At 58.9% G+C, this 57,469-nt stretch carries 37 protein-coding genes and 34 pseudogenes (1 of these 71 cut by a window edge); 37 read left to right on the forward strand and 34 right to left on the reverse strand.

Annotated features, from left to right (window positions below):
• Window positions 1–61 precede the first annotated feature (61 nt).
• The gene (gene treA, locus EIO60_RS02615) at window positions 62–1,747 is read left to right on the forward strand and encodes an alpha,alpha-trehalase TreA (RefSeq protein WP_258575840.1); all 1,686 of its coding nucleotides are present in this window, start codon (window positions 62–64) and stop codon (window positions 1,745–1,747) included.
• A gap of 225 nt (window positions 1,748–1,972) precedes the next feature.
• Window positions 1,973–3,309, forward strand: a pseudogene (locus tag EIO60_RS02620) (TonB-dependent siderophore receptor).
• Window positions 3,310–3,368: 59 nt separating this feature from the next.
• On the opposite strand, the gene EIO60_RS02625 reads toward EIO60_RS02620, so the two are convergent.
• Window positions 3,369–3,617, reverse strand: coding sequence for a GlsB/YeaQ/YmgE family stress response membrane protein (locus tag EIO60_RS02625; protein WP_258575841.1), 249 nt, complete (start codon window positions 3,615–3,617; stop codon window positions 3,369–3,371).
• Window positions 3,618–3,828: 211 nt separating this feature from the next.
• Between EIO60_RS02625 and EIO60_RS02630 the strand changes: the two genes are divergently transcribed.
• Together EIO60_RS02630 and EIO60_RS16005 are read left to right on the forward strand one after the other, a co-directional pair.
• Window positions 3,829–4,506 (forward strand): flagellar brake protein, encoded by a 678-nt coding sequence (locus EIO60_RS02630; protein WP_258575842.1) that lies wholly within the window; start codon window positions 3,829–3,831, stop codon window positions 4,504–4,506.
• Between the two features lie 94 nt (window positions 4,507–4,600).
• Window positions 4,601–5,704: pseudogene (locus tag EIO60_RS16005) on the forward strand (mechanosensitive ion channel family protein); the annotation flags it as partial.
• Window positions 5,705–5,843: 139 nt separating this feature from the next.
• Here EIO60_RS16005 and EIO60_RS02650 read toward each other — a convergent pair.
• A pseudogene (locus tag EIO60_RS02650) lies at window positions 5,844–6,396 on the reverse strand (hypothetical protein).
• 97 nt (window positions 6,397–6,493) lie between these two features.
• Window positions 6,494–6,823 (reverse strand): hypothetical protein, encoded by a 330-nt coding sequence (locus EIO60_RS02655; RefSeq protein WP_258575846.1) that lies wholly within the window; start codon window positions 6,821–6,823, stop codon window positions 6,494–6,496.
• Window positions 6,824–7,035: 212 nt separating this feature from the next.
• Between EIO60_RS02655 and EIO60_RS02660 the strand changes: the two genes are divergently transcribed.
• Window positions 7,036–7,191 carry a hypothetical protein gene (locus tag EIO60_RS02660; protein WP_258576070.1) on the forward strand — a complete coding sequence of 52 codons (156 nt, stop codon included), beginning with the start codon at window positions 7,036–7,038 and terminating at the stop codon, window positions 7,189–7,191.
• Between the two features lie 52 nt (window positions 7,192–7,243).
• On the opposite strand, the gene EIO60_RS17225 is transcribed toward EIO60_RS02660, so the two are convergent.
• The gene (locus EIO60_RS17225; protein WP_508278738.1) at window positions 7,244–7,363 is read right to left on the reverse strand and encodes a DUF4186 family protein; all 120 of its coding nucleotides are present in this window, start codon (window positions 7,361–7,363) and stop codon (window positions 7,244–7,246) included.
• A gap of 12 nt (window positions 7,364–7,375) precedes the next feature.
• On the opposite strand from EIO60_RS17225, the gene EIO60_RS02670 reads away from it, so the two are divergent.
• From EIO60_RS02670 to EIO60_RS02680, 3 genes and pseudogenes are all read left to right on the forward strand, one after another.
• Window positions 7,376–7,585, forward strand: a complete 210-nt coding sequence (locus EIO60_RS02670; RefSeq protein WP_258576046.1) for a YgdI/YgdR family lipoprotein — start codon at window positions 7,376–7,378, stop codon at window positions 7,583–7,585.
• 119 nt (window positions 7,586–7,704) lie between these two features.
• On the forward strand, window positions 7,705–8,088 hold the full coding sequence (locus EIO60_RS02675) for a hypothetical protein (protein ID WP_258575847.1): 384 nt from the start codon (window positions 7,705–7,707) through the stop codon (window positions 8,086–8,088).
• A 26-nt stretch (window positions 8,089–8,114) separates the two neighbouring features.
• Window positions 8,115–8,472, forward strand: a pseudogene (locus EIO60_RS02680) (GNAT family N-acetyltransferase).
• Here EIO60_RS02680 and EIO60_RS02685 read toward each other — a convergent pair.
• Window positions 8,473–9,092 (reverse strand): annotated as a pseudogene (locus EIO60_RS02685) (MBL fold metallo-hydrolase).
• Between the two features lie 22 nt (window positions 9,093–9,114).
• Window positions 9,115–10,041, reverse strand: coding sequence for a muramoyltetrapeptide carboxypeptidase (gene ldcA, locus EIO60_RS02690; protein WP_258575848.1), 927 nt, complete (start codon window positions 10,039–10,041; stop codon window positions 9,115–9,117).
• Window positions 10,042–10,200: 159 nt separating this feature from the next.
• Here ldcA and EIO60_RS02695 point away from each other — a divergent pair.
• The 5 pseudogenes from EIO60_RS02695 (at window position 10,201) to EIO60_RS02715 (ending at window position 14,105) form a co-directional block, all read left to right on the forward strand.
• A pseudogene (locus tag EIO60_RS02695) lies at window positions 10,201–10,804 on the forward strand (transglycosylase SLT domain-containing protein).
• 87 nt (window positions 10,805–10,891) lie between these two features.
• Window positions 10,892–11,335 (forward strand): annotated as a pseudogene (locus EIO60_RS02700) (substrate-binding domain-containing protein); the annotation flags it as partial.
• Window positions 11,269–11,779: pseudogene (locus EIO60_RS02705) on the forward strand (ABC transporter permease); the annotation flags it as partial. The pseudogenes EIO60_RS02700 and EIO60_RS02705, both read left to right, overlap by 67 nt.
• A gap of 50 nt (window positions 11,780–11,829) precedes the next feature.
• A pseudogene (locus tag EIO60_RS02710) lies at window positions 11,830–12,710 on the forward strand (transketolase family protein).
• A gap of 2 nt (window positions 12,711–12,712) precedes the next feature.
• A pseudogene (locus tag EIO60_RS02715) lies at window positions 12,713–14,105 on the forward strand (FGGY family carbohydrate kinase).
• A gap of 180 nt (window positions 14,106–14,285) precedes the next feature.
• On the opposite strand, the pseudogene EIO60_RS02720 reads toward EIO60_RS02715, so the two are convergent.
• Together EIO60_RS02720 and EIO60_RS16010 are read right to left on the reverse strand one after the other, a co-directional pair.
• A pseudogene (locus EIO60_RS02720) lies at window positions 14,286–14,489 on the reverse strand (DUF2767 family protein); the annotation flags it as partial.
• A 180-nt stretch (window positions 14,490–14,669) separates the two neighbouring features.
• Window positions 14,670–16,008, reverse strand: a pseudogene (locus tag EIO60_RS16010) (methyl-accepting chemotaxis protein); the annotation flags it as partial.
• Window positions 16,009–16,407: 399 nt separating this feature from the next.
• Between EIO60_RS16010 and EIO60_RS02740 the strand changes: the two are divergent.
• Window positions 16,408–16,656 (forward strand): annotated as a pseudogene (locus tag EIO60_RS02740) (ElaB/YgaM/YqjD family protein).
• 345 nt (window positions 16,657–17,001) lie between these two features.
• Here the strand turns inward: EIO60_RS02740 and EIO60_RS02745 are convergent.
• Both EIO60_RS02745 and EIO60_RS02750 read right to left on the reverse strand, forming a co-directional pair.
• Window positions 17,002–17,563: pseudogene (locus EIO60_RS02745) on the reverse strand (MFS transporter); the annotation flags it as partial.
• A gap of 11 nt (window positions 17,564–17,574) precedes the next feature.
• Window positions 17,575–17,799 (reverse strand): annotated as a pseudogene (locus EIO60_RS02750) (FAD-dependent monooxygenase); the annotation flags it as partial.
• A gap of 147 nt (window positions 17,800–17,946) precedes the next feature.
• Here EIO60_RS02750 and EIO60_RS02755 point away from each other — a divergent pair.
• Window positions 17,947–18,174: pseudogene (locus EIO60_RS02755) on the forward strand (glycogen debranching protein GlgX); the annotation flags it as partial.
• A 369-nt stretch (window positions 18,175–18,543) separates the two neighbouring features.
• A complete protein-coding gene (locus EIO60_RS02760) occupies window positions 18,544–18,729 on the forward strand; it encodes a con-10 family general stress protein (RefSeq protein ID WP_258575851.1) in 186 nt (61 codons plus the stop codon).
• 31 nt (window positions 18,730–18,760) lie between these two features.
• On the opposite strand, the gene EIO60_RS02765 is transcribed toward EIO60_RS02760, so the two are convergent.
• Window positions 18,761–18,904 carry a hypothetical protein gene (locus EIO60_RS02765; protein ID WP_258575852.1) on the reverse strand — a complete coding sequence of 48 codons (144 nt, stop codon included), beginning with the start codon at window positions 18,902–18,904 and terminating at the stop codon, window positions 18,761–18,763.
• Between the two features lie 63 nt (window positions 18,905–18,967).
• Window positions 18,968–20,187: pseudogene (locus EIO60_RS02770) on the reverse strand (aminotransferase-like domain-containing protein); the annotation flags it as partial.
• Between the two features lie 109 nt (window positions 20,188–20,296).
• Here EIO60_RS02770 and gabT point away from each other — a divergent pair.
• Window positions 20,297–21,545, forward strand: a pseudogene (gene gabT, locus EIO60_RS02775) (4-aminobutyrate--2-oxoglutarate transaminase).
• Window positions 21,546–21,638: 93 nt separating this feature from the next.
• Window positions 21,639–22,541, forward strand: a pseudogene (locus EIO60_RS02780) (amino acid permease); the annotation flags it as partial.
• Here the strand turns inward: EIO60_RS02780 and uraH are convergent.
• Window positions 22,536–22,859, reverse strand: a complete 324-nt coding sequence (uraH, locus tag EIO60_RS02785) for a hydroxyisourate hydrolase (protein WP_258576047.1) — start codon at window positions 22,857–22,859, stop codon at window positions 22,536–22,538. The pseudogene EIO60_RS02780 and the gene uraH sit on opposite strands and share 6 nt — an antisense overlap.
• Before the next feature lie 326 nt (window positions 22,860–23,185).
• On the opposite strand from uraH, the gene EIO60_RS02790 reads away from it, so the two are divergent.
• The 4 genes from EIO60_RS02790 to EIO60_RS02805 all read left to right on the forward strand — a co-directional run bounded on the left by EIO60_RS02790 (window position 23,186) and on the right by EIO60_RS02805 (window position 25,135).
• Complete coding sequence (locus EIO60_RS02790; RefSeq protein ID WP_258575853.1) at window positions 23,186–23,803, forward strand: TetR/AcrR family transcriptional regulator; 618 nt, start codon at window positions 23,186–23,188, stop codon at window positions 23,801–23,803.
• A gap of 160 nt (window positions 23,804–23,963) precedes the next feature.
• Complete coding sequence (locus EIO60_RS02795; protein WP_258575854.1) at window positions 23,964–24,167, forward strand: hypothetical protein; 204 nt, start codon at window positions 23,964–23,966, stop codon at window positions 24,165–24,167.
• Window positions 24,168–24,451: 284 nt separating this feature from the next.
• Window positions 24,452–24,691: a regulatory protein YcgZ gene (gene ycgZ / locus EIO60_RS02800; protein WP_258575855.1), complete on the forward strand. Its 240-nt coding sequence runs from the start codon at window positions 24,452–24,454 to the stop codon at window positions 24,689–24,691.
• Between the two features lie 174 nt (window positions 24,692–24,865).
• Window positions 24,866–25,135, forward strand: a complete 270-nt coding sequence (locus EIO60_RS02805; protein WP_258575856.1) for a hypothetical protein — start codon at window positions 24,866–24,868, stop codon at window positions 25,133–25,135.
• A gap of 42 nt (window positions 25,136–25,177) precedes the next feature.
• Here EIO60_RS02805 and umuC read toward each other — a convergent pair.
• The 7 genes and pseudogenes from umuC to icd all read right to left on the reverse strand — a co-directional run bounded on the left by umuC (window position 25,178) and on the right by icd (window position 33,169).
• A pseudogene (gene umuC / locus EIO60_RS02810) lies at window positions 25,178–26,438 on the reverse strand (translesion error-prone DNA polymerase V subunit UmuC).
• Window position 26,439: 1 nt separating this feature from the next.
• Window positions 26,440–26,903, reverse strand: a pseudogene (gene umuD / locus EIO60_RS02815) (translesion error-prone DNA polymerase V autoproteolytic subunit).
• Between the two features lie 1,737 nt (window positions 26,904–28,640).
• Entirely contained in the window at window positions 28,641–28,772 is a 132-nt protein-coding gene (locus EIO60_RS02820) for a hypothetical protein (protein ID WP_258575857.1), read from the reverse strand.
• A gap of 1,336 nt (window positions 28,773–30,108) precedes the next feature.
• Window positions 30,109–30,405, reverse strand: coding sequence for a hypothetical protein (locus EIO60_RS02825; RefSeq protein ID WP_258575858.1), 297 nt, complete (start codon window positions 30,403–30,405; stop codon window positions 30,109–30,111).
• Between the two features lie 138 nt (window positions 30,406–30,543).
• Complete coding sequence (locus EIO60_RS02830; RefSeq protein ID WP_258575859.1) at window positions 30,544–30,849, reverse strand: hypothetical protein; 306 nt, start codon at window positions 30,847–30,849, stop codon at window positions 30,544–30,546.
• Entirely contained in the window at window positions 30,803–31,261 is a 459-nt protein-coding gene (locus EIO60_RS16455; protein ID WP_374058106.1) for an FAD-binding protein, read from the reverse strand. The genes EIO60_RS02830 and EIO60_RS16455 overlap by 47 nt, the downstream gene beginning before the upstream one ends.
• Before the next feature lie 657 nt (window positions 31,262–31,918).
• Window positions 31,919–33,169, reverse strand: a complete 1,251-nt coding sequence (icd, locus tag EIO60_RS02835; protein ID WP_258575860.1) for an NADP-dependent isocitrate dehydrogenase — start codon at window positions 33,167–33,169, stop codon at window positions 31,919–31,921.
• A 126-nt stretch (window positions 33,170–33,295) separates the two neighbouring features.
• Between icd and rluE the strand changes: the two genes are divergently transcribed.
• From rluE to EIO60_RS02875, 8 genes and pseudogenes are all read left to right on the forward strand, one after another.
• Window positions 33,296–33,901: a 23S rRNA pseudouridine(2457) synthase RluE gene (rluE, locus tag EIO60_RS02840; RefSeq protein WP_258575861.1), complete on the forward strand. Its 606-nt coding sequence runs from the start codon at window positions 33,296–33,298 to the stop codon at window positions 33,899–33,901.
• 38 nt (window positions 33,902–33,939) lie between these two features.
• Window positions 33,940–34,398 (forward strand): annotated as a pseudogene (locus EIO60_RS02845) (NUDIX domain-containing protein).
• Window positions 34,399–34,446: 48 nt separating this feature from the next.
• On the forward strand, window positions 34,447–35,559 hold the full coding sequence (gene mnmA, locus EIO60_RS02850; RefSeq protein ID WP_258575862.1) for a tRNA 2-thiouridine(34) synthase MnmA: 1,113 nt from the start codon (window positions 34,447–34,449) through the stop codon (window positions 35,557–35,559).
• A gap of 33 nt (window positions 35,560–35,592) precedes the next feature.
• A pseudogene (gene hflD / locus EIO60_RS02855) lies at window positions 35,593–36,216 on the forward strand (high frequency lysogenization protein HflD).
• A 42-nt stretch (window positions 36,217–36,258) separates the two neighbouring features.
• A complete protein-coding gene (gene purB / locus EIO60_RS02860) occupies window positions 36,259–37,629 on the forward strand; it encodes an adenylosuccinate lyase (protein WP_258575863.1) in 1,371 nt (456 codons plus the stop codon).
• A gap of 104 nt (window positions 37,630–37,733) precedes the next feature.
• Window positions 37,734–38,402 (forward strand): two-component system response regulator PhoP, encoded by a 669-nt coding sequence (gene phoP, locus EIO60_RS02865; protein ID WP_258575864.1) that lies wholly within the window; start codon window positions 37,734–37,736, stop codon window positions 38,400–38,402.
• Entirely contained in the window at window positions 38,402–39,862 is a 1,461-nt protein-coding gene (gene phoQ / locus EIO60_RS02870; RefSeq protein WP_258575865.1) for a two-component system sensor histidine kinase PhoQ, read from the forward strand. Before phoP ends, phoQ begins: the two co-directional genes overlap by 1 nt.
• Before the next feature lie 57 nt (window positions 39,863–39,919).
• Window positions 39,920–40,985, forward strand: a pseudogene (locus EIO60_RS02875) (ribosomal protein uL16 3-hydroxylase).
• A gap of 188 nt (window positions 40,986–41,173) precedes the next feature.
• Here EIO60_RS02875 and pepT read toward each other — a convergent pair.
• Window positions 41,174–42,406, reverse strand: a pseudogene (gene pepT / locus EIO60_RS02880) (peptidase T).
• Between the two features lie 62 nt (window positions 42,407–42,468).
• Between pepT and EIO60_RS02885 the strand changes: the two are divergent.
• The 3 pseudogenes from EIO60_RS02885 to EIO60_RS02895 form a co-directional block, all read left to right on the forward strand.
• Window positions 42,469–42,963 (forward strand): annotated as a pseudogene (locus EIO60_RS02885) (ATP-binding cassette domain-containing protein); the annotation flags it as partial.
• Window positions 42,943–43,358, forward strand: a pseudogene (locus tag EIO60_RS02890) (ABC transporter permease subunit); the annotation flags it as partial. The pseudogenes EIO60_RS02885 and EIO60_RS02890, both read left to right, overlap by 21 nt.
• 10 nt (window positions 43,359–43,368) lie before the next feature.
• Window positions 43,369–44,280, forward strand: a pseudogene (locus tag EIO60_RS02895) (extracellular solute-binding protein).
• A gap of 84 nt (window positions 44,281–44,364) precedes the next feature.
• On the opposite strand, the gene cobB reads toward EIO60_RS02895, so the two are convergent.
• From cobB to lolC, 4 genes are all read right to left on the reverse strand, one after another.
• On the reverse strand, window positions 44,365–45,198 hold the full coding sequence (gene cobB / locus EIO60_RS02900) for a Sir2 family NAD+-dependent deacetylase (RefSeq protein ID WP_258575866.1): 834 nt from the start codon (window positions 45,196–45,198) through the stop codon (window positions 44,365–44,367).
• 79 nt (window positions 45,199–45,277) lie between these two features.
• On the reverse strand, window positions 45,278–46,522 hold the full coding sequence (gene lolE, locus EIO60_RS02905; protein WP_258575867.1) for a lipoprotein-releasing ABC transporter permease subunit LolE: 1,245 nt from the start codon (window positions 46,520–46,522) through the stop codon (window positions 45,278–45,280).
• Entirely contained in the window at window positions 46,522–47,226 is a 705-nt protein-coding gene (gene lolD, locus EIO60_RS02910; RefSeq protein WP_258575868.1) for a lipoprotein-releasing ABC transporter ATP-binding protein LolD, read from the reverse strand. Before lolD ends, lolE begins: the two co-directional genes overlap by 1 nt.
• Complete coding sequence (gene lolC / locus EIO60_RS02915) at window positions 47,219–48,418, reverse strand: lipoprotein-releasing ABC transporter permease subunit LolC (RefSeq protein WP_258575869.1); 1,200 nt, start codon at window positions 48,416–48,418, stop codon at window positions 47,219–47,221. Before lolC ends, lolD begins: the two co-directional genes overlap by 8 nt.
• Window positions 48,419–48,644: 226 nt before the next feature.
• Between lolC and EIO60_RS02920 the strand changes: the two genes are divergently transcribed.
• Window positions 48,645–48,851 (forward strand): hypothetical protein, encoded by a 207-nt coding sequence (locus tag EIO60_RS02920; protein WP_258575870.1) that lies wholly within the window; start codon window positions 48,645–48,647, stop codon window positions 48,849–48,851.
• A gap of 106 nt (window positions 48,852–48,957) precedes the next feature.
• Window positions 48,958–52,401, forward strand: a complete 3,444-nt coding sequence (gene mfd, locus EIO60_RS02925; RefSeq protein ID WP_258575871.1) for a transcription-repair coupling factor — start codon at window positions 48,958–48,960, stop codon at window positions 52,399–52,401.
• 134 nt (window positions 52,402–52,535) lie between these two features.
• On the opposite strand, the pseudogene EIO60_RS02930 reads toward mfd, so the two are convergent.
• From EIO60_RS02930 to yedD, 8 genes and pseudogenes are all read right to left on the reverse strand, one after another.
• Window positions 52,536–53,339 (reverse strand): annotated as a pseudogene (locus EIO60_RS02930) (acyltransferase family protein); the annotation flags it as partial.
• A gap of 12 nt (window positions 53,340–53,351) precedes the next feature.
• Window positions 53,352–53,654: pseudogene (locus tag EIO60_RS02935) on the reverse strand (ATP-binding cassette domain-containing protein); the annotation flags it as partial.
• Between the two features lie 14 nt (window positions 53,655–53,668).
• Window positions 53,669–53,836 (reverse strand): annotated as a pseudogene (locus EIO60_RS02940) (cystine ABC transporter substrate-binding protein); the annotation flags it as partial.
• Between the two features lie 128 nt (window positions 53,837–53,964).
• Window positions 53,965–54,573, reverse strand: a pseudogene (locus EIO60_RS02945) (HNH endonuclease); the annotation flags it as partial.
• The gene (locus tag EIO60_RS17055; protein ID WP_258575872.1) at window positions 54,545–54,805 is read right to left on the reverse strand and encodes a flagellin; all 261 of its coding nucleotides are present in this window, start codon (window positions 54,803–54,805) and stop codon (window positions 54,545–54,547) included. The pseudogene EIO60_RS02945 and the gene EIO60_RS17055, both read right to left, overlap by 29 nt.
• A 138-nt stretch (window positions 54,806–54,943) precedes the next feature.
• Window positions 54,944–55,114 (reverse strand): hypothetical protein, encoded by a 171-nt coding sequence (locus EIO60_RS17060; RefSeq protein ID WP_258576071.1) that lies wholly within the window; start codon window positions 55,112–55,114, stop codon window positions 54,944–54,946.
• Window positions 55,115–55,234: 120 nt separating this feature from the next.
• A pseudogene (locus EIO60_RS17065) lies at window positions 55,235–55,611 on the reverse strand (flagellin N-terminal helical domain-containing protein); the annotation flags it as partial.
• Between the two features lie 38 nt (window positions 55,612–55,649).
• Window positions 55,650–56,126, reverse strand: a complete 477-nt coding sequence (gene yedD / locus EIO60_RS02965; RefSeq protein ID WP_258575873.1) for a lipoprotein YedD — start codon at window positions 56,124–56,126, stop codon at window positions 55,650–55,652.
• Window positions 56,127–56,344: 218 nt separating this feature from the next.
• Here yedD and EIO60_RS02970 point away from each other — a divergent pair, with 218 nt between their 5' ends.
• The gene (locus EIO60_RS02970; protein ID WP_374058107.1) at window positions 56,345–56,653 is read left to right on the forward strand and encodes a DUF6388 family protein; all 309 of its coding nucleotides are present in this window, start codon (window positions 56,345–56,347) and stop codon (window positions 56,651–56,653) included.
• A 325-nt stretch (window positions 56,654–56,978) separates the two neighbouring features.
• Complete coding sequence (locus EIO60_RS02975; protein ID WP_258575874.1) at window positions 56,979–57,218, forward strand: DinI-like family protein; 240 nt, start codon at window positions 56,979–56,981, stop codon at window positions 57,216–57,218.
• Between the two features lie 27 nt (window positions 57,219–57,245).
• Here the strand turns inward: EIO60_RS02975 and EIO60_RS02980 are convergent.
• Window positions 57,246–57,469, reverse strand: a pseudogene (locus EIO60_RS02980) (hypothetical protein); it runs 53 nt beyond the window's last position.

Below are 57,469 nucleotides of genomic sequence, written 5' to 3' on the forward strand. Positions count from 1 at the left end.
AAAGTTGATTGAGTGGTCAATGCGTTACGCGCGGCCGCCTTTCGGACAAGGAGAAAAACCGATGAAGAAAACTGTCGTAACCGCGCCCGCCGGGCGTCAGGCCGTTGCGCCAATCATGCTGACGCTGCTGCTGGCGCTGCCTGCGCTTGCCGCGCAGGCGGACGATAACTCACGCATGCTCAGCAGCCAGCCGCAGCCGCCGGATGTGCGCCTCGGCCCGCTGTTCAACGCAGTACAGCAGGCGCAATTCTATCCCGACCAGAAAACCTTTGCCGACACCGTACCTAAATATGATCCCTCGTCGATTCTGGCTGACTGGCAGATGCAGAAAAATCAGCAAGGCTTCGATCTGAAACGCTTTGTCGCCAGCAACTTTACCCTGCCTGCCGCGGGCGAAAAGTATGTGCCGCCCGCCGGACTGAGCCTGCGCGCCCACATTGACGGCCTGTGGCCGGTGCTGACGCGCACTGCCCACAGCGCCGGGCGCTACGACTCGCTGCTGCCGCTGCCGAAGCCCTATGTGGTGCCGGGCGGCCGCTTCCGCGAGGTCTACTACTGGGACAGCTATTTCACCATGCTCGGCCTGGCGGAAAGCGGCCACTGGGATCGCGTACAGGATATGGTGGATAACTTCGCTTGGGAGCTGGGCACCTACGGTCATATTCCCAACGGCAACCGCAGCTACTACCTGAGCCGCTCGCAGCCCCCCTTCTTCAGCCTGATGATCGATCTGCTGGCGACGCATGAGGGCGACGCGGCCTACCGCAAATACCTGCCGCAGCTGCAGAAAGAGTATGACTACTGGATGGCGGACAGCAGCAGCGTCGCCGACGGTCAGGCGAGCAAGCGGGTGATCAAGCTGGCGGACGGCACGCTGCTCAACCGCTACTGGGACGTACGCGACGCGCCGCGCACGGAGTCCTGGCTCGATGACGTCAACACCGCGAAAAAGGCGCCGCAGCGTGACAAAGGCGAACTCTATCGCGATCTGCGCGCCGGCGCGGCCTCAGGCTGGGACTTCAGCTCGCGCTGGTTCAGCGACGCGCACAACCTCGCCTCGATCCGCACCACCCAGTTGGCGCCGGTGGATCTCAACAGCCTGATGTTCCACCTCGAGCAGACGCTGTCCAAAGCCTACCGGCTCGACAATCAGCAGGAGAAGGCGAAGCAGTTTGCCGATCTGGCGGAGAAGCGACAGGCGGCGGTGAACCGCTACCTGTGGGATGAGAAGCAAGGCTGGTACGCCGACTACGATATCAAAACGCGCCAGGTCAGTCCGAAGCTGACCGCCGCCGCGCTGTTTCCGCTCTATATGCAACTCGCCGGCGACAAGCAGGCGGACCGCACCGCCTCGGCGGTAGAGAAACAGCTGCTGAAGGCGGGCGGCCTGCTCACCACCACGGTGAACAATGGCCAGCAGTGGGATGCGCCTAACGGCTGGGCGCCGCTGCAGTGGGTAGCGGTAGAAGGGCTGGAGCACTATAACAAGCCGCAGCTGGCGCAGCAGGTCGGCATGCGCTTCCTGCAGAACGTGCAGACCACCTATGACAAAGAGCACAAGCTGGTAGAGAAATATGTTGTCGACGGCCCGAATCTCGGCGGCGGCGGCGGCGGCGAATACCCGCTGCAGGACGGCTTCGGCTGGACCAACGGCGTCACGCTGATGCTGCTCGATAAATATTGTCCGAAAGAGAAAACCTGCAACAGCGTCAACAATCTGCCTCAGGCCGCCGCAGAGGCGAACTAACCTCCCTCTCCGGGCAAGGGATCCCCTCCCTTGCCCTTTCTTTTCAGAATCCGGCCATTTAACAAAACTTGAAACACTTTTGATATATTGATAATAACTCTTAATCTGATAGTGAGACGCTTTATCACTCTTCGCCATGCGCGCTGCCGTGGCCTGAACAAGGACAGAACATGACGTTGCCGTTTCCCCCTCACCGCTGCGCGCTGGCGCTCGGCCTGCCCGCCGCTGGCCTCGCCCGCCGCCGACACGCTGGTGGTCACTGCCGCGCCGCAGGAGAATGCTGAGAGCAAAACCCAGGGCTACCTTGCTCCTGGCAGCGCGGGCGCGATGAAGGGCGACCGCCCGCTGGTCACCACGCCGCAGTCGATCTCGGTGGCTCACCCGCCAGCAGATCGACGATCAGGGCGCAATCGATCTCAATCAAGTGCTCGACTATACCTCTAGGGTCTTTACCAACTTCGGCGGCGCCGCGACGCGCTACGACACCGTCTCGCTGAGCGGCTTCCACGGCGGCGACGTGGACAAGACCTTCCTTGACGGCCTGCGCCTAATGAGAGATGGCGGCAGGTTCTGAACCGCGACTACTCCGGCGAGCGCTCCTCGTTCTCCGCCTGGGCGACGGATAACCGCCTGACGGCGGAGTTCGCCAGCGGCGCGCTGGGTCATAGTCTGTCGGCGCAGAGTACCACCGGTATAAAAACAGCCTCAGCGACGCGGGCGGCGAGGCCAGCGCACTCAATGCCGCCACCGGCGAGCACGCGCCGCTACTATCAGACCGAAATCTATCTGCAGGATGAAATGGCCTAAGATCACTGGCATCTGGATCTCTCCGGCCGCTACGACCGCATCGTCGCCGACAACAGCGGCACGGCGCGCCGCCAGAACGATCACCTCAAACGGCGTGTCGCCCTACGTCAGCTACAGCTAGGCGATTACGCCCACCGCGCTCACCGGCCCGGACAGCAATCTGCTTAAGCCCATCACCGCCGAGCAGTATGAGGCGGGCGTCAAGTATCAGCCGGTCGGCACGCGCGACCTCTATACCCTGGCGCTCTACGACCTGACGCAGAAGGATGTCGCCACCCGCAACGTGCAGGACGCCACCTATACGCCGACGGGGAAAGTGCACTCGCAGGGCATCGAGCTGGAGGCGCGCAATCAGCTGACGCCACGCCTGAGCACGGTGGCGAGCTATACGCTGAATCATCTGTGCTATAAAGAGACGGTCGACGGCAATGACGGCCATACGCCCTACGTGACGCCGAACAGCCTGGCGTCGTTCTGGGGCCACTACCGCTTCGACGCTGGCATCAGCGTCGGCGCGGTAGTGCGCTATATCAGTAACAGTGGGTAGGCAATGAGAATCGCCGCCGGTGACGCCGTTTGACGCCTCACTGTGCGCCGATCTCGGCGCCTGGCAGCGCAGTCTGCAGGGGGCGTGGCTGCAGCTTAACGCCACCAACCTGACCGATCGTCACTATATCGCCGCCTGCTGCGGTACGGGCTACTGCTACTGGGGGGCGGAACTGTCGCTGCCGCTGACAGTGGGATACGATTTCTAGCGGGAAACGTAAAACGGGACGACTATGGTCGTCCCGTTGCCATTCTTGCGCGGCGCGCGTCAGCTGCAAACTTTACGGTAGATCCACATCACCACTATGGCGCCGATCACCGCGACCACGAAGCTGCCAAAGTTAAAGCCGTCTACCCTGCCGAAGCCGAACAGGGTACTGATCCAGCCGCCGACTACCGCACCGATGATGCCCAGGATCACCGTTACGATAAAGCCGCCGCCATCTTTACCCGGCATAATCCACTTAGCGAGAATACCGGCGATTAAACCAAAGATGATCCATGAAATGATACCCATCGACTACTCCTTCCTTTTTGCGTTTAAGTTGTGACCGACTGATTAATAAGGAGAATTACAGACGTAAGTATAGACAGGAAATTGCGACCTACAGATTTTGCGCACGTAAAAAAGTGGCGCAGCCCGCTAAAGTTTCGCCTGCAATCGCCGATAACGGTCAAAGAATATTGGATTTAAGCACTGCAAATTTGCCCTTTTCTGGAGCCGGGAAGTGAAAGACGCCGATAAAGAACAGTATCTTAAACGTGGCACGCTGGCGGTACTGGGCGTAATGAAAGATCTGCTGCGTTCCGAGACGCCCTTGATGGTCGCCTTTTCACACGGCCAGTTTATCAGCCGCATGCTGGACGCCGATGAAGAACGCATTATTTTCGATCTCGGCAGCAACAATCTCGACAATGAGTATATTCTCGACTGCTGCGAGATCGGCATTTTCGCTGAAACGCAGGGCGCCAAGGTAGAGTTCGCCCTGACCACACTAGAGAAAACCACCTATGACGGCCTGCCGGCTTTCAGCGCGCCGCTGGATCTGGTGTTTTACTGCCACAGCGAGAGGCCCGACGGCCGCAAGGTGCGCTTTCGCCTGCAGGATCTCTCGCTGGGCGGCATCGGCGTGCTGGTGGATAAGCCGCTGCCGGAGGGCCTCAGCAGCGGCGACAAATTTAAAAAGCTGCGCGTCGAGCTGGGTGAATATGGCCAGTTCGAAGTCAGCGCGCAGCTGCTGCAGATCGGCGAGCGTAGCGTGGTGACCAGCAAAAACGAAACGCGCATTACGCCGCGCCTCAGCTTCCGCGTCACCGCGATGGAGCCGCTGCAGTCGCGCCAGCTGCAGCAGGTGATCTTCGTGCTGGAGCGACTGGCGCACGATAAAGCCCGTAGTTTCCAGTGATTTATCGCGATTCGCCCAGCCTTTGGGCACATCCAGGCTATCCTTCTCCTTGCTTTCTTTTTATAACCGGCTCCCTGCAAGAAAAAATCCCCCAATGGAAAACTGGCTCTCATCTGGCTATTTTCAACGCATTTTTCTTAATGAAACCGTCTGGATCAACAGCGCCATCGTGGTGGCGGGCACGCTGCTAATCTACTGGCTGCTGCGCAGCGTCATTCGCTTTATTTCCGGCCGCATCGCGCTACAGCGAGCAGCGCCACGTGTGCATCACCTCGATTCTGGTAGAGATCCTGCGCAGCACCAGCCAGCTGCTGCTGATTTTTTCGCTGCTGATCGCCCTGCGCTTTGTCGATGTGCCCGCCAGCTGGAGCAATTTTATTTCGCACGGCTGGTTCCTCGCGTTCGCGGTGCTAGCTGGCGATGTGGAGCGATTGCGGCATACGACTGTGGCTGCATAAACCTGCTGCGGCGACCCGCTGCACGTGCGCAACCCGGTCACCACGGTGATCCTTGGCATTCTGCTGCGCGTAGTGGGGTGGAGTGGGTAATGATGCTGCTCGCCATTCTGTTGAATATGGGCATCAATATCACTTGCTGGTGGCGAGCCTCAGCGTCGGCGGTATCGCCATCTCGCTGGCGATTCAGACGGTGCTGAGCGACGTCTTCGCCTCGCTGGCCATCGGCTTCGACAAGCCCTTTAAGCACGGCGATTTTATCGTGTTTGACGACATCGCCGGTTCGATTGAGCATATCGGGCTGAAAACCACGCGACTGCGCAGCCTGAGCGGCGAACAGATCGTCTGCTCCAACACTATTCTGCTACAGCAAACCATTCACAACTACAAGCGCATGCAGCAGCGGCGCATCCTATTACGCTTCGGCCTGACCTACGGCACGCCCTCCGCGCAGGTGCGCGAGGTGAGCCAGCTGGTGAAGGAGATTATCGAGGGCGTTGACACCACCCGCTTCGACCGCGCCCATTTTTTTCGCCTTCGAGGATTCGAAGCTGACCTTTGAAGTGGTCTATTTCATGCTCGACGCCGACTACAACAAATATATGGATATCCAGCAGGAGATTAACCTGCAGCTGATGGCGGCGCTAGAGGAGCGCGATATTCGCTTCGCCTCCCCGATCTGTCAGATGGAGTTGAGCGGCGGACGCATTCAGGTCAAGGGCATTTCGCCCGCTCGCAAAGACAGCATAAAGCATCCATGCGCCTCGGCCCGCGACATCCTTGTCGCGGGACGCTTTGCTCTTCGGGCGAAACGCCCTTTCCCTTTGGCTATGGTGCGACTGTTTATAAGCTTTGTAATAGTAAATAGTCATGTCGGGCTTTTCAGGCGGCTAATAAACCCAACACGTGGGTGATATGGACCGAAGAGTAAAGCGTCCCGCGATACCAGCTCACCAGAAAATGGCGCAGATGATCGAGGCACCACTCCGCCTCGTTGCGCTGCTGGCAGTAGTACATCACCGTGACCTTTTCGTATGTCCGCTCGCGCTGACGCAGCGGCGACCTGCCCCAGTCCAGCACGCAGCGCGCGAGATTAATCAGGGCATCAGGCGCCATGGTGTGCTGCGCCGCCTGCTCGCACAGGTAGCGCCCAAACGCCTGATCCAGCGCGAGAGTCTCCTGCTGCGCCACCGGCAGCTCTGGGCGAAAGGCGAAATAAACAGACCCGCATACCGCATCGTCGCGCTGCTCCAGTCGCAGGCGAGGGTCATAAACAGCCCCTCCTGCAGATTGACCTCCTCCAGCAGACGGCGCAGATTCGCCGACTGCGCAAGCACCGCAATCTCATCAATACGATCCGTCTGCAACGTCAGATCGATGCCGCACGTGTTCAGCGAACCATCCTCGTTGTGCGTGGCGGGGAAGGGAAATCGATATAGCCGTTATTATCAGTCGCTTTTCCATATCATATAAGGGTGAGCCTGCAGCCTGACGAGCCCTGGCAATAAACCATCCGGCTGCCGGACGCACGCTTAAGGGCATGTCCAGGTCATCATGGTGTTTTCATGCGGATTGATCAGGCGGAACTGCTTATCCGACAGGCGCTGGGCGTAATAGCCTTCGGCTGTGACGGCTGAGGGCACATATTTGAAACGATCCTGCGATTGCAGTGTCCCACTCTGCACGTTTACGCCGTCGCGGCTGACGGTAAAGGCGCTGACGAGGTCGAAAATCGTCGCTTGAGTATGGCCCATCGGCTGGCCGTAGATGCTGCTGACCTCGCCCGCGCACTTCACCCCTTTCGAGCCGGAAGCGCAGCCGGCGAGCAGCGTAATAAAAATGACAAAGGTGAGTCGCAACATATCCTGTACCTGCTTCTGTCCCTGGGGATCCCGTGGCGCTGATTTTATCGCGTTGCGTGCCGGCTACGTTGATTATAGCAGGTCTGGCGCGGCTTCCCATTGACAATTCGATTAATTGTTAAGCGTTATGCGTGCCAGAGGGTGACTTGAATAGCACATTAAAGGTATTCTTGCAATCTTTGCGCACCAGTTGGGCGATTTAAGGAAAATGAATGAAAGAAGAAGAAGCCAGTCTTATGATTATTCGTCATGCGATTGAGAAGCTTGAGGTTGATAAAAAGCAGCAGGTGATGGCCTGCGTCAGGGAAATTCGCGCAGGCGTTCGACGAGGAAAATGCCTCACTGGCGCTGATGCTGATTGCCGCTGATGTAGCGGCAGAATAGGTTCAGGTCCGGCTCCGCAAGACGGGGCCGGACGTTTTAGCGGTTCATCTCGGCCACCAGCCAGCGGTGGATGGCGCCGACGATATAGGCCTGCTGCGCGCCGTTCAGCGGCTGATGCGCGGCAATATGGTGCCATTTCTGGGAAAGAGGAGCTATGAAAAAACACTGATGCTGGTTGGTACGTTAAGCCTTGGCCTAATGCTGGCTGGCTGCGCCAACGACCACGTAATCCACACCAACGACGGCCGCACCATTGTGGCACAGGGCAAGCCGATGGTGGATGAGGACACCGGTATAATCACCTACAACGATGTCTTCGGTAAAGAGCAGCAGATCAATCGCGACACCATCAAAGATATGTCGGAAGTCGGCAACTGACGACAGGCTTTGATATATTTTCAGCCCGCCTCGCACAGGCTGTTTCGCTTTTTCGCCCCGTCAGATGTGTTATCTGAATTACCAGATAAATCAAATAATAACCTCGACGGAGTTCGATAATGAAGCCTTTGCTCATCGCGCCCGGCCTGCTGAGCTGCCAGGTTACGCCCGCTTGGAGCGAAACCCAGTTTCAGATTACCTGTCCCGGCCGACCCACCATGACCATCTCCCGCGCCAACTATGGCCTGAGCACCCTGACCTGGCCGCAGCACTACTTTCAAATTGCCGCCGGCCAGCAGCGCACCCGCCTGCAGGATGGCGACAAGGTGGCGATTACCCGCTTTCGCAACGGCGACCAGCTGATCGTCAACCAGGGGAGCGAGGAGACCTTCTTTGTTTACCGCGACAGCGACCGGCTGTTACCCTGTAGCCGCAGCGAAACCCGCGATGTCGACCAGCTGTCGCTGGAGCCTTATGACGATCGCGACCATCCGTCCTCTTAACCGCCTTAGCAGGAGCGCCCATGTAGCTGAACGTTACGGATGCGGTCACGCATCACGATCTGGACGAGGTACGTCTCGGCCTCAACGCCTATAACAGCCGCTTTATCGATATCAGCGAGTTCAAATCCCTCGGCGTGTTCGTTACCGACGCGCGCGGCGGCAAGCTGGCTAGACTGACGGGATCGACCAGCGGCAACTGGCTGCGCATCGATATGCTGTGGGTCAGCGACGCGCTGCGCGGGCAGGGCGTCGGCACGCAGCTGATTCAGGCGGCGGAAGAAGGAGGGGCGGCCATTCTATGAAAAGCTGGGCTACTCGCTGCGCTTCAGCCTGGACAACTACCCGCGTCACCACCAGCGCCACTACCTCATCAAAGCGCTCTGATCAAAACAGCGGCTGCTGCTCCGCCTCGTCAATCGCCGCCAGCCAGCTTTGCAGCGTAACCCGCACCCAGGAGAGATGGCCGCGCGTGGTGCTCATCAGCACCACGTCGGGCCGCAGCGTGCGGTAAAACTCCAGCGACTGCCGCAGCTTGTGCGGATTGCTCTCCGGCACCAGCACGGTGATCCAGTGGTCGTGATCGCGCGTCAGGGTATCGACGACGAACAGGTAGCTGTGACCGAGCGGCGAGTAGTAGAGATAGCTGCTGTGGCCCGGCGTCGGCAGCAGGTGAAAATTGCCAAAGTAGGTGTCGGCATGGAGAGAAGGTGTCGTCTGGCTCGATAATGCGGCTGACCGGCCCCAGCGAGCGGCTGTGGCAGTAAAGGGCGCTGCTGCAGGGCGAGGGCGCCGGGCGCGGCTTCGTGCCAGTGGGTCAGATAGTGGCGGATCACGCCGCCCGCATCCGCCAGCACCTCATGATCGAGCGGATGTTCGACGCGGCCAATCAGCAGGTTGCCGCGCGGATGACGTAGCATAAAGGCGTGCATCATCAGGTCGTTAACGGTTTCTTCCAGCGGAAATTCCGGCGTGAAGATCCACAAATCGTCAAACAGAGGCTTCAATGGCGATCTCCCTGAGAACGGCTTAATGCTCGGGTAATATGGGATGGCCAGTGGCCTGCAGCGTGGCCAGGTGGTCAGCCACGCGTAAGTGCGCGCGCGCGCCGAGCGGCAGCGTCACGGTATCCGCATCGTGGCCGAAAACGAGATCGCTTACTACCGGCAGGCCGGTGGCGTCGCGCAGATATTGCCAGACGCCGGCAAAATCGAACCCGTTGTCGTAGTCGCTCAGCGCGGTGCTGGTAAAGCTGCCAGTGATAATGGCGCGCTGCCGCGCCAGCACGCCGCTCTGCTGCAGCTGGATCAGCATGCGCTCGACGCGGAAAGTGTGCTCATTCACATCCTCGATCACCAGAATGCCGTCGTCGAACTGCGGCAGCCACGGGGTGCCGATCAGCGAGCAGATCATCGCCAGATTGCCGCCCCACAGCGTGCCCTGCCACTCGCCGCTGTCCGGCGTTGCGCTTTGCCAGCTCACATTGACTGTAGGCGATGTCAGCGCCTGCCAGAAGTGGCGCAGGGTAAATTCAGATAAAGCCTCCGCGCCGAAGTTGCCCGCCAGCATCGGCGCGCTGAAGCTGACGAGGCCGCACTGCGCCAGCAGGGCGAGCTGCAGGGCGGTAAAGTCGCTGTGGCCGCACAGGGCCAGCGGCTGGTTGAGCAGCCGGCGCTGTAAGGCAAGGTAGTCAATCTGCGCTAGCAGACGGCTGGCGCCGTAGCCGCCGCGCACCGCCAGCACGATGTCGGGCAGCGTCTCGAGCTGAGCCAGCTGGTTGAATTCGGCGAGCCGCTCGGCGTCGCTGCCGGCGAAGCGCTGAAAGCGCCGCGTGATGGCCGCCAGATTATCGACCCGATGGCCCGCCGCGCGCAGCCGCTCGACGCCGCGCCATGCGGCGGGCTGGTTGTGACAATAGCCGGAGGGGGAAACAAGATGAATTGCGCATGAAATCATAACTATTTTCCTGCAGTTAGCGGGCGTATATCGCGCCGATGATGACGAAAAGCGCGACGTAAGTCACTGCGCGGCACGGTTTTTAACACGATTAGGATAAACGGTAATTTTGCTGCGGCGCGCGCCAGGTATGATAGCCTGTGCCACTACTGCATCAGGATGAAAAAATTGCTGAAATTCCTCTACCTTGCGCTTTCCTCGCTGCTGCTGGCAGGCTGCGCCAGCAAGCCGCCAAAACAGGTCGTCAAACAACGCAATACCCCGCTCACCCAGGCGCCGCCGAGCAATATCAATGCCGCCTGCTCGATGTTCACCGAAGATGCCGCCAGTCATTATGGTGTGGATGAGAAGCTGATCAGCGCCATTATCACTGTCGAGTGGGGCGGCAATCCCCGCGTGCAAAGCCTCGACGGCGGGCCGTGAGGTGTACCGCGTGCAGGGACGCCGCGGGCAGTTTTCCAATGCGGAGCTGCGCTATCCGGCGAAAAATATCGATATCGGTACCGCCTATATCAAAATCCTGCAGCAGTCGGCGCTGGCCGGCATTCGCGACCCGCTGACGCTGCGCTACGCCACTATCGTCTCCTACGCCAACGGCGCCGGGGTGCTGCTGCTCACCTTCTCCTGCGACCGGGATCGCGCCATCGCCATGATCAACGCCATGTTGCCAGACGAATTTTATCAACACGTGCAGAACAAGCATCCCGCCGCGCAGGCGCCGCACTACCTCTGGAAGGTCACCACGGCGTACCGAACCATTTAACGGCTTACTCCACCAGCGGCCGCGCGGTGGGGTAATCGACAATCAGTACTTTGACGTAGCCGCCGTGCAGCGCGCCGCGGATCGTCAATGGTGGCGCAGCAGAGCGCCAACTGGAGCCAGACCGAGGCGTTCAGCCGCATGGAGAGCATCCTGCAGAAAAAACCGAACATCGTCGGCGTCATCTCCGGCAACGACACCATGGCGCTGGGCACGGAGGCGGCGCTGAAGGCGGCGGGCAAAACCAACGTCATCGTGGTGGGCTTCGACGGCAGCGGCTACACCCGCGACTCCATTATCAACAAGGGCAACATCAAGGCCACGGTGCTGCAGCCGGGCTGGGCGCAGGCGCAGATGGCGGTAAAGCAGGCGGACTACTACCTGAAAAACGGCAAGGTGCAGAAGGGAGAGAAACAGCTGATGGAGTGCGTGCTGATCGACGAGAGCAACGCGTCGCAGCTGAAAACGGCAACAACGGCTTCGGCCGCATCGGCGCCGGCAGCTTTTTTGGCTTGCCTTACGCCATCGGGATGATGGTGCTGCTTGCACTTGTCGCCTATATTGCGCGCCGCCTGCCCGTTTGGCCGTCAGGTCTACGCCATCGGCGATAACGAGCGCGACGCCGAACTCTCCTACGTCAAGGTCAAACAGGTGAAGATCTAAATCTATACCCTTTCCGGCCTCTGCGCGGCGATCGTGGTGTCGTCGCAGCTGGTAGCAAGCCATCCGGCCAATGGCACCTCGTGTGAGATGAACGCCATCGCGGCGGTGGTGCTGGGCGGCACCATTCTCGGCACGCTGGTGAGTGGCTTTGTCATTGGCTTCCTCGCCGATGGCCTGATTATTATGGGGGTCAGCGAGTTCTGGCAGATGGTGATCAAAGGTATCGTCATCATCGCCGCCGTCATTATCGACCAGATGCAAAACCGCATGCAGCAGAAGGCGCTGATTGAGGAGGGCAGCGAGGCAAAACGTTAATCGGTGGCGGTGCAGGGCGTGACTTTTTCTGCTTCCCTTTTTTTACCCAGATTAAATATATATTCGTCATTGATTTTAAATTCAGCGACGCGGTGAACCGCGGCATCGACCTGGTGCCGGTGGTGGCGGACTCCACCTCGACGGCGAAAATTTCGCCCTTTATCAAGGCGTTTCCCGACCGGCTGGTCAGCGTCGGCATCGCCGAGCAGACGCTCGGCGGCAAGATTGCCGTCACCTGCAACGCCGAGCCCTTTTTGATCTCGCGCGCCAACGAGCAGGTCAAGGTCGATGTCTGCTATAACAACATCAACGTCAAGCTGTTCGGCCTCAACGCCAGCACCCACCACAGCATCGACGATATCGCGGTGATGCGCGGCTTCGGCAATATCGAAATCTACGCCCCCTCATTACCCGCTTGAGTGCCGGCAGATTATCGACTACGCCATCGATCACGTCGGCCCGGTCTATCCGCCTCGACGACAAAGATCTGCCGCAGCTGCATGACGAAAGCTACCGCTTCGCGCCCGGCAACATCGACCTGCTGCGCGAGGGCAAGGATATCGCGCTGGTGGCGATAGGCTCCACGGTGCATGAGATCGTGCAGGCGGCAGAGTTGCTGGTGGAGAAAGGGATCTCGGCGGGTGTGATCGGCGTTCCATCCATCAGACCCTGCGATACTCAACAGCTGCGCAACCTGTTAAATCACTATCCAGCCGTGATCAGCGTGGAAGAGCACAACGTCAACGGCGGCGTCGGCAGCTTGGTGGCGGAAGTGCTGGCGGAGGGCGGCTGCGCCATTCCGCTGTTGCGTCTGGGCATTCCGGACGGGCAGTACACCATCGCGGGCGATCGCGCCTCTACCCGCGCGCATTGCGGCATTGACGCCGCGAGCGTCGTCAACAGCGCAGTGCGAATTTGTTCAGGAGCCTGACTATGGAAGACGCCCTTATTCTGGCGATTGACGAAGGCACCATCAATGCCAAAGCGATCGCCGTCAATCGCTAGGGCCGCGCGGTGGCGCGCGGCAAGCCAGCCGCTGACGCTCGCCCATACGCAGCCGGGGCTGGCGGAGCAGGACGCGCTGGCCATCTGGCAGGCGGTCAAGCAGGCGGCAGCCGACTGCCTGGCGCAGTGCGGCGGCGCGCCCGTGGCGGCGGTGGCCATCAGCAACCAGCGCGAGTCGGTGCTGATCTGGCAGCGGCGCGACGGCAGGCCGCTGACGCCGCTGGTGAGCTGGCAGGATTGCCGCTCGGAGGCCTTCTGCCGCGACCTGCGCGCCGCGGGCAACGCCACACGCATTACCGGGCTGACCGGACTGGCGGTAGATCCAATGTTCCCGGCGGCGAAGCTGACCGGCATGCTGGCGGCGATCCCGGACGGTGCGGCGCGCGCGGCGGCGGGAGAGTTCTGCATCGGCACGGTCGACAGCTGGCTCAGCTGGCAGCTCAGCGCAGGGGAAACTTTTGTCACCGACCACGCCAACGCTGCGCGCACCCAGCTCTACAGTCTGCACAGCAGGGGGTGGGACGAGGAGCTGCTGCGGCTGTTTCAGCTGCCGCGCGCCGCGCTGCCAGCCATCGTGCCGTCGGCCAGCGTGCAGGGCGTCGTGGCAATCAGCGATATTTCCGGCCTGTCGCCCGGCACGCCGATTCTGGCGCGCATCGGCGACTCCCACGCGGCGTTGCAAGCGCAGCGCCGTGGCGACGAGGAGGTGGTGAGGGCGACCTATGGCACCGGCTCCTCCCTGATGATGTCGATGGCGACGCCGCTGCTCACTGACAACGGCCTCAGCACCACCATCGCCTTGCTAGGGAAAATGCTCGGCATTCAGGACCCGCGCGAGCTGACCGCGCTGGCGCAAACCACGCAGCATAATCAGGGCATCTATTTTGTGCTGGCGCTCTCCGGGCTGGGAGCGCCCTGGTGGAATCTTCAGGCGCGCAGCATGGTGTGCGGCCTGACTGATGCCGCCACGCCCGCAGTGCTGGTGTGCGTGGCGCTGGAGTCGATCGTCTTTCAGATCGCCGACGTCTTTTTCGCCATGGAGCAGGCGAGCGGCTAGCATCTTTCGGCACTCTGCGTCGACGGCAGCGCTACCGCCAACGACTGGCTGATGCAGCGGCAGGCGGACGTGCCACAGCGCCCGCTGCTGCGTGCACCTACAGCGGAAGCGCCGGCGCTGGGCTGGTGTCAGGAGGGCAGCTAGATGCAGGCGTTGCAGGGCGGCACGCGCGTCGAGCCGCGCGTGGAGCTGGCGCAGGCGATGCGGGAGAACTATCAGGGCTGGCTGGCGGCGATAGCGCGCTGCCGGTTTCAGCCGACGTGAATGTTAGCAAATGCATTAAATGAGGTCTTCAACAAGGTGTGGACGCGGGTGACAAGGTCCGATCGTAAAGACGCAAAACGCTACCCCTGGCTGCTCGGCCCGCGCAGTCTCTTGCGCGCCTGCTGTCAGCCGGCGCAAAAGGTGTAAAAAAAACGCGCAGAAGGCCAGTTTTGTCTGTCTGGGTTTAACCAAGCGGATCGCGTGCTCAAGCATGTGCTGCTCGTCGCGTTCGCTGTGGCAACGATGCTGGCGCGCGCGTCTCAGCAGGCCGAAAATCTCTTCCCGACTGGTCTCATGGCCTGATTCGGCCAGTACCACCAACGCATCGCCAATCGCGCGACACACCTCATCGTAATATTCTTAATTCAATACATCGCGTTTCATCACGCCTCCTGTTTCGCCTCGCCGACAGGCGTAAAAACCTGTCCAGAAACAGTAGTCAGGATTGGTACAGGCTGTAAACCTACGCAGGGCGGAAAGGCATCAGAAGATCAGGGGCTCGCTTAGCATGCACGTCGTCGCGCAGCAACCGGCGCGGCGCCTGAAGGCCGCGCCAGTGACGCCTTAGCTGCGGGTAGAGAGGGTTTGCAGCACGTTGAGCTGGGTCATCGCCTCCTGCATCGCGTCCATTCCCGTCGACAGGGCGCGCAGGCTGTCCAGCAGTCGGGTGATGGCGCCACGCTCATGGCGCGTTTGATGGCTCATCGCCGCAATGGTATCGGCCGCGCGAATGCTGCGCTCGTCCATATCCGTGGCGCGCTGCACCATCTGCGTGGCCACGTCGCGAATGCGGGAAATGGTGCCCACAGCCTCGCTGATGTTGCTCGCCGTCGCTTCCGCCTGCTCTCTGGAGGAGTGCGCCAGAAGACGAACCTCCCCTACTACCACGGCAAATCCCCTGCCCGCCTCGCCGGCGCGTGCGGCTTCCACCACAGCGTTGAGCGCCAGAATATTGGTCTGGAAGGCGATATTGCTGATGCCGTGCGTTATGACGTTGATGCCGTTGGAAATCGCTTCCAGATCGTCCAGACTTTCCCCCCTGCCGGCTCTGCGCAAGCTGACTATCTCTAGCGCTGTCGCTGATGGCGCGGATGCTGCTTTCCGCCAGCGTCAGTGCCTCGCCCTAGCTCTGGGTGGCCGCCTCCAGCTCCTGCTGATAGTTCACCACGCGCGACTGCACCCGGTTCAGCGCCTCCCAGCAGCGCAGCGCGCGCTGAGCGTAATGGGCGGCGTAGCTGGCGTACTCCACCGGAAACTGCGTCATCGCCTTGACGTCGTGGTGAAAAAACACCAGCGCGGAGAGCGTCTGGTTGATCGGCACGCCAAGGATTTCGCCAAAGCCAGAGAAGCCCGCGCCGGGGATCCCTTTTAAAAAATGGGCGTCGTGGAGATGTTCGGCGTTGCCTGCGCGCCGCAGGATGCAGTCATTCATCAGGATGGCCGCCGTCTTGCCGTGGCGGCGGGTAAACGCCAGCCAGTCGCGCTGCGTGGCCTGTTTGAAATCAGTCTCGCGCATCAGATAGATGCCGATCGCTGAATTCCAGATCGCAGAAAAAGTGCACGCTGTCGCCCTCAATCTTCGCCACCGAGCGAATAAAAAACGCCTCGCCCACTTTGACGGCGAACGTCAGTCCCTTCAGCCGCTCGGGGAGCTGCTGTTCGCGCAGCCCAGATGCCCAGCCAGCGCCTAGGTAAGCGGCTGCTGCTGCCCCTGCGGATTGAACACTGAGGTCAGGGTCCGCTTCAGCGGGTCGGCTTCCGCGATAAGCCAGCTTTTGTCGAGCGGCTCGAAGTTCTGACTCATGAAGGGCGCAAAGGATTTGCCCGCCGCCATCTGGCAGAACATGATCACCGCTTTGCCCTGCAGCACGCAGCCGCCTGCGCCGATCCAGGTGACGTCGAAGCGGGCGCGAAGTCTGGTCGCCAGCGCTGCATTCCCATCGCATATAGGCGGCCGCCTGCTTGTTCGCTGCTCACTGCACGGCGCCACATCGACATCCGCCCAGCTCCCCCGCTGAGCGGGGCTGCCAAAGACGCCTGACGGCACCTTGCCTTCTGCATCGGAGCGCGTTATCTGCCACTCCTGTGAAACAGCTGGTAATGATTTTTTGCCGACCATTAACGCGCTGAGCGGCGCCTTGTGCGCGGCTGGCGGGCCATCCTCCTGCATCGCGCCGGATGGCGTTAGTGCGGTTTCCGGCCCTCTGTGAGAGGAAAACGTAACAAAGGCGTAAACACTCAGTATAAACATCGGTCTTCGCTACGCTTTAATTTAAAGAGTGCTAACCGAAGGAGACGAGCTATGTTAGGAAAAATTGAAGATACCGTAAAATAAGTTGCCGGTGCCACTGCACAACAGTGGGGCGAAGCCACCGATTCTCCGCGTCATCGCGTTCGCGGCACCGCACGCCGTTATTCCAACCAGGCGACCTACGCTGCGCGCGATGCGGCAGACTGCATCAAAAACCAGGTTTAGTCCAACCCGCTTGCCGGTCTGGCGATAGCAGCTGGCGTCGGCGTCCTTCTCGGTTCCCTGCTGGGCCGTAAATAACCTGGCCTCTCCTCGCGCTTGGCGCGAGGAGTCTGGGAAGGGACTCACGTCCCTTCCTTTGTTGTTTATCCCTGCGCTGATTTCCACTGTTGTTGAGCCTGTGCCCCTGCTGTTTACCCCTGTGCATCTTCCCCGCGTTTTCTCCTCCCGCTGTGATATCGACCCACTCTGTTCCTGCTGCCGTCCTGAGCGTTTTCTCTCTCTGCTGTTGCTCGACTCTTGTTTATTTCGGCTGCTATCTCTGCCCGGTTTCATCGCCGCCCTCGCCCGACCGTTCGTAGCGACTGCCGCAAGCGCGCCATTGTCACTGAGCGCTTCCCGGCTGCTAGCGTCGCGTCACAGCGGCTACAGCCGTCGCGGCGCATCGCTTCTCTGCAGCGTCATCAGCGCGGGAATGCTGATTAGCGCCGTCGCCATCACATACCAGGCGGGAATATCCAGATTGCCGGTCTGCTTTATCAGCCCGGCGCAGCCGGAAAACAGCGCGTTAGAGAGTGAATAAGCCAGGCCCCAGCCCGGTGTAGCGCACGTGGGTGGGAAACATCTCCGCCAGCATTCCGACAACGCCCCCGGCGATAAACACCACCAGCGCGCTGAGCGCTAGCGAGGCGGCGGCGTCCTGCAGCAGGTTCAACAACGGCAAGGCGAGCAGTAAATGGTTGCCGCAAAGCCGAGATTCGAGATCACCGTGATCAGCAGCGCTTGGTAAAAACCGGCGTGCAGCGCCGACTGCAGATAGCTGGGCATGATCACCAGCCAGGTATAGCCCACCGCCGACCAGAGCATCACGCCCGCCACCGCCAGCAGGATAATCTTGACCGTCTGCGCGGCGCTGGCGCATAAAGCTCGGCGTATCCTCCATGTGCAGCCGCAGCCACAGCGCCATCAGCCCGAGCGGCAGCGCCAGGCCAGCATCGCTTCGCCGCCCATCTCCGCCTCCAGCGTCTCCGCACGCTGGTGCGGCAGCGCCAGCAGCTTCTCCAGCAGGCCAAGATGGTGCATCACCTCCAGCGTAGAGGGGTGAATGGTGTCGCCGCGAAAATCGCCCAGGAAATCGGCATGTTTTTCAATGACCACCACCTGCAGGCCAGCCGGGCCGCCGCCGACGATACAGCAGTCAGCGGAAAGTGCCTCTGGTGACATAAAAGCTCCTCGGTTATGCCACACAGTGTAGGCCAGCTGTCCGCCACAAAGTACAGACCGCTTGCAGGGATATTGCCGTCTGGCTGCCCAGCTTAAAGCTCGTGTTAATCACCTCACAATCAAGGAGAGAGCATGTCGAGATTCACAGGAAGCAACAACAACGGCTACTGTCAGGACAGCGAAATCTCCTGGGTGCACTGGGATAACCTGCCGGCCAGCGCCGAGGCGCTGCGCGAGTTTACCCGCCACATTATCCGTCTGCGCGCCGAGCAACCACTACTGCGCCGTGAAAACTAGCGCGACGGCATGGAGATCAAGTGGTTTAACGCCGGCGGCGGCTTCCAGCAGGCGGAGCAGTGGGAAGAAGGCACAACGTGCTTTTTGAGCTCGAGGGACGCAGTCTGGCGCTATTCAGACGTCCCTGATGAGATACACGCGGCAGGGGTCACCACCTGCCGCATCCTCCTAGCCTGACCCGCTCCAACAACTCCCTTGTGATGCAAATCACAATTCAGCACAATTCATCAAATTGTACAGCTATTTAAAAGCTGTACAGAAATATTTTTTTCCTTTTACCGTTAGGCTATTAGCCGCGCTTATTTCAGGAAACGATTATTTTTCTTCTCTGTCGGCATAAGTTTTATCCAGAATGGAACATTGCAAAAACCGCGTTCCCCTTACATAGTTAAATCGCATTGAATCTCTTTTAATTATTATTATTATTTTTTACAGAGAGGAATTTGTATGACTCAGCGACGTGGTGGAGCAGGTAATTTTGCCGCAAATCCGGAAAGAGCAAGGGAAGCGGGCAAAAAAGGCGGCCAAATAAGCAGTGGCAATTTTAAATATAACCGGGAGCGCGCGGTGGAGGCCGGCCGGGTCGGCGGCAAACTCAGCCGTCGCACCGCCGCCGACAAAAGCGCCGGCTAAGTGCCAGAACAAGCCGGGAGCGCTTCCCGGCTTATCCTTTCCTTTCTTCTTTTTCACGCCAGCCTTCATTATTTAATATCCTGTTTTCTTTCTTAACCTTCCAATGACCGACACGCAATAAATAAAATTCCGCCAGAAAAGCTTTATTTATCCTTTCCCGCCAGTGTAACATCATTTATTTTCGCCCGGATAAACCATTCAATTTAGCGCTGGCGGGGTCGCGACGCCACATCGGTGCTGCCGCAGCGGCGATGGCGACGTCATCGTAGCCGTCCGGCAGGTTCATCACCCGGTGTGCAGCCCGGCGGGTTGCTGCGCGGCAGAAAATCGGCGCCGAGGTAGCGCGCAATCAGGTTGCAGAGAAACTGGCGCCGCTGGCGGTAGAGCTGCCGCATGCGGCGAATATGATCCATGTAGTGTCCCTGCTGGATACCAGCGCCTTCGGCACTACCAGGTAGCCAATGCGCAACGCCGGATAGAGCGTCTTGCTGAAGGTGCCCATGTAGATAACCGGCGCGTCCGGCTCCAGCCCCTGCAGCGAGGGAAAGGGCTGCCCGGAAAAGCGGAATTCGCTATCGTAATAATCCTCCACTAGCCAGCGGTTATGGCGGCGCGCCTGCGCCTTTCCAGGCTGAGGTGCGCGCCCAGCGGATACTGGTGCGACGGCGTGACAAACACCATCTTTGGCGCTTTGCCGCGCCCGGCCGCCTCCGGGTTCAGCCCCTCTTCATCCACCGCCACCGGCCGGATGGCGAGGCCGTTGATGCGCAGCAGATTGCGGATGCCACAGTACCCCGACTCCCCAATCCAGACCACATCACCCGGATCGCACAGCACGCGCGTCACCAGATCCACCGCCTGATGAATGCCTTCGGTGGTCAGAATGCTGTCGGCGTCGGCGCGCACTGAGCGCGCCACGCGCAGGTAGTCCGCCAGCGCCGCGCACAGCGCCGGACAGCCGCCCTGGCTGCTGTAGATCAGGCGGCTCACCTCCGGCTCACGGTTAAGGCGCGCCTGGCTCTGGCTGAATAGCCTGTGCGGAAACGCCGACACATCGGGCGTGCCCGGCAAAAAGGCGCCCCACTGCCAGGGCGAGGCGTTGGCATGGCCGAGCAGCATCGCGCCGCGGCGGGAGAGGCTGACCGGCGCAGGCGCGGGCACCTCGTCCGCGCCCGCCAGGCCGTGCCGACTGAACGCCGTCTCCGGCAGCCCCTCCGCAATCCAAGTGCCGCTGCCAGTGCGGGCTGTTACATAGCCCTGCGCCACCAGGGTCTAATAGACGCTGACCACGTTATTGCGCGACAGGCTCAGATCGCGCGTCGCCGGCAGGCGGCTGCCGCCGGGAAAAACGCCCTCGCGGATAGCGTTGCGCATACAGATCAGCAGGCGCTGCTGCAGCGAGCCCCGCGGTAAAAACTGCAGATGTGCTAACAGATGATCGGCGTACAAACTCCGCAATTGGCTCTATCCTTTTGTCGGAAATTGGCTCTGGCAACTTACCTCGCCTCGCAGGTAAATAAACGTGTTTAGCGCGAGTGGTAAAGACGCTTATTGCTGAGGAGGGGGTATGGAAGGAATAAACGCCCGGCTGCAACGCCGCGAAGAGGAGGCTCTGCCGCGCGGTACCGGCAACCTGTGCAGCTGGTACTTCGAGCAGGCGGAGAACGCGACGCTGCGCGACGGCGAGGGCAACAGCTGGATCGATTTCGCCGGCGGCATTGCGGTGCTGAATACCGGTCACCGCCATCCGCGCGTGGTGCAGACGATTGCCGATAAGTTAGAAAAATTTACCCATACCGCCTTTCAGGTGGCGCCCTATGGGAGCTATATGGCGCTAGCGGAGCGGCTGAACGCGCGCGTGCAGGCAGATCGAGGGCCAGGCCAAAGCCTCCTTTTTCACTACCGGCGCGGAAGCAGTGAAGAACGCGTTCAAGGTGGCGCGCGCCGCGACGAAACGCCACGGCATTATCACCTTCGGCAACGCCTTCCACGGCCGAACCTTATATGACGCTGGCGATGACCGGCAAAGTGGCGCCCTACAAGCGCGACTTCGGCCCGATGCTCGCCTCGGTGTGGCACGCCCCCTATCCCTGCCGCCTGACCGGCATTAGCGTCGACGCTGCGCTGGCGAGCCTGCAGGAGATCTTCAGCCAGGCGATCACCCCGCAGGATGTAGCGGCGATCGTGCTGAAGCCTGTACAAGGCGAAGGCGGCTTCCATATCGCCCCGCCCGAATTTATGTCGCGCCTGCGCGCGCTGGCCGACCAGTACGGCATTCTACTGATCGCCGATGAGGTGCAGTCGGGCTTTGCCCGCACCGGCAAACTCTTTGCAATGGATCACTATGCCGTGCGGCCGGACCTGATCACCATGGCAAAAAGCCTTGCCGGCGGCATGCCCCTTTCCGCGCTGAGCGGGCGCGCGGCGATTATGGATGCACCCGGCCTCGGCGGCTTGGGGGGCACCTACGCGGGCAACCCGCTGTCGATCGCCGCCGCGCACGCGGTGTTGGACGTGATTGACGAGGAGCAGCTCTGCGCCCGCGCCGAGCGCCTCGGCGCGCAGCTGGTGGAGCACCTTGAGCGCGCGCGCCAGCAGAATCCCGCTATCAGCGAGATCCGAGCACTCGGCTCAATAGTGGCCGTGGAGTTCAGCGACGCCGCCGTCGCGATGGCGCAAGGGCTGCTGCTGACCTGCGGGCCGCTCGGCAACGTGATCCGCTTCCTCTACCCCGGAAGATCCCCGACGCGCAGTTCAGACAGGCGCTCGATATTCTCGACGCTGTGCTGCGTCGCGCGACCCCAGCCAGCGCCTGACGCCCGGCGGCCCGTGCCGCCAGAGCGAGGCACGCCCCCTGTTTTGTTTTGGCCGCGCGCTGCGCGGCCCCTTGATGCTCAGGAGATACCTTGATGACTGCAAACCGATCCAGCGATGCGCTGGCGCAGAACCTGAAGCCGCGCCATGTACGTATGCTCTCTATCGCCGGCGTGCTCGGCGCCGGCCACGCTATCGCCGAAGCGGGCCCGGCGGTGCTGCTCGCCTATGCCGCTGCGGGCGCACTGGTGGTGCTGATCATGCGCATGCTGGCGGAAATGGCCGTTGCCTTGCCTGATTCCAGCTCCTTTTCCACCTATGCGGACAGGACGCTGGGACGCTGGGCGGGGTTTACCATCGGCTGGCTCTACTGGTGGTTCTGGATATTTGTGATCCCGCTGGAGGCCGATGCGGCGGGCACGCTGCTGCACGGCTGGTTTCCGCAGATCGCCGTCTGGGTGTGTACGATCGCGGCTTTATGCCGAACGGCATTGGCGCCATGCTGGCGGCCATTCTCACCACTATGTTTTCGTTTATGGGCACGGAGATTGTCACCATCGCGCGGCGGAGTCGCGCGATCCTAGCAAGCAGATCCCCAGGCGACCAACGCGGTGATCTGGCGTATCGCCCTGTTCTATCTGCTGTCGATTCTGCTGGTGGTGGCGCTGGTGCCCTGGGATACGCCAGCGCTGCTGCAGGTCGGCTCTTACCAGACCGCGCTGGACCGGATGAATGTGCCCTGGGCACGGCAGATTGTCGATCTGGTGGTGCTGATTGCGATGTGCAGCTGCCTGAACTCGGCGCTCTATGCCGCCTCGCGCATGCTCTATTTTCTCTCTCTCTCTCTCTCTCTCTCTCTCTCTCTCTCTCTCTCTCTCTCTCGCCGTCAGGATGCGCCGGCGATCACGTCGCGCACCAGCCGCAACGGCACGCCCTGGGTGGCGGTGCTGCTCTCGACCGCCGCGGCCTTTGCGGCGGTGGTGGCCAACTATCTAGCCGTAAGGGCTGAGAAGCAGCGGAATATGGTAGTGCTGGTCGCGGCTGTCGAGGGTGAAGATCACCGGAATTTCCGGGAAAAAGGTTTTCTGCTTCGCGCTGGCGTAGTAGTCGCCGGTTTTAAAGGCCACCTTATAGGTGCCCGACTCCGCCTGCTGGCCCGCCGGATAGAGGGCGCTGATGCGGCCGTTAGCGTCGGTGATGCCGGTCGCCAGCTTCACCCAGCTGCCGTTGCGGTTCTGATCCAGCTCAACCGCGACGCCTGCAGTCGGCACGCTGGTCTGGAGATTGAGCATGTGAACACTGATGGGTTTTTTCATCGCCGCAGGTTCAGCGGCAAAGGCGAAGAAAGCGCGGCCATCACGGCAGCGGCGCAGAACGTTGACATCGTTTTCATGATTCTTCCTTTTTGTATGTTGACCCCGCTAGCCTATGCCACAATCCGCGCGGCGGCGTAAATTCGCAATGCGTATCTGAAATTTCTGAGGGCGCAGGCTGATAGAGGCTGGCGAGGCTTTCGCCTGACGGTGTGGCCGCTTTTTCGTCTCGCCGTCAGGCGCGTGTTCGCGGCGGCGGCGGGATAATTTATTTTCCGCCGTCGGCGCGTTATGGTAATTTGGAAACTCCTGTTTAATTAAGTTTCCCTATGACGTCAACGAAATCCTCGCCAGCCACAGCCAAAGAACGCGGCAGACCCCGTACCTTCGATACCGATGTCGCGCTCGATCACGCCATGGTCGTGTTTCGCCAGAAGGGTTTTCACGCCTCGTCCATGGCCGATCTGGGGGAAGCTATGGGGCTGACGGCGGGCAGTATCTACAAGGCGTTTAAGGATAAGCGGACGCTCTTTTTGCGTGTGTTTGAACGCTATATTTCCATGCGCAACGCCGACTTGCGCGCCCGCCTGCAGCACTGCCCCAACGGCAGAGCGCGCATTGCCAAGCTGCTGCAGTTCTATCTCGATTCAGCGCGGGAGATTGAGGGGCAGCGCGGCTGTCTGGTGGTCGGCAGCACCGTCGAGCTGCAGAGCCTGGACGCCGACCTTTCGGCGCTGGTGCGTCATGCGGTGATGCGCAACCGCAATTTTCTTGTTTCGCTGGTGCGTCAGGGGCAGGAGGATGGCTCCGTCTCCGCCTCGCTGGACGCCGAGACGGCGGCGGGCCTGCTGCTGTGCGTCACATTCGGTATGCGCGTGGTGGGGAAAGTTCAGGATGTGACTAACGGCGCCGAAACGATTACTATGCTGCTCAGCATTCTGGATTAATCTGCTTGCCCTGTTTGGAGGTGGTTATTTCCTAAATATCTTCCGCTCATGCTGCATACCGTTCAGCGAAGCGTTGTGCTGCGTGCAGCAGATGAAAAGTAGGTGAAACAATGTGGCCAAAACAGTATTCCTACGATTTTATCGCCTTGCAGGAGAGAGATTGCACTCCAGTGAACCGGTTGACAGCGATGAAGTGTATGCCCTGCTGGGCCGCGTCGTCGAACAAGCCTTGCAGCCTAGCGAAGAGCCGCCTTTGCAGGAAGTTATCGGCGCGCTCTATCACGCGGACCTGCGCTCAGGCGATGCGGAAACGATGGCGGCCTGCGAACGCGCCATTCGCCTGCTGGCCAGCAAAATGAACTGACGGCTGCTGCCTGTTTTTCGCCGGATCTGCTCGCAGTACCTGTCAGCGCGCCGCGCCTGACAATGTTACATTCTAATGCTTTTTAAAGGCCATAAAAAGGCTGTGCAGCGCCTGTTACGCGCCTTCGCTTATCATAACCCTTTGTAATTATTTCAATAGCATCTTTAATCAAAATATTATACTCGCTGATACAGGTAATCCTGTACAGGTTTTAAGAAATCGTATAACTTTAGCGCTGCCGTAACTGATTACATTTTCATCACAAGGATACATAAGGGTTGCTTATGCGCCAGACAGGAACTCCCCCAACCACAGCCAGTGATATCGCTCACGACTTCAGCAAGACCACACTGCCGACAGGGCAGGAAACGCTCGGTCAGATTGTGGTGGAGATCCTGCTTGCGGGTAAACAGCTCAACAGAAAGGCACTTTGCGTCAAACTGCTGACTCGCCTGGAGCTGTCATCCAGCCCGGAAGAAGAGCAGCACTATCAAAAACTGATTGGCCTGCTGTTTGGACGTTAACATTAATTTTACTGCGCACCATTGCGTTCAGGATTTTCCCGCAGCATGATACACAGTCGAGCTTGTCAGACAGGTCTTTCTGACTGTCACCGGACGCAGCCTGTGCTATACTGTAGGTTTGTCTCTCGTCGCGCTGACCTTTGAGGGGTAAATAATGTAATAAGAGATGCGGGTATGCACAGAAGTAAGATCGAGAAACTGACAGACTATGTTATCGGCGAAGCCGTCGGCGCGCTGCTTGGGCAAAACGCGTCGATTTCAGGCGCCTCGCTGGCAAGGCGCCTGACCGCAATGGCGGCGACGGAGACCGATAGCGATCGGCAGCAGGCGCTGGCGCAGGCCTTAGCTAAGGTGCGTCAGGAGTTTTCCTCCGCGTGCGCCGTCGTTGACGTGCCGCCGCGCGGCTACCGCGAACCTTCCGCGACGGGCGCGAAAAAGCACTGACGGGCGGGCATCCCGTGCGCCGGACGCCTCCGCCGACCTGCGTTACCTGACGATAGGTAGGTCGGCAAAGCGGGTGGTATAGGCGGGTAACAGCATCTCGCGCTTCATCGCCTAGCCTTGTTCGATTCCCTGTACGGCAAACCAGAGCGTTCCCCTGCCTTTTTGATTGATGCGATCGACTACCTGCATCAGGCCTCGCTGTTGGTGCGCGGGCCGTAAGGATCGAATAGCTGTAGCTGCGCAATGCCTTGGCTTAAGAAGTCGCCCAGCATGATGCCCGCTTTCATATAGCGATAGCCGTCCAGCAAGATGCGATCCAGCGCCTCCGACGCCACCCGCACGATACCGTGGGTGTCGTTGGTCGGCGTCAGCAGCTGCCCGGACGCCTGATTGCCGTAGTAGGATTCGTTTCCGGCGTGAGGGCTGGTTTTCACTAACACCGCGATTTGACGACAGTACTGCTTCTCATGCCGCAGCTTTTCCGCCGCCCGCTCCGCATACTGACACACTGCCTGGCGCACCGCATTGTAGTCGGTGAGGCGCGAACCGAACGAGCGCGAGCAGACAATCTGCTGTTTGGTCGGCGCCATCTCCTCCAGCGCCAGGCAGGGCTCGCCGCGCAGTTCGCGCACCGTGCGCTCCAGCATCACGTTAAAATGCTTGCGCATCAATCAAGAGCTTTCCGCCAGCTGCAGCGCGTTTTCAATGCCCATCTGCCTGAGCTTTTTACTGAGGCGGCCGCCCACGCCCCACACCTCCTCCACCGGCACCAGCGCCATCAGCTTGCGCTGCCGCTCGACGCACGACAGATCGACCACACCCTGCGTGCCGCGATATTTTTTCGCCGCGTAGTTGGCCAGCTTGGCCAGCGTTTTGGTCGACGCGATGCCGACGCCGACCTGCAGGTGCGTCTCGCGCAGGACGCGCGCCTGGACTTGCTGGCCGAACATCTCCAGCGGCTGACAGAAGCTGACGCCGCTTAAGTCGAGAAAGGCTTCGTCGATACTGTACATCTCCACCGCAGGTGCCATCTTCTCCAGCGTCGTCATCACGCGCAGGCTCATATCGGCGTAGAGGGCGTAAGTTGGAGCTGAAGACCTGCGCCCTATGCTGGCGCAGCATCTCTTTCAGCTTAAAAAAACGGCGCCCCCATGCTGATGCCCAGCGCTTTCGCCTCCGCGTTGCGCACAATCACGCAGCCGTCGTTGTTGGAGAGCACAACGACAGGCAGCCCTTTCAGATCGGGCCGGAAGACGGTTTCACAGTTTGCATGGAAGCTGTTCACGTCCACTGAGGCGAACATGTCAGTGCGTCGATTCAATCACGTAGGTGGCCATGCCAAACACTTCCAGCCCTACTGGCGTATTAATCGCTATCGGGCTGTGCTTGCTGTTGGCGGGCATCAGCGGGATGGAGGGATGGAGGCGAAGTTGCTTAATGGTAAATTCGCCCTCTACGGCGGCGACGATGATATCGTTATGTTTTTCCTTCAGCGAGCAATCAACGACGATCATATCGCCGTCGCAAATGCCCGCCTCGCTCATGGAGTCGCCGCTGACCCGCAGAAAATAGGTCGCGCTAGGGTGCTATACCATCAGATCGTTAAGATTGATGCGTTTTCGATGTAATCTCGCGCGGACGAGGGAAAACCACAGGGCACGTGTTCAATATAGAGCGGCAGCGGCAGCAGGTCGTAAACCTCTGCGGGGCGAATAACTTCATGAGAAAACCTCCTTTTATTCAAGGCTGTATGTAAACACAGTAACATCAAACTCCTGATTTAATCAAGGCGCGGCGGTGGCGAAAAATGAGAAGCCACTAACATCGAAGGAATTATTTTTTGTCAGCGCGCGCAGTGGCGAGAAGCTGCGCAAAATATCGACTTAATTTAAACTGATAAACTCGTTGCGCCGACGTGAGCCTGCGTTAAAAATAACCGCTTGCTGGTCAGGCGGCTGCTTTGGGGCTCTTGTCTGCGTCTGCGCAGGATGCGCCGTTCCTGCTGGCACAGATAAGTAGCGAGGCAGACAGACAGATTAGCTGAAAGCCTAAAACGCAGAGCAACCGAGAAGCGGAGAAAATTATCTCCACAACATCAGGCATCAGGCACATCTTTATCAAAATCAAATAAAATTAATTTACCCCGTGATTAAAGGTAAAAATGAATCACGTAATAAAAGGTAGACCTCTAACCGTTAGATTATGAGCTAAACATTCATTTTTAAATATATAGTGGCGAATTTTAACTATGTTATGATTAAAGCGAATTAAGATTTTAAGCCTCCACCAGAGATATTGCTCTACGAGTCGGTTAATTTCTAATATGACCCTGCCCTGCAGGGGTATTTTTGCATCCCCTCTGATTTAAAGATGCATTTTATTTGCATTGATCGCCACACCAACGCTAATTTTCCTCGGCGAACCGCCCCAAAAGCAGCTGCCTGTTATTCAGCTGCAAGCAAACAAGTCTTTACAGAGCATTCTTAGAAGTCGTTTTCAGCAGCAAAAAAGATAATAAAATTCAGGCAATAGAAATATATAGAAAAACCTAATGGTTCGATATGTAATTTTATGCTCTGCTGAAATTTTTATGGAATTTCGTCCCGCTTCGGCTAGGTTTAAAGGGCTTAGTAAAGAAATCCACATCTTTTATTGAGCGGCTGTTACTCCAACCCTTTGCCCCCGTTGGGGGGCTTTTTTGCCGTGGCGCTGGCTTTCCTCAGCGACGAAAACGTGGCTCTCTTTGTCACGCTTCGCCGCCAGTGAGGGTAGATTGCCGCATCGACAGCACAGGCCACGGCGCATTACCTCAGCCTTGCCGCTAGCCGTACGACAATGATGCGTTTTCTATCATTTGCTCGCTGATCAGACGTTTACGCACCGCATTTATTTTTAGTAGCTAGAAGCAGCCAGAGCGAGCACTGAGCCACGACTCTCTGCGTCTCCGCCTCACTATCGGCATAGCAAATAAATATCCGGCTTTTGTATTGCTTTGTTCATCCAGTGCATAAATTTCGAAGTCCGCGCCATATTTGATGTATATAACCTTGGTAAAAGAGATTTTTCCAGTAATTTATTCTTGTCTGAAACTACCTATAATTCACCTGATTATCGTTATCGCAATGACTCAATGTGTCGCTGAGCCGGCTCAGTATAATTGATAAAAAAGGGCGCGCCAGTGATGAAAAGAGTCATTTAATCGCATCCGGCGCGTCGACCGCTAACTGCTTTTGATTTAAATCAAGTAAACCAGAGGTTACGCTTCTGATTCACGCTGCGCAGCGGCTTATTCCGCCCTGAATAAATTTGATCAGGTAAAAAATAGCGCGACAAAAAAACAGGCCACCTGGCTAAAATCGCCGAACGCAGCCGTTTTTGCGCGTTTGTCCACAGAGAGTAATAACTCTCTGTCATCGCCTTCGCGCGTAACAAAATAGCCTGACGCAGAGAGAGTTATTCCTGGGCGCGACGCTGATGGCGCAGCGAAGGTTTTCTCAGGGCACGTTTATCCGCTTTTCGGCGCATCTGCCCAGCCAGGCGCGGAGAGCATGTCGCTGATAACTTCATACATCATCTGCTTGAACCAGACATCGGTCACCGGAATGGAGAGCTGCGGCCGATACCAGCCAAACTGCACTAAATAGTACCAGACCTGGGGCGACTCGCCTCCCGCCTGAACCTAGTAAAAACCTTCCTGCATACATCACTCAGTCAGCTAACACTGTGTAAAAGACACTCATGCATGCCTGATGGCAAAAAGCGTTATCCGCAGCGGATGACGTAAAGGGTTTTCCTGCGTTAATGACGACGTACCCCCCCCCAGTGAGTAAAGGGGAGCATATCTCAGCATACGCGCCGATAACTCGCCTGCTAACGGCCCGATCAGGAATCAAGTGACTGTTTTAATATTCTTTTATTACGCAGCCGGGCCGCCGTCAGGCTGACGTTAACCCAGCCCGCGGGCGCCAGGAGAGGCGCGCGAGAAACGCCTGATCAGGACAGCTACAGAAGCTATAGAGGCAAAAATAATATTTATTCCGATACTGAAAAGGGTAAATAACGCATCCTGATCAGCGGCATTATTGCCCCCCTTGCGCCAGTCCGATCGTTACGCGTTATTTATTGCAGACAGCGCCGCCGTAAGGCGCCCGCGAATGCGATCGCAGGGCAAAAAAATACCCTGTATCAACAAGGTAAATTTAAAAAACCAATAAGATAAAAATTACATTTTGATGAAGTTGTTTGAGCCGGGTCACTTAACAACACACGCGAATTAGTTTAATTCATTGAGCGCTGGCTTTTGTGATCAGGTCAACCGTCAAAAAGGCGAAGCCGCATTTCACTCTCAAAAAGAATTGGGTGTTATTCTACTGTTGTGCGCAAGAGTAACTTGTGAAATATCCGCACCTGATGCGTCCTGTTTCAGGCGCGCCGACGCCGCGTCGCGCGAATAATAAAGGGAATAAAGCACGATAAGAAAAGGCCAGTCTAAAGTGAAGCGCGCCGGCGTAAAGAGGCAACGGCAGATACAGGTGTAGACACAAAAGCCATGGCAGTAGCAGCGTCGGCAAACAGCATCGCGTCAGTAAGAGCCAGAGGAAAACAGGATAAGGATGTGCCGGAGGGATCGGCGGGCAAATCGCCCCGAACGCCGGACGGCATTCAGAGCGAGAGAGCTTTGCTTACATGCTTGCGATGATCAGCAGGTATTTTGCCTGCTTACCATACGAATAAAGAACACGGGACAAGCGTTGTGCTCTCTGGCCCTTTATCAGCGAAGGAGATTCACGATCTCTCAGGCGAAAACCATGAACTGACCAGTGGCTGAATGGCGAACACCTCCTATCGGCGGCGTTATCACACTAAATGCATTCAGGCTTTGTTGGCAGTAAATCATTACCCTTAAAAAATTCCGTAAGAGGCATTAAAGCGGTTTGCCGGATCAAATCTTTCTTTCAATACCTGTAATTTATTCAGCGATTGGCTGGATAGGAACCAAAATCGTTGAAAGGTTCTATTATATTCTGGATCTCAAAAATCCACTTATCTCCCTGCTCTTTTTCCGCCGCCGTCTGCCAGCTGGCAACGATCTGCATGTTGAAATGCTCACGACGATGACAAGAAGCGGTTTTATCTGGGGTAATTTCTGAGACCCGACTGCGGAAGTCATGCAGCATGATACAGTTTTGTCCCGAAAGCATACGCCGACAGCATTCAATGACCGCCCCAGAGGTTTCTTCATCCAGACGATTGAAGTTGAAAGCATCCATTCTGTAGCCCGACCTTTAGGCCAGTCAGACTGATCGGACACACTGTCATATGTGTCTCGGTATTCTGACCAGCTCTTTTTAATCAGGCTAGCTCCCGCCAGCGATGACAGCAGCCGGATACAGGCTTCTCCTGCGGTTTCATCTCCCGTCCCACCGTGGTTCAAGAATAAGGCCCGTTCCTTTTCCGGGAAGAGCCGAGAACGTTGAGAAAACACTCAGCCTGTCATCTGCCGCATCCAGAATATCCTGAAGGTCCCTGAGTCCCTGCAGGGCGTATTCTGATTCAATAAAGAGGGTAGCAGTCAGCACCGGAAATAACCGGTGAATAGCAAATTCTGCTGAAGCAAGGACGCCAAAGTTTTTACCAGCGCCTCGAAGTGACCAGAATAAATCCGGATTATCTTTTTTGCTGGCAATGACCAGTGAGCCATCTCCCAGCACCACCTCTGCTTTTGGAGGTTATCCCCGTTACCAGCCCAAAACAGGGGTTCAGCTTTCCGTACCCGCCGCGCCGCCCAGTGCCAGGACCGGCGAGTCCAACCTGAGTATGAACACCCGTTACCAGTGCATAGCCTTCGGGCAGGACGTCTATAGCATTTTTAACAATCGTACCGCCAGCAGCGCCAGCAGCAGTCAACATTGAATGTTCAGGACTGACTGAGACGTGCCGCATATCGCGAAGATCGAGAGTAATACCTTCCTCGGCAACCCCTCGCCTGTACCAGTCATGGCTGCTGCCCAGCACGAAGACAGGCACACCCTGCTCAGCCGCAATGCGTATGGCATTTTGTAAATCAGAGGTGCTCGTACAACGAATAGAAATAGCAGCGTTTACCTTATCCAGACCATTCCACAAGCCGGTCTGTAGCCTTTATCCGGCTTCATGTCCTGAACGGAGTGATCCCTTAACATATTTCTCAAGAGAGCTAATGGTGCGGGAATTCATTTCGGTCCCCTTATATGTACATTGGTACACATAAAACTAGCAGAAGAGAACTGAAGCGCCAGAGGCGGGGTTCTTTTGGTGAAGCGTTACAGAGGGTAATGCATGACTAAGCGCTGCTCAGTTGGCCTCATTGGTTAAACCAAAAAGCGAACGTCCGCTTTTCGCTCATAGCGGATCGTATCCTGCGTAATCCCGCAGTGTGACAGGCGCAAAAATTTATAATTTTTATAAGTTAAAGTTGTGAATCAATCGATTCTGTCGAATCGTACAGCAGACTAACCGGTTATGAAGGGTTGTATCGTGAACAGACAAAGATTACTGGACCACAAATCTCACAAAATGACGGACAAGTATAACGATATCTGTGGAAAAGAGTGGATTCATTGAAACAGCCAATAATAAAGTCGGTAAACTGTTCGTGCAATCTGTCTGCTTATCAGCTTCCAAACCAATGATTTTACCGGACTTTATTCAGTGTTTTGGGGAAGTTTTGAGGAAAAGCCCAGCGCAACAAAAAAACCAACATGCAATTCATTCACATATTGGCTTAATGTTAACGATGTTTCATTACATGTTGTCAATGATGGCGTCGCCAAATTCTGAACATTTCAGGAGTTTAGCACCTTCCATCAGACGCTCAAAGTCATAGGTGACGGTCTTGTTGGCGATCGCGCCTTCCATACCTTTAACAATCAGGTCAGCCGCTTCGAACCACTGCATGTGACGCAGCATCATCTCAGCGGAGAGGATCACAGAGCCCGGGTTCACTTTATCCTGGCCCGCATATTTCGGCGCGGTGCCGTGGGTCGCTTCGAACAGCGCACACTCGTCGCCGATGTTCGCGCCCGGTGCGATACCGATGCCGCCAACCTGCGCCGCCAAGGCGTCGGAGATGTAGTCGCCGTTCAGGTTCATACAGGCGATAACGTCGTACTCCGCCGGACGCAGCAGGATCTGCTGCAGGAAGGCGTCGGCGATCACATCTTTAACGATGATCTCTTTGCCGGTGTTCGGGTTATTGATCTTCATCCACGGGCCGCCGTCCAGCAGCTTAGCGCCGAACTCCTCTTTCGCCAGCTGGTAGCCCCAGTATTTGAATGCGCCTTCGGTGAACTTCATGATGTTGCCTTTGTGCACCAGCGTCAGCGAGTCGCGGTCGTTAGTGATCGCATACTCAATCGCAGTACGCACTAGGCGCTTGGTGCCCTCTTCCGAACACGACTTCACGCCGATGCCGCAATCCTGCGGGAATCGGATTTTCTTCACGCCCATTTCGTCGCGCAGGAACTTGATCACCTTGTCCGCTTCGGCAGAACCGGCTTTCCACTCGATGCCCGCGTAGATGTCTTCCGAGTTTTCGCGGAAGATCACCATGTCGGTCTTTTCAGGACGTTTTACCGGGCTTGGGGTGCCTTTGTAGTAGCGCACCGGGCGCAGACAGACGTAGAGGTCGAGCTCCTGACGCAGCGCAACGTTCAGCGAACGAATGCCGCCGCCAACCGGGGTAGTCAGCGGGCCTTTGATGGCGACGCGATACTCTTTGATCAGGCCGAGGGTTTCCTGCGGCAGCCAGACGTCCTGGCCGTAGAGTTCTACCGATTTTTCGCCGGTGTAAATCTCCATCCAGGAGATTTTGCGCTCGCCGTTATAGGCTTTCTGCACCGCAGTGTCCACTACCTTCAGCATCACCGGAGAAACGTCCACGCCAATGCCATCACCCTCAATGTAAGGAATGATCGGGTTATTCGGCACATTGAGCTTGCCCTGATCCAGAGTGATTTTCTGACCTTCCGCCGGAACAACTACTTTGCTTTCCATTAACCTCTCCTGGGCGTTTTGTTAATAAATTGTAAGATGTGAAGCCATGATACTTAAATATTCACGCCGCGCCAATCGTCGCTGTTTCGCGTTATAATGCGCCGATTGTCACCGACTGCAAAGCTCATGCGAAAAAGTTCTCAGCAAATTCACCAGCATAAACGCTCTGACCGCGCGCGCGGACCGCGACGCGTCATATTATTTAACAAACCATTCGATGTTCTGCCACAGTTTAGCGATGAAGCCGGCCGCCAGACGCTGAAGGATTTTATCCCCATCGGCGACGTCTACGCCGCCGGCCGGCTGGACCGCGACAGCGAAGGCCTGATGGTGCTGACCAATGACGGCGCGCTGCAGGCGGCGCTGACGCGGCCCGGCAAGCGCACCGGCAAAATCTACTATGTGCAGGTCGAGGGCGAGCCGCAGGAGGCGGACCTCGCGGCGCTGCGGAATGGCGTTAATCTGAAAGATGGCACGACGTTGCCCGCCGGCGTTGAAAAGGTCGACGAGCCCGTCTGGCTGTGGCCGCGTCAGCCGCCGATCCGCAAGCGCAAAGCGATCCCGACTCAATGGCTGAAAATTACCCTTTACGAGGGCCGAAATCGCCAGGTGCGCCGCATGACGGCGCATATCGGCTACCCTACGCTGCGCCTGATCCGCTACGCCATGGGCTACTACTGGCTGGAGGCGCTGGCGCCGGGCGAGTGGCGCGACGTCAGCGATTCAGTATGAACTTTTGAGAACGTCAGGTTAATAAACTGGGAGGATAAATGTTTAAACCTCATGTAACCGTCGCCGGTATAGTGCAGGCCGAGGGCGAACTGTTGGTGGTGGAAGAGCGCGTTAAGGGCGTGGCCCGCCGGTCACCTGGAAGCGGATGAAACCCTGCTGGAGGCGGCGCGGCGCGAACTGCGCAAGAGACCGGCATCGATCGGCCCGTCGACTATTTTCTTGGCGTGCAGCAGTGGATTGCGCCCGACAATACGCCTTTTGTGCATTTTCTCTTTGGCCTGGATCTGTCGACAAAGCTGCCCACCGCGACACAGGATGCGGATATCGACCACTGCTGGTGGCGCACGCCAGCGCAGATTATCGCCGCAGATAACCTGCGTTCGCCACTGCTCGCCGAAAGCGTGCGGCTGTGGCAGCAGGGCGCGCGCGATCCGCTGCAGCTAATCGCGCCGTTCCAGTGGCCGTTTCGCGAGGGTGCGCGCCACGCCGACGCGTGATAGAATAGAATACGCCGACTGTTTTTTTATCGTAATCAAGAGTGCGTCATGTCTGACAACAGCCAGAAAAAAGTGATCGTCGGTATGTCCGGCGGCGTGGATTCTTCCGTATCCGCCTGGTTACTGCAGCAGCAGGGCTATTGGGTAGAAGGCCTGTTCATGAAGAACTGGGAGGAAGACGACGGCGAGGAGTATTGCACTGCCGCGGATGATCTGGCGGATGCGCAGGCGGTCTGCGACAAACTCGGCATCAAACTGCACAAAATCAACTTTGCGGCAGAGTACTGGGACAACGTCTTCGAGCACTTCCTCGAAGAGTATAAAGCGGGCCGCACGCCCAACCCCGATATTCTCTGCAACAAAGAGATCAAATTTAAAGCCTTCCTCGAGTTCGCGGCGGAAGATCTCGGCGCCGACTATATCGCCACCGGCCACTATGTGCGCCGCGCCGACGTCGACGGCAAAAGCCAGCTGCTGCGCGGTCTCTACGGCAACAAAGATCAGAGCTACTTCCTTTATACGCTGGGCCACGAGCAGATTGCGCAAAGCCTGTTCCCGGTCGGCGAGCTGGAGAAGCCGGAGGTACGCCGTATCGCCGAACAGCTCGATCTCATCACCGCGAAGAAAAAAGACTCCACCGGCATCTGCTTTATCGGCGAGCGCAAATTCCGCGACTTCCTCGGCCGCTATCTGCCAGCGCAGCCGGGCGCGATCGAAACCGTGGACGGCCAGGTGGTCGGTGAACACCAGGGGCTGATGTACCACACGCTGGGCCAGCGCAAAGGGCTAGGTATCGGCGGCCTGAAAGAGAGCAATGACGATCCCTGGTACGTGGTGGATAAAGACGTAGCGCGCAATCGCCTGATCGTGGCGCAAGGCGGCGACCATCCGCGCCTGATGTCGGTGGGCCTGATTGCCCAGCAGCTGCACTGGGTCGATCGCCAGCCGATCGACGCCCCGCTGCGCTGCATGGTGAAAACCCGCTACCGCCAGGCCGATATCTCCTGCGAGATCGTTCCGCACGACGAGGATCGCATCGAGGTGCACTTCGACGCGCCGGTCGCGGCAGTGACTCCGGGCCAGTCCGCCGTGTTCTATCTTGGCGAGGTCTGCCTCGGCGGCGGCATTATCGAAGCGCGCCTACCGCTGGTTGCAGATTAAGTCGGCCCTGCTGACGCGTAGACAAGAGTAACCGTGGCTAAAAATTATTACGACATCACTCTGGCGCTGGCGGGCATTTGCCAGGCGTCGCATCTGGTGCAGCAGCTGGCGCACCAGGGGCAGTGCCAGCCAGAAGCGCTCAACGTCTCGCTGCGCAGCGTCATAGATCTCAATCCCGGCTCGACGCTGGCGATGTTCGGCAATGACGAAGCCAACCTGCGCCTCGGGCTGGAGACGCTGATGGCGGTGCTCAACAGCAGCCGCCGCCAGGGCGCAGGCGCGGAGCTGACGCGCTACACGCTGAGCATGGTGGTGCTGGAGCACAAGCTGAGCGGCAACAAAGCGGCGCTCGCAACGTTGGCGCAGCGCATCAGCCAGCTCGATCGTCAGCTGGCGCACTACGAACTCAGTTCGGAAACCATTACCAGCGCCATGGCGGGCATCTATGGTCGAAGTCATCAGCTCGCTCGGGCCGCGCATTCAGGTCACCGGCTCGCCCGCCGTGTTGCAGAACCCCCTGTTGCAGAGCAAGGTTCGCGCCACGCTGCTGGCGGGCATGCGCGCGGCGGACACTTTCAGCTTCAGCTGATGTTCTCGCGCCAGCGCCTGCTGCGCGAGGCGAAAACCATTTTATCCCGGCTCTCTCCGGCCTATTAAGCCGTTGAGCCCATACCGTTAAACGATTCAGGAGTTGCACTGATGGAATTATCCTCTCTGACCGCCGTCTCACCTGTCGATGGTCGTTACGGCGAGAAAGTCAGCCCGCTGCGCGCGATTTTCAGCGAATATGGTTTGCTGAAGTTCCGCGTTGAGGTTGAAGTACGCTGGTTACAAAAACTGGCGGCCACCGCAGAGATAAAGGAAGTTCCTGCATTTGACGCCGACGCAAACGCTTACCTTGACGCCATTGTTGCCAATTTCAATGAAGATGACGCGGCGCGCATCAAAACCATCGAGCGCACCACTAACCACGACGTGAAAGCGGTAGAGTACTTTCTGAAAGAGAAAGTAGAGAGCGTTCCGGTGCTGCACGCCGTCTCGGAGTTTATCCACTTCGCCTGCACCTCTGAAGATATCAACAACCTGTCGCACGCGCTGATGCTGAAAAACGCGCGCCGCGAGGTGATCCTGCCCTACTGGCAGCAGATCATCGAGGCGGTGAAGGGGCTGGCGCACCAGTACCGCGATATCCCGCTGCTGTCGCGCACCCACGGCCAGCCCGCTACCCCCTCCACCATGGGCAAAGAGATGGCGAACGTCGCCTACCGTATGGAGCGTCAGCTGCGTCAGCTGGGCAACATCGAGATCCTCGGCAAAATCAACGGCGCGGTCGGCAACTACAACGCGCACATCGCCGCCTACCCGGAAGTGGACTGGCACCAGCTGAGCGAGCAGTTCGTTACCTCGCTGGGTGTCACCTGGAACCCCTACACCACACAGCTCGAGCCGCACGACTATATCGCCGAGCTGTTTGACTGCATTGCGCGCTTCAACACCATCCTGATCGACTTCGATCGCGATATCTGGGGCTACGTCGCGCTGAATCACTTCAAGCAGAAAACCATCGCCGGCGAAATCGGCTCCTCTACCATGCCGCACAAGGTCAACCCGATCGACTTTGAGAACTCCGAGGGCAACCTGGGGCTGGCGAACGCGGTGATGCAGCACTTGGCAAGCAAGCTGCCGGTGTCGCGCTGGCAGCGAGATCTCACCGACTCCACTGTGCTGCGCAACCTCGGCGTCGGCGTCGGCTACGCGCTGATCGCCTATCAGGCGACGCTGAAAGGCATCTCCAAGCTGGAAGTGAACCGCGAGCGTCTGCTGGACGAGCTGGATCACAACTGGGAAGTGCTGGCCGAGCCGATCCAAACCGTGATGCGCCGCTACGGCATCGAGAAGCCGTACGAGAAGCTAAAAGAGCTGACGCGCGGCAAGCGCGTCGACGCGGCGGGCATGCATGCCTTTATCGACAGCCTGGCACTGCCGGAAGAAGAAAAAACCCGCCTGAAACAGATGACGCCGGCGAACTACCTCGGCCGCGCCATTCAAATGGTCGATGACCTGAAATAATCGAGTTGCGCAGGATGGCGCCCGCCAGCCTGCGTTAAGCTGTTGTTTAATCCTCTTTGCATATACTTTACCTTAACTAATTGCTCTAAGAGTAAGGACAAGCCATGCGTGTTTTAGTTGTGGAAGACAATGCTCTGCTGCGCCATCATCTTGCGGTCCAGCTGCGCGAAATGGGCCATCAGGTCGACGCCGCCGAGGACGCAAAGGAAGCCGACTACTTTTTGCAGGAGCATCTGCCCGATATCGCGCTGGTCGACCTCGGCCTGCCAGATGAAGACGGTATGTCGCTGATCCGCCGCTGGCGCGCACAGACGGTACGCCAGCCGATTCTGGTGCTCACCGCGCGCGAAGGCTGGCAGGCCAAGGTTGAAGCGCTGGAAGCGGGCGCCGATGACTATGTTACCAAGCCGTTCCATATTGAAGAGGTCGCCGCGCGCCTGCAGGCGTTGATGCGCCGCAACAGCGGGCACGCCTCGCAGATTATCGATATGGCGCCGTTTCAGGTCGATCTGTCGCGCCGCGAGCTGACCATTCACGGCCAGCCGGTCAAGCTGACCGCCTTTGAGTACACCATCGTGGAAACGCTGATCCGCAACGCGGGCAAGGTGGTGAGCAAAGACTCGCTGATGCTGCAGCTGTATCCCGACGCTGAACTGCGCGAAAGCCACACCATCGACGTGCTGATGGGACGACTGCGTAAAAAGATTCAGGCGCTGCACGCTGATGAGGTGATCACAACCGTACGCGGTCAGGGCTATCGCTTCGATCTCTGATGCGCTGGTTTAACCGCTACCGCCCTCTTTCGCTGCGCGCGCGCTTTTTACTGGCGTGCTCGGCTATCGTGCTGTTTCTGTCGCTCTCCTACGGCATGGTGGCCGTGATCGGCTACGTGGTGAGCTTCGACAAAAATACCTACCGCGTAATGCGCGGCGAGAGCAACCTCTTCTTTACGCTGGCGCAGTGGCAAAACAACCGCCTCACCATCGCGCAGCCGGAGCGCATGACGCTTAACTTCCCGACGCAGGTGTTTATCTACGACGAGCAGGGCAAGCTGCTGTGGCAGCAGCGCGACGTGCCGGAGATACGCAGCGAAATCCGCCCCGAGTGGCTGCTGAAGCCCGATTTCTACGAGATCGACATCAGCAACCGCACCAGCGCCGCGGCGATCGGCAATAACCTGTCGGCGCAACAGCGGCTGCACGCCATCGATAACAACAATAACGATACCTTTACCCACTCCGTCGCGGTCAACCGCTACGACGCCACCACCAACCTGCCCGCGCTTACCATCGTGGTGGTGGACTCTATTCCGCAGGAGCTGCAGCACTCCGACGTCGTCTGGTCGTGGTTCAGCTACGTACTGGCCGCCAACCTGATTCTGGTGATCCCGCTGCTGTGGCTGGCGGCCCACTGGAGCCTGCGCCCCATCGGCTACCTGGCGACGCAGGTGCGCGAGCTGGAGACCAGCCAGCGCGAAAATCTGGACGACGCGCCGCCGCAGGAGCTGCGCAGCCTGGTGCGCAACCTGAACCTGCTGCTCAGTAACGAGCGCCAGCGATATACCCGCTACCGCACCACCCTCTCCGATCTGACGCATAGCCTGAAAACGCCGCTGGCGGTGCTGCAAAGCACGCTGCGTTCGCTGCGCAACGGCAAGGATCTCACCATTGAGCAGGCCGAACCGGTGATGCTGGAGCAGATCAGCCGCATCTCGCAGCAGATCGGCTACTACCTGCACCGCGCCAGCATGCAGGCGGATCACAATCCGCTGCTGCGCGATCTCCACCCGGTCTCGGTGCTGCTCGACAGCCTCTGCTCCGCGCTCAATAAGGTCTACCAGCATAAAGGGGTCGAGATCACGCTGGACGTCTCGCCGGAAGTGACCTTTATCGGCGATAAAAACGACTTTATGGAGGTGCTGGGCAACGTGCTGGATAACGCCTGCAAATACTGCCTGGAATTTATTGAGGTCAGCGCGCGCCAGACCGACCAGGCGCTGCATCTGTTTATCGACGACGACGGCCCCGGCATTCCCGAAAGCAAGCGCGACCTTGTCTTCGTGCGCGGCCAGCGCGCCGATACGCTGCGCCCAGGACAGGGGCTGGGTCTGGCGGTGGTGGTCGATATTCTGGAGCAGTATGAGGGCCAGGTAATCGCTTCATCCAGCCCGCTGGGCGGCGCGCGCATGGAAGTGATCTTCCGCCGTCAGGAAGTCGAACATCGCCGCGAGTAGAAAGGCGCGCAGGCTGTTATACTTGCCTGCATTTACAGTCCTGTGTGGAACCCTTGTATGGACTATCAGCTCGATCTTAACTGGCCCGACTTCATTCAGCGCTACTGGCAAAACGCCCGGTACTGCTGAAGCGCGGATTTAAAAACTTTATCGATCCCATATCCCCTGACGAGCTGGCCTGCGTGGCGATGGAGAATGAGGTGGACAGCCGCCTGGTCAGCCATAACGACGGCAAATGGCAGGTGGGCCACGGTCCTTTCGAGAGCTACGACCATCTCGGCGAAAACAACTGGTCGCTGCTAGTGCAACTGGCACGAGGCGTTAGCGGCGCTGCTGCGCCCCTTCCGCGTTCTGCCCGGCTGGCGCATCGACGATCTGATGATCTCCTTCGCCGTGCCGGGCGGCGGCATCGGCCCGCACTTTGACCAGTACGACGTCTTTATTATTCAGGGCACCAGCCGTCATCGCTGGCGCGTCGGCGAAAAAAGTGCCGATGAAGCAGCACTGTCCACACCCCGACCTGCTGCAGGTCGAGCCGTTCGACGCCATCATCGACGAAGAGATAGAGCCTGGCAACATCCTCTATATTCATATTCCGCCGGAATTTCCGCATTAAGGCTACTCGCTGGAGAATGCACTCAACTATTCAGTAGGCTTTCGCGCGCCGAGCGGCCGCGAGCTGGACAGCTACCGCTACAGCGATCCCGAGGTGCCGACGCGCGACTGCCCGTCGCAGATCCTGCCGCAGGAGATTGAGGGCATCCGCAAGGTGATGCTCGACGTGATCGACCAACCTGAGCACTTTGCCAACTGGTTCGGCGAGTTTATCTCCTAGTTGCGCCACGAGCTGGACATCGCGCCGCCGGAGCCGCCCTATCAGCCGGACGAGATTTACGATGCACTGCAGCAGGGCGATCTCCTGGCGCGCCTCGGCGGCCTGCGCGTGCTGACCATCGGCGACGCGGTGTTTGTCAACGGCGAGCGCGTCGAGTGTTCGCAGCCGGAGGTGCTAAAGGCACTGGCGCATCGCCACACGCTGAGCCTAGCGGATTTCGGCAAGGTGCTGGATGACCCGTCGCTGCTGGCGCAGCTCGCCGCGCTGGTGAACGCCGGCTACTGGTAACTTCGGCGACGCCGAGTAGAGCCACCAGACGACGCAAAAGCTAAAACCCGGGGGTAGCGTGGAGCAGAAGAGCAAAGCGTCCCGCTCCAGGGAAGGCGCGGGCTGAGCGAGCAGGGATGCGTTTAGCGACTTTGCGCTTGCACCACGCCACCCGCGTAAGCTCTGCGCCTCCTGACGGAGGCGTTTTTTTACGCTTTTTTCTCGGCGGCCAGCGCCGTCAGCCGCACAATCACATCCACAGCCTGCGCCGTAATATTGAGCGAAGCGAACTCATGCTTGCCGTGGTAGTTATAGCCGCCGGTAAAGATGTTCGGGCACGGCAGCCCTTTCCAGGAGAGCGCCGAGCCGTCGGTGTCGCCGCGAATCGGCTTCACTTTCGGCTCAATGCCGCAGTCGCGCATCGCCTGCAGCGCCAGATCGATAATGTGCGGATGCGGCTCCACCTTCTCACGCATATTGCGGTAGCTGTTGCTGCTCTCCACCGTCACGGAGCAATCCTTGTGCAGCCCGCTGTTGATGCGGTCGGCGATGGCCGTCAGCACCTGTTTGCGTTGCTCAAAGGATGTCGTGTCGAAATCGCGAATGATGTACTGCAGTTCCGCGTGCTCGACCGTACCCTTGATCTGGTGCAGATGGTAGAAGCCCTCATAGCCGTCGGTAAACTGCGGGCGCTCTTTGGCCGGCACCTTGGCATGAAACGCCGTCGCCACTTCCAGCGCGTTCACCATCACCCCCTTCGCCGAGCCGGGATGCACATTATTGCCGACGATCTTCACCACCGCTGACGCCGCGTTGAAGTTTTCATACTCGAATTCGCCGAGATCGCTGCCGTCGATGGTGTAGGCCCAGTCGGCGACGAAGCCTTCCACGTCGAAGTAGGAGGTGCCGCGCCCGATCTCTTCATCCGGCGTAAAGGCGACGCGGATGGCGCCATGCGGGATATCCCCTTTGCCCAGCCGCGCCATCGCCGTCATGATCTCGGCGATCCCGGCCTTATCGTCGGCGCCAAGCAGCGTTTTGCCGTCGCGGTGGTGATTAAGGTGTGGCCGATCAGATTATGCAACACCGGGAACATCACCGGCGACAGGATCTCTTCGCCGGTGCCGAGCGCAATATCGCCGCCGCGGTAGTTCTTAATAATCTGCGGGCTGACGTGTTTTGCGGTAAAGTCGGGCGAGGTATCCATATGGGAAATAAAGCCGATCACTGGTGTCGGCCAGTCGACGTTGGCGGGCAGCGTGCCCATCACGCAGCAGTGGTCGCTGAGCGACACGTCGACAAAGCCGAGCGCGGTCAGTTCCTCCTGCAGCTGACGCGCCAGCCTCCACTGTCCTTCGCTGCCTGGCACTTGACGCGCCTGAGGTTTCGCCTGCGTTTCCACAGCCACGTAACTTAAAAAAACGTTCAAGTAATTGATCCATATACTATCTCTTCCAGAGAAGCCGTCAGTTATGGTACGGAATGAGCGCGATGTCACCGACACCCCGCCGAACACCGCCACGTCAACACCGTGTTCCAGAGCTACGCCCTCTTTCCGCATATGTCGGCGTTCGAGAACGTCGCCTTCGGCCTGCTCATGCAGAAAACCCCAAACGCGGAGATTGCCGCGCGCGTCAGCGAAGCGCTGGCGATGGTGCAGCTGGAAAGCTTTGCCGATCGCCGCCCGCACCAGCTCTCCAGCGGCCAGCAGCAGCGTGTCGCCATTGCGCGCACGGTAGTGAACCGCCCCAAAGTGCTGTTGCTAGACGAGTCACTCTCCGCCCTTGACTACAAGCTGCGCAAGCAGATGCAGAACGAGCTGAAGGCGCTACAGCGCAAGCTCGGCATCACCTTTGTTTTTGTTACCCACGATCAGGAAGAGGCGCTGACCATGTCGGACCGCATTGTGGTAATGCGCGACGGCAAAATCGAGCAGGACGGCACGCCGCGCGAAATTTACGAAGAGCCGAAGAACCGGCTGCTGGGCATCTCGCTCGGCTTCTGGTCGCTACTCTTTTCGCACATCACCTTCTTGCCTGCCCTTTGTGGTGATCACCGTCTATTCGCGGCTGAAGGGCTTCGACGTGCGCATGCTGGAGGAGGCGAAGGATCTGGGCGCCAGCGAAACCACCATTCTGCGCAAAATCATTCTGCCCCTGGCGATGCCGGCGGTGGCGGCGGGCTGGCTGCTGAGCTTTACCCTGTCGATAGATGAGGTGGTGGTCTCCTCGTTCGTCACCGGGCCGACGTTTGAAATTCTGCCGCTGAAGATCTATTCCATGATCAAGGTGGGCGTCTCGCTGGAGGTGAATACGCTGGCGACCATTTTTGCTGCTGCTATTGCTGCTGGTGGTGGGCGTCAGCCAGCTGTTGCTCCGAGATAAAACCAAATAGAGGATTGATGATGAAAAAGTGGTCTCACTAGCTATCGGCTGGGGCACAGGCGGATGACAGCAATACGCTCTACTTCTATAATTGGACCGAGTATGTGCCGCCGGGTCTGCTGGAGCAGTTCACCAAAGAGACCGGCATCAAGGTGATCTACTCCACCTATGAGTCCAATGAGAGCATGTACGCCAAGCTGAAGACATGGAAAGACGGCGCCTACGATCTGGTGGTGCCGTCAACCTACTTCGTCGCCAGAATGCGCAATGAGGACATGCTGCAGAAGATCGACAAGGCGCAGCTCAGCAACTTCAAGAATCTCGATCCGAACCTGCTGAATAAGCCGTTAGACCCGAACAACGACTATTCCATCCCCTATATCTGTGGGGCGACGGCGATCGACGCCAAATCGGTGCAGAGCTGGACCTCTCCGGCAATATCCGCGATCCGAAAGAGATCAACGCCGCCGATGAAGAGCTGAAGAAGCTGATGCCGAACGTGCTCACCTTTAACTCCGATAACCTCGCCAATCCCTATATGGAAGGGGAAGTGAATCTCGGCATGATCTGGAACGGCTCTGCTTACGTGGCGCGCCAGGCGGGCACGCCGCTGGAGATGGTGTGACCAAAGGAAGGCGGCATTTTCAGGATGGATAACCTGGCGATCCCGGCCAACGCGAAAAACAAGGCGGGCGCGCTGAAGCTGATTAACTTCCTGCTGCATCCCGATGTCACGGCGAAGGTCGCGGAAACCATCGGCTACCCGACGCCGAACCTGGCGGCGAAGGCGCTGCTGCCGAAAGCGGTAGCGAATGATGCGTCGCTCTATCCGCCGGACGAGGTGATCAAGAACGGCGAATGGCAGAACGACGTTGGCGACGACAGCGGTGCTGTATGAGACACTGTTCCAGAAGTTAAAGGCGGGTCGGTAATTAAAAAAGGCGGCCAGGCCGCCTTTTGTTGTACAGGTGCTACCCGCTTATTGGCATGTGTGCGGTCTGTTTTAAAAAAAACAGTTAATTATACAAACTACGCAAAAACCCATCCACAAAACGCGGCACTTCCTCGCTTGCCAGCCCGTAGTGGTGCTCGGCGAACTCGTTGCCTACTTGGCTAGGCTCCAGATTCAGCTCCACGGTATGCGCGCCCTGCAGCTTCGCCTCATGCACAAAACCCGCCGCCGGATAGACATGCCCTGACGTGCCGATGGCGATAAAGAGATCCGCCTGATCCAGCGCGTGGTAAATCTCCTCCATGCCGATGGGCATCTCCCCAAACCACACCACATGCGGACGCAGCAGCGCCGAAAACTGACAGCAGGTGCAGCGATCCTCGGTGGTGAGATCCCCACTCCACGCAATCACCTGCCCGCTGCCGGTGCAGCGCGCCTTGAGCAGCTCGCCGTGCATATGCAGCACGCGGCTGTTGCCCGCGCGCTCGTGCAGGTTGTCGATATTCTGCGTCACCAGCAGAAAGTTGTCGCCCAGCACCTGCTCCAGCTCTGCCAGCGCCCGGTGGGCGTCGTTGGGCTGGATCGCCGGCGACTGCAGGAGATGGCGGCGCGCGTTATAGAAGCGCTGCACCAGCTCGGGATTGCGGCGGTAGCCTTCCGGCGTCGCCACATCCTCTACCCGGTAATCCTCCCACAGGCCGTCAGTGGCGCGGAAGGTCTGAATGCCTGATTCGGCCGAGATGCCTGCGCCGGTCAGCACCACCACAAACGGCTGTGGGTGGACCGCCAGTTCGGCCTGGCGGTCGCGCTCAAAAATGCGCTGGCGGAAACGCTGATGCACCTTGCGGCGGGTCTTCTTGTAGCGAGCGAGTCGTAAGCGTCGACGCGGTGTGCGCATAAAAACTCCTTGTGGGCGGCACCAATCCACCCGTAAAGCTCAAGTGTAGCGGCCGCGTATGACAACGCGATGCCGTTGTTTACTGACCGCTCAGCACGCGCGCCGGATCAATGCGGTTGGCGCGCCGCGCCGGATACCAGCTCGCCAGCAGGCTGAGCACGATGGCGGTCAGCAGCACGGAGCCGACGTCCAGCCAGTGCAGCTCCGAGGGCAAAAAGTCGATAAAGTAGATGTCGCCCGCCAGCAAATGATGGCCGGTCAGCGATTCCAGTCCGCGCACCAGCGTGGTGAGATTGAACGCCACCAGCACGCCGATCGCCACGCCGCTGACGCTGCCGAGCAGTCCCGCCAGCAGGCCGTACCAGATAAAGATGGCGCGGATCAGCCCGTATTTCGCCCCCAGCGTGCGCAGCACCGCAATATCGCTGCTCTTGTCCTTCACCGCCATTACCAGCGTCGAGACGATATTAAAACAGGCTACGCCAATCACCAGCACCATCGCCAGATACATAATGGCGCGGATCATCTGAATATCGCGGTACATATAGCCAAAGGTGCCGATCCAGCTGCGGATATAGACGTAGCCGTGCGTCGCCTCGCCCGCGTCGCGCACCAGCTTCACCGCCTGGAAGGGAGCCGTCATCTTCAGGGCGATACCCGTGACACTGTCACCCATATCGAGATAGCGTTGCGCGTCCGCCAGCGGCACCAACGCCAGACTGTGGTCTAGCATGCCGCTCAGCTGCAGAATGCCGCTCACCTGCAGGCGAATGCGCTTTGGCTGCAGCAGCTTCGTGCCGCTGTCGTTGTTGGGAATAAGTACGGTGATCCAGCTGCCCTGCTTGACGTTCAGCACGCGGGCGATGCCGCCGCCTAAAATGATCTGCTGCTGGCCGGCGGCGAAGTTTTTCCAGCCGTCGCCCTCCACGAACTGCGGCAGCGCGCTGAGGCGCGGCTCCTGCGCCGGATCGACCCCCTTGACCTGCAGCGCCTGCAGCTTCGCGCCGCTCTCGATCAGGCCGGTGAAGTTGACGTAGGGCGTGGCGGCGGCGATGCCCGGCACCTGCTCCACAGGGGCTAACAGCGACTGCCAGTTGCGGAACGGCTGCTTCACCGTCTCGATTTCGCCGTGCGGCACCACCGCCAGAATACGGTTATTCAGCTCGCGCTCGAAGCCGTTCATGGCACTGAGGCCGATAATCAGCACCGCCACGCCCAGCGCGATACCGAGGGTGGAGATAATAGAAATCAGCGATACCATACCGCCGCGACGGCAGCAGCGGCTGAAGCGAAGCGCTAATAACAGGGATAACGACGAACCCATCACAGCGCTCCTGCTAAGGTCACCTGCTCGTTCAACTTCCCGTCGTGCATCTCCATCTGGCGCGACAGCCGTTTCGCCAGCTGCAGATCGTGCGTCACCACCAGAAAGGCGGTGCCCTGCCGGACGTTCAGCTCGCCCAGCAGCTCGAAGATGGCGTCGGCGTTGCGCGCGTCAAGGTTGCCGGTCGGCTCGTCCGCCATCACCAGGCGCGGCCGGTTCACCAGCGCGCGGGCGATCGAGACGCGCTGGCGCTCGCCGCCCGATAGCTCCGATGGGCGATGATGGGCGCGCTTCTCCAGCCCGACCGCCGCCAGCATTTCGCGCGCGCGCTGCTGGGCCTCTGCCTTGTTGCTTTTGCCGATTAGCAGTGGCATCGCCAAGTTCTCCAGCGCGTTGAAGTCCGGCAGCAGGTGGTGGAACTGATAGATAAAGCCCAGCTCGCGGTTGCGCAACGCCGCTTTGGCCGAGGAGGACATGGCGTTCAGCGACTGGCCGTCAAACACTACGTCGCCGGCGGTCGGCGCGTCCAGTCCGCCCAGCAGGTGCAGCAGGGTACTCTTACCGGAGCCAGAGCTGCCGACAATCGCCACTAGCTCGCCGGGCTGCAGGCTAAAAGAGACGTTGCGCAGCACATCGGTCTGCACGCTGCCTTCCTGATAGCGTTTGCACAGGTTGCGACACTGCAACAAAGGGGTGTTACTCATAACGTAAAGCCTCAGCGGGTTGAACGGCGGCGGCGCGCCAGGAGGGATAAAGCGTCGACAGTAGCGCTACGGCCATCGCCGTGACGGCGATGGTCACCACCTGCCAGAGGTTGATATCCACCGGCAGCGCCGCGCCGTCGAGAAACAGGCCGATAACCGGCATCAGATTGTTTAGCTGGCTGGCGAGTAGCACGCCCAGCAGTGTGCCTAGTAGCGCGCCGATAATGCCGGCGCTGGCGCCCTGCACCATAAACACCGCGACAATCTGGCGGCGCGTCAGCCCCTGGGTTTGCAGAATCGCCACTTCGCCCTGCTTATCCATGATCAGCAGGCCGAGCGAGGTGATGATATTAAAGGCGGCGACGGCGATGATCAGGCTGAGCAGCAGCCCCATCATGTTCTTCTCCATGCGCACCGCCTGGAAGAGATCGCCTTTGCGCTCGCGCCAGTCTTTCCACACCAGCCCCGCCGGCAGCGACTGCTGGCTCAGCGTATCGACCTCCAGCGGCTTATCTAGCCACAGGCGCCAGCCGGTGACGTTGCCCACCGGATAGCGCATCAGGCGCGAGGCGTCCTGCTGATTGACCAGAATCTGACAGCTGTCCACCTCGCTGTTGGCGGCGTAGGTGCCCACCACGGTAAAGAGACGCTGGCTCGGCATGCGCCCCATCGGGGTGAACTGGCTGGCCGACGGCACCATCAAGCGCAGCTGGTCGCCGCGCTTGACGCCAAGCTGCGTCGCCAGCTGCTCGCCGAGGATGACGTTGTACTGGCCCGACTGCAGCACACTCTGTGGCGTGTTGACCAGATAGGGTGTAAGGGGATCCTTTTCGTCCGGCTGGATGCCCAGCATCACGCCGACCGAGACGTTGTGGGCGCTCTGTAGCACCACGTCGGCGGTGGTGAGCGGCGCCACGCGGCTGACGCCCGCCAGCTTAAGGCTGCTGGCGGGCTGCTGCTGTGGATTGATACTGCCCTTGTCGCTGGTGACTAGCGCCTGCGGCATTAATCCCAGGATATTGCCCTCCAGCTCGCGCTCGAAGCCGTTCATCACGGAGAGCACCATGACTAGGGCCAGCACGCCAAGCATGATGCCGATAGTGGAGAGCCAGGAAACGAAGCGACCAAAGCGATCCGATGCTCGCCCGCGCATATAGCGCAGGCCGATAAATAGCGCGACAGGTTGATACATGTATTCCGTCTTGACAGTTGCCTGTAAAAGTAGACCAGTGATGATAAAGGAGCCGTCCGGTTTATGAAACCTCTTCTAACCCTCTGAGTAAACGGCATAGTGTAGCCGATTTTTCGCAAAACGCGTGCCCGCAGCGACGGACTGGATGTTTCATCGCCAGCCGTGCGGGTAGGCTACACGATAAGGGGAGTCAAAACCGTGCCTGATGGGCGCAGGAGTCAATATCATGTTCAGATATCCCAAAGGCAGTATCGTGAAGCATAAATCGGGCGAGACTAAGGGTGAGATTGTGAACGTTTTCGATCAGGGAGATGCGCCGACCGGCTACTACGTCAAATGGGACGACGGCAACCACAGCTACCATCTGGGAAAAGACCAGTGCTGGGCGAATGTTGATCGCCCGCGCATGCACTCCCAGCCTTCCGCTAAATAACTAACTCGGCCACCGAGCAAAGGAAAAACCGTCGCAGCAGGTGATCGCCAGGGCGTAATGTGGAATCATGGCGCTCTGGAAAAAATGGAGAGAACCAGAAGATCCCATGTCCGAACAGACCCGCTATGCCCTGCCCGCTAAACCTGGCGATCGTCGCCAGCTCGGCCAGCTGATCGGCGCCGCGCACGCGGTGGAATGCGCCAGCATTACCGAGCGCTACGCCGGTCCGGTGCTGATGATTACCCCGGATATGCAAACCGCGCTGCGTTTGCTGGATGAAATCCGCCAGTTCACCGACCAGCCCGTCAGCCATCTGGCCAACTGGGAAACGCTGTCCTATGACAGCTTTTCGCCGCATCAAGATATTATCTCGGCGCGCCTGTTGACGCTCTACCAGCTGCCGACCATGGCGCGTGGCATGCTGATTATGCCGGTGAATACCCTGATGCAGCGCGTCTGCCCGCACTCCTTTCTGGATGGCCATGCGCTGGTGATGAAGCAGGGGCAAAAGCTGTCGCGCGATCGCCTGCGCGAGCAGCTGGAGCAGGCGGGCTACCGCCACGTCGGTCAGGTGATGGAGCATGGCGAATACGCCACGCGCGGCGCGCTGCTCGATCTCTTTCCGATGGGCAGCGAGCAGCCCTACCGCATCGACTTCTTCGACGACGAGATCGACAGCCTGCGGCTGTTCGACGTCGACAGCCAGCGCACGCTGGAGGCGGTACCGGCGATCAATCTGCTGCCAGCCCATGAATTTCCCACCGACAAGGCGGCGATCGAGCTGTTCCGCACCCGCTGGCGCGAGCTGTTCGACGTGCGCCGCGAGCCGGAGCATATCTATCAGCAGGTGAGTAAAGGCACCCTGCCCGCCGGTATCGAATACTGGCAGCCGCTCTTTTTCGAGCAGGATCTGCCGACGCTGTTCAGCTATCTGCCCGACAATACGCTGATTGTGAACTGCGGCGACCTGAACGGCAGCGCCGAGCGCTTCTGGCAGAACGTCGAGGCGCGCTATGAGAACCGTCGCGTCGATCCGATGCGCCCGCTAGTGACCCCCACCACGCTGTGGCTGCGCCCCGACGCGCTGTCGAGCGAACTGAACCGCTGGCCGCGCATGCAGATGAGCAACGAGGCGCTGCCGGAGAAAGCCGCCAACACCAACCTCGGCTATCAGCCTTTGCCGGACATGGCGATCCAGGCGCAGGCCAAAGCGCCGCTCGATCCGCTGCGTCAGTTCCTCGACGGCTTCAGCGGCCAGGTGACCTTCTCGGTCGAAAGCGAAGGCCGCCGCGAGAGCCTGCAGGAGCTGCTGGCGCGCATCAAGCTGCGTCCGCAGCCGATCCAGCGCTTCGATGAGGCGAACGACGCGCGCTTTACGCTAATGATCGGCGCCAGCGAGCGCGGCTTTGTCGATACTCTGCGCGACCGCGCACTGATCTGCGAAAGCGACCTGCTGGGCGAGCGCGTCAGCCGCCGTCGCCAGGATACGCGCCACACCATTAATCCCGATATTCTGATTCGCAACCTGGCGGAGCTGACGCCCGGTCAACCGGTGGTACATCTGGAGCACGGCGTCGGCCGCTATATCGGCCTGACCACGCTGGAGGTGGGCGGCATCAAGGCGGAGTATCTGATGCTCTCCTACGCCAACGACGCCAAACTCTACGTGCCGGTGTCGTCGCTGCACCTGATCAGCCGCTACGCCGGCGGTGCGGACGAAAACGCCCCGCTGCACAAGCTGGGCAGCGACGCCTGGTCGCGCGCGCGGCAGAAAGCGGCGCAGAAGGTGCGCGACGTTGCCGCCGAGCTGCTCGATATCTACGCCCAGCGTGCAGCGAAGGCAGGCTACGCCTTTAAGCACAACCGCGAACAGTATCAGCTGTTCTGCGAGAGCTTCCCGTTTGAAACCACGCCGGATCAGGCGCAGGCGATCAACGCCGTGCTGAGCGACATGTGTCAGCCGCTGGCGATGGATCGCCTGGTGTGCGGCGATGTCGGCTTCGGCAAAACCGAAGTGGCGATGCGCGCAGCGTTTCTCGCGGTAGAGAACCACAAGCAGGTGGCGGTGCTGGTGCCGACTACGCTGCTGGCGCAGCAGCACTACGACAACTTCCGCGACCGCTTCGCCAACTGGCCGGTACGCATTGAGATGCTGTCGCGCTTCCGCAGCGCCAAAGAGCAGGCGCAGGTGCTGCAGGAGGCAAGCGAAGACAAAATCGATATACTGATCGGCACCCACAAGCTACTGATGAGCGATCTGAAATGGCGCGATCTGGGCCTGCTGATCGTCGATGAGGAGCACCGCTTCGGCGTGCGTCACAAAGAGCGCATCAAGGCGATGCGCGCCGACGTCGATATCCTGACGCTGACCGCCACGCCGATCCCGCGCACCCTGAATATGGCGATGAGCGGCATGCGCGATCTGTCGATTATCGCCACGCCGCCGGCGCGGCGCCTAGCGGTCAAGACCTTTGTGTGCGAGTACGACAACATGGTGGTGCGCGAGGCGATCCTGCGCGAAGTTCTGCGCGGCGGCCAAGTCTACTATCTCTACAACGACGTGGATAATATTGAGAAGGCGGCGCAGCGTCTCACCGAGCTGGTGCCGGAAGCGCGCATCGCCATCGGCCACGGCCAGATGCGCGAGCGCGACCTTGAACGGGTGATGAACGACTTCCATCATCAGCGCTTCAACGTGCTGGTCTGCAGCACCATCATTGAAACCGGCATCGATATCTCGACCGCCAACACCATTATCATCGAGCGAGCCGATCACTTCGGCCTGGCGCAGCTGCACCAGCTGCGCGGCCGCGTCGGACGGTCGCATCATCAGGCCTACGCCTGGCTGCTGACGCCGCACCCGAAGGCGATGACTCCCGATGCGCAGAAGCGGCTAGAGGCGATCGCCTCGCTGGAGGATCTCGGGGCGGGCTTTGCGCTGGCGACCCACGATCTGGAGATCCGCGGCGCGGGCGAGCTGCTGGGCGAAGAGCAGAGCGGTCAGATGGAGACGCTGGGCTTCTCGCTCTATATGGAGCTGCTGGAGAATGCAGTAGAGGCGCTGAAGGCGGGGCGCGAGTCGTCGCTAGAGGATCTCACCAGCAATCAGACCGAAATCGAGCTGCGCATGCTCGCCCTGCTACCGGACGACTTTATCCCCGACATCAATACGCGCCTGTCGCTCTATAAGCGCATCGCCAGCGCCGACAGCGAGGAGGAGCTGCAGGAGCTGAAGGTAGAGATGATCGACCGCTTCGGTGTGCTGCCGGACGCGGCGCGCAACCTGCTAGATATCGCCATGCTGCGACTGGTGGCGCGCAGCCTCGGCATCCGCAAAATCGAGATCAGCGACAAGGGCGGCTTCTTTGACTTTGCGTCGCAGAACAGCGTCGATCCCGGCTGGCTGATTAGCCTGCTGCAGAAGGATCCGCAGCAGTGGAAGCTGGACGGTCCGACGCGGCTGCGCGTCACGCGCGATCTCAGCGAGCGCAAGCTACGTATGGAGTGGGTGCAGGAGTTTATGAATCAGCTGCGGGAAAACCGCGTATAAAGAGGGCAAAACCCGCGACGGTGCCCGTTTGCCCCGCCGCGGGTTTTTCCGCCGGCTTGCCCGCACGGCGCAGGCCGCCGGAAATTGCGCCTCCGACGGCGCGCTAAGCCAGCCCCACCGCGGTGGGGCTTTTTTTATGCCACCGAGCGGGTGTGCTTGATGCCAATCAGCGTCGGGAACATAAACAGCGACTGTCCCAGCCCGCGGTTTGTGACCGACCACACCGCCACCGAACAAAGCGAGCAGATACCGACGATCGCCAGCGGTTAGAAACAGGCCTACAGCCACAAGAACCAAGCCTGCTCGAACAGATGGTTGCGCTGCGCGAACAAGATGACCGACATGCCGAAGAACTCGATAACGATGCAGTGAATAATAATGTAAATCTGCAGCGTATTGCGCCCGATCCAGTTCATACAGCGCATGCTGAAGCACTGGTTGAGCCAGCGGCAGGCCGCCACGCTGGCCAGCAACGCCAGCACGTACATAAACAGGCTCTTATCGAGGACGAAGATGGCGTGTACTCCCGCCAGCGCCGCAAGCAGCGCCCAGGGCGCGACATTTTCATGCCGCCATTCGCTCAGGCGCAACATGGTTGAACTCCAGAACACCCCCAGCAGGAAAAACAGATAATATTGCGCCACGCTTTGAGGTCCCCGGAATGGAATAATATTTTCCGCGGCCAGATAATTAAGCACTACCGCAGCGACCAGAAGGGCCACTTTATACTGCCGGAAAATTTTGGTACAGAGGAAATGTAAGCCCAGCCCGTAGAGATACCAGGAGGTGCTCATCGCCATAAAGGTCAGCTTGAGAAATTCAAATAGCGAAACGGCGTAGGCGGGGTTCAGGTTCTGAGAAATACGCTGGCCGGTGATTTCAGTTGAGATGCCGACGATCGACCACCACTGAACAAAGCCTCGCAAAACAAAATAGTAACGAGCACCATGAGTGCACTTCTCCTGCGCCAGAGCGCGAATGGTGTTGAGCACCTCGCCCACCAGCTCTGGATCGAGCGCCGAGGTCGGCTCGTCGAACAGGATCACCTGCAGACGCATCGCCAGCGCGCGGGCGCGAGCCTCGACCTCCGCTTTTAGCTCGCCTTTGAAGATCACCGGCCCTTCAATGATGTTCTCCAGCACCGAGCGATGCGGGAGCAGGTTAAAGTTCTGGAAGACAAAGCCTACCTGCTGACGCACCTGCTCTTTCTGCCGCGTCTGCGCCAGCCTGGCGTCGATGGTGATATCGCCAACCTATTTTCGCCCTAGAAGCTGAACGGCGGATAGGTGCCCTCCAGCCCGACGCGCAGCTCGCCTTTGTCTTTGACTTTGGCCAGCAGGCTTTCCGCTGCGTGCGTCTTGAGGTTCACGCCGGCAATCAGCGCCACCGCCATCACGCTCATCGCCAGATGGCGACCGACACGAGAAAGAATCATAATTACCCCATTTTTTAGTATGTGATGTGTGTTGTCGGACGCGGCGGCAGCCGCGCCCGGTGCGGATTTAGTAATGTGCGAAGTATAAACGTTTTCTCTGGCGCTGAGCAGACCGAAGGATGATAAGCAAATAACGCCGGCGCGCCGTCACCATCGATGCTTATCAGTCCATTGATAAACAGCCGCTGCAGGTCACTGCACAAGAACAGGCCGTTGTCCACACTGTTGTCTACCAGCCCGCCCTCCTCGTTCTCGCGCGTGTCGATATGGCACGCCTCGCCCCAGGGCCAGCTGTGGCGATCGGTGAGGCGCGTGCCGGTCATCACGCAGCCGCCGTAGCACGCCCTGACCGCCGCGAGAAACTCCGCCTGGCTGGCGTGCTGCAGGAAGCTGACCCTGACGCGCCGTCCCACTTCCGTTCCCGCCATCATTACCGTCGGCACCTTATGCTGCGGCGTGCTGAGCACCACAATAAACTGAATGCGGCGCGACAGCGGAAAACAGGGGGGAGACTGCGCATCGAACAGCTGCCAGTACGCCTCGTCGTTCTCCTCGCGCATCAGCGTCAGCTGATCGACGCGGCTCTCCCCCACTACCTGCCAGAGCGTATCGCGCTGCGTGTCGCTACGGCGGCGAAAATAGGCAAAGTGCTACTGCGTCTTCAGATAGTGCTCGAAGCGGCGCAGGTAGTTTTTGCGCTCGTTGTAGTCAGAGATAAACAGCAGATCCGCTAGCGGACGTAAGAGGTGCTGAGGGGGTTAATCTGTAACGGGCAGGCGATTCAGGCTGCGCCCATAAAAAGTTCGCTTTCGCCAGCACGGAGTTACCTGCCTGCTGGATGATCTGCGCTTTAGACATATTTGAAACTTCGGTCGCGTAGTCAGCATTCTGAATACGAGACTGTGCTTCAGACAGGTTAGTCGTGGTGTTGTTCAGGTTGGTGATAGCAGCGTCCAGACGGTTCTGCACCGCACCTAGGCTTGAACGGAAGGTATCGACAGATGCGATATCTTTAGTACCGGTTGCGCCGCCGTTAGCGATAGCAGTGGTAGCAGTGGTTTAATCTTTGCCCTGAACGGTAACGTAGCAGTTGAACCAGCGCCCACTTCACGTGTCGCCCATTGCGCCGTCGGTTACGCCGTTAGTGGTGTCATCGTAGGTCGCGTCGGTGGTGTTCAGAGAAACCGCACCGGTAGCGTCATCGATTGACATCGCGTAGTCGTCATTGCCAGAAGATACAACGTAGGTAGAGGTCGCAGCACCGGTAGAGTCCTGCACGTTGTACAGCGTCAGAGAGCTGGCGTCAACGCCCAGACCGGTAGCAACCGCTGACAGGTCAACGTCTTGCAGTGAGCCGCTTGCACCAACCTGAGTGATAGAGTCGCTCAGTTTCAGGGCGTTAGAAGAAACAGAAAAACCTTTCAGGCCCAGACCAGAGTAGAAGAGTCGATTTTTTTCAGGTCGATGTCGATGGTCTGGCCATCGTTCGCGCCAACCTGGATAGACATTTTGCCGTCTTTAGCCAGTACGTTCACGCCGTTGAACCGAGTATGACCAGATACGCGGTCGATTTCGTCCAGACGAGATTTGATTTCGTCCTGGATAGATGACAGGTCAGAATCAGAGTTGGTGCCGTTCTGCGCCTGAACAGTCAGTTCACGTACACGCTGCAGGTTGTTGTTGATTTCTGACAGCGCACCTTCAGTAGTCTGCGCAGCAGAGATACCGTCGTTGGCGTTACGTGCAGCCTGGGTCAGGCCGTTGATGCACGACGTCTTATTCCGCCGCGACGGCGGAATAAGGCGGCTCAGCGCTACGGCTTCTGCTCGTTGGCCTGGGTAATGGCCGACTTCAGCAGTTCCGGCTCGATATTCTGGATCACCGCCGTGCTCGGCTGCTTCGCCACCTCGTCCAGCGCTTGCTGGCACTCGACCGTCGGGCGATCCACCTTGCGCAGCCTCAGACCGTCGTAACGCAGTTCGCCCCCCTCCAGCGTCAGCGGCATCACGCGCGACTGGCGGTTAACGTTGACGTAATCGCCGCTCAGCAGCGTCAGCTTACCCGGCTTGGCGCTCACGCGCATCCACTGGCGGCAGTCAAGCGTGCTGCCGTCGGCGTTCACAATCAGGCTGCCCATCGCCTGTTCGCTGCGTAATCCGCTCTGCGCGCCGCTGGTTTGCCAGTTGCCCTGCAGGCTGGCGGGCGCCGGCGTCTGTACCGCATCCTCATAGCTGTTGATTTGCGCACAACCGGCCAGCGCCAGCACGGCCGTCAGCATCCACTTTTTCATCGTTAATCCCTGAGATCACTTCAATGACGGCTACGTTATAATTTTTCGCCCGCACTCCGCAAGCGCTCTGCGTCCGGTAGGCTGGCGCGCGCCGCATTTTTCTGCTCTCTGTGGCAGTGCTCGATCGCCTGACAAGGGCTGACGGGTGCGTTACACTGACGCGCTGCACAACCGTAGTGAATTTTCAGGAACCCCTATGAAAACGCCAGAATCCTATTATGATGTATGCGCAGGCGCGCGAGATGTTCTTTACCGCACATCCAGACTTTCAGGCCGCGCTGGATGAACTGATGGAAAGCGACGCCCGTCATGCGAACATGTCGCTGCGCCAGCAGCGCGAATGGCACGCCGAACGCATCTACGCCGCCTTTTTGCGCCAGAAAAATCTCGACGGCATGATCTTCTCGATCCAGCTCGCCGAGCCGGACAAAGCAGTCTCCGTGGAGGCGATTGAGAGCTACCTCAAGTCCCATACCGCCTCGCTGGGTATGAGCTGGGAAGAGTTCTGTACCAAGAACGAACTCTGACACCGCATTGCAACACCTCCAACCAGTAAGAAAAGCTAGGATAAAAATTGTACAATTTCGCAAAACTTATATATAAATTTACTCTACGACTTCGGGGTCGGGGTTGTAATTGTCCTTGAACGAATGGTGCGTTTGCACCGCCTCTGGAGGTGTTGCTGGATTTCCACCTCCAGAGGTTTGGTTTTCCCCTTTTTACCGCCTGTTACCCTGCCCGAGCTGCGCGCCATCCCGTAAAAATTAGCGGCGAGACGGCTAAGTCGCTTGTCACTGGTTTTATTTACAGTATGATGTGCCAGCGAATTTCTTCCCTGTATGGAATCCCTGTATGTTTGTGGAATTGATTTACGATAAGCGTAACGTCGCCGGCCTGCCTGGCGCGCGCGAGATTATTTTGCAGGAGCTGGTGAAGCGCGTGCAGCGCGTTTTTCCCGATATCGAAGTGCGCGTGAAGCCGATGGAGCACAACGCCATTGAGACCGATCTGAGCAAAAACGACAAGGCCACGGTGGCGCGCATTATTGAAGAGATGTTCGACGAGGCGGAAATGTGGCTGGTGGCCGACTAAACGCGACGGCCACCGGGCAGAGCAGGATTATTTTTCCTGCTCGCTGTGGTTGATGGCGGTTTCCATATCCTGAATCACGGCGTCTAGGTCATCCAGCGTCATCCAGCAGCGTGCCCTGTTTATTCAGCAGCGAGTCGATGCGCCCGGCAAATTCTTGATCCTTGTATTCGCCCGCGTCGAAGGCGAGCCAGTGGCTGGAGAGCGTTTCGGTATTGGTCTGCGCGTAGTGGCGCATCTCTTTCAGCTGCGAG

The organism is Candidatus Pantoea persica, assembly GCF_013753875.1.
Lineage (GTDB): Bacteria > Pseudomonadota > Gammaproteobacteria > Enterobacterales > Enterobacteriaceae > Pantoea > Pantoea persica.

Bases quoted from the DNA above. Each gene is read 5' to 3' on its own strand.
- EIO60_RS02825 (WP_258575858.1), bottom strand. From the start codon at position 30,405: ATGGATGCTTTCAACTTCAATCGTCTGGATGAAGAAACCTCTGGGGCG.
- treA (WP_258575840.1), top strand. From the start codon at position 62: ATGAAGAAAACTGTCGTAACCGCGCCCGCCGGGCGTCAGGCCGTTGCG.
- EIO60_RS02790 (WP_258575853.1), top strand. From the start codon at position 23,186: ATGACGTCAACGAAATCCTCGCCAGCCACAGCCAAAGAACGCGGCAGA.
- EIO60_RS02765 (WP_258575852.1), bottom strand. From the start codon at position 18,904: ATGATGTTACACTGGCGGGAAAGGATAAATAAAGCTTTTCTGGCGGAA.
- EIO60_RS02655 (WP_258575846.1), bottom strand. From the start codon at position 6,823: ATGTTGCGACTCACCTTTGTCATTTTTATTACGCTGCTCGCCGGCTGC.
- EIO60_RS02975 (WP_258575874.1), top strand. From the start codon at position 56,979: ATGTTTGTGGAATTGATTTACGATAAGCGTAACGTCGCCGGCCTGCCT.
- rluE (WP_258575861.1), top strand. From the start codon at position 33,296: ATGCGAAAAAGTTCTCAGCAAATTCACCAGCATAAACGCTCTGACCGC.
- cobB (WP_258575866.1), bottom strand. From the start codon at position 45,198: ATGCGCACACCGCGTCGACGCTTACGACTCGCTCGCTACAAGAAGACC.
- phoP (WP_258575864.1), top strand. From the start codon at position 37,734: ATGCGTGTTTTAGTTGTGGAAGACAATGCTCTGCTGCGCCATCATCTT.
- EIO60_RS02625 (WP_258575841.1), bottom strand. From the start codon at position 3,617: ATGGGTATCATTTCATGGATCATCTTTGGTTTAATCGCCGGTATTCTC.
- EIO60_RS02660 (WP_258576070.1), top strand. From the start codon at position 7,036: ATGAAAGAAGAAGAAGCCAGTCTTATGATTATTCGTCATGCGATTGAG.
- EIO60_RS02760 (WP_258575851.1), top strand. From the start codon at position 18,544: ATGACTCAGCGACGTGGTGGAGCAGGTAATTTTGCCGCAAATCCGGAA.
- uraH (WP_258576047.1), bottom strand. From the start codon at position 22,859: ATGAAAAAACCCATCAGTGTTCACATGCTCAATCTCCAGACCAGCGTG.
- EIO60_RS02920 (WP_258575870.1), top strand. From the start codon at position 48,645: ATGTTCAGATATCCCAAAGGCAGTATCGTGAAGCATAAATCGGGCGAG.
- lolD (WP_258575868.1), bottom strand. From the start codon at position 47,226: ATGAGTAACACCCCTTTGTTGCAGTGTCGCAACCTGTGCAAACGCTAT.
- ycgZ (WP_258575855.1), top strand. From the start codon at position 24,452: ATGCGCCAGACAGGAACTCCCCCAACCACAGCCAGTGATATCGCTCAC.
- EIO60_RS02675 (WP_258575847.1), top strand. From the start codon at position 7,705: ATGAAGCCTTTGCTCATCGCGCCCGGCCTGCTGAGCTGCCAGGTTACG.
- EIO60_RS02670 (WP_258576046.1), top strand. From the start codon at position 7,376: ATGCTGGTTGGTACGTTAAGCCTTGGCCTAATGCTGGCTGGCTGCGCC.
- EIO60_RS02805 (WP_258575856.1), top strand. From the start codon at position 24,866: ATGCACAGAAGTAAGATCGAGAAACTGACAGACTATGTTATCGGCGAA.
- purB (WP_258575863.1), top strand. From the start codon at position 36,259: ATGGAATTATCCTCTCTGACCGCCGTCTCACCTGTCGATGGTCGTTAC.
- icd (WP_258575860.1), bottom strand. From the start codon at position 33,169: ATGGAAAGCAAAGTAGTTGTTCCGGCGGAAGGTCAGAAAATCACTCTG.
- mfd (WP_258575871.1), top strand. From the start codon at position 48,958: ATGTCCGAACAGACCCGCTATGCCCTGCCCGCTAAACCTGGCGATCGT.
- lolE (WP_258575867.1), bottom strand. From the start codon at position 46,522: ATGGGTTCGTCGTTATCCCTGTTATTAGCGCTTCGCTTCAGCCGCTGC.
- EIO60_RS02970 (WP_374058107.1), top strand. From the start codon at position 56,345: ATGATGTATGCGCAGGCGCGCGAGATGTTCTTTACCGCACATCCAGAC.
- mnmA (WP_258575862.1), top strand. From the start codon at position 34,447: ATGTCTGACAACAGCCAGAAAAAAGTGATCGTCGGTATGTCCGGCGGC.
- lolC (WP_258575869.1), bottom strand. From the start codon at position 48,418: ATGTATCAACCTGTCGCGCTATTTATCGGCCTGCGCTATATGCGCGGG.
- yedD (WP_258575873.1), bottom strand. From the start codon at position 56,126: ATGAAAAAGTGGATGCTGACGGCCGTGCTGGCGCTGGCCGGTTGTGCG.
- ldcA (WP_258575848.1), bottom strand. From the start codon at position 10,041: ATGATTTCATGCGCAATTCATCTTGTTTCCCCCTCCGGCTATTGTCAC.
- phoQ (WP_258575865.1), top strand. From the start codon at position 38,402: ATGCGCTGGTTTAACCGCTACCGCCCTCTTTCGCTGCGCGCGCGCTTT.